Annotated in this window: 43 protein-coding genes and 3 pseudogenes (1 of these 46 running past the window's edge); 21 read left to right on the top strand and 25 right to left on the bottom strand. The window is 70.1% G+C overall.

Going from position 1 to position 57671, the window contains the following annotated elements; genetic code table 11:
* The 4 genes from ACGFWE_RS39785 to ACGFWE_RS39770 form a co-directional block, all read left to right on the top strand.
* A protein-coding gene (locus ACGFWE_RS39785; RefSeq protein WP_393605147.1) for an ABC transporter ATP-binding protein crosses the window boundary here: on the top strand, window positions 1-274 show its end. It extends 1481 nt beyond the left edge of the window; the window shows 274 of its 1755 coding nt (coding positions 1482-1755); its start codon lies beyond the left edge, outside the window; its stop codon occupies window positions 272-274.
* 254 nt (window positions 275-528) lie between these two features.
* A complete protein-coding gene (locus ACGFWE_RS39780) occupies window positions 529-2577 on the top strand; it encodes a M4 family metallopeptidase (RefSeq protein WP_393605145.1) in 2049 nt (682 codons plus the stop codon).
* Between the two features lie 284 nt (window positions 2578-2861).
* Entirely contained in the window at window positions 2862-4529 is a 1668-nt protein-coding gene (locus ACGFWE_RS39775; protein WP_352389293.1) for a M4 family metallopeptidase, read from the top strand.
* 71 nt (window positions 4530-4600) lie between these two features.
* Complete coding sequence (locus ACGFWE_RS39770; RefSeq protein ID WP_352389292.1) at window positions 4601-5110, top strand: DUF1990 domain-containing protein; 510 nt, start codon at window positions 4601-4603, stop codon at window positions 5108-5110.
* Between the two features lie 31 nt (window positions 5111-5141).
* Here the strand turns inward: ACGFWE_RS39770 and ACGFWE_RS39765 are convergent, their stop codons facing one another.
* Window positions 5142-7760, bottom strand: coding sequence for a glycosyltransferase family 1 protein (locus tag ACGFWE_RS39765; protein WP_352389291.1), 2619 nt, complete (start codon window positions 7758-7760; stop codon window positions 5142-5144).
* A gap of 333 nt (window positions 7761-8093) precedes the next feature.
* Here ACGFWE_RS39765 and ACGFWE_RS39760 point away from each other — a divergent pair, with 333 nt between their 5' ends.
* From ACGFWE_RS39760 to glgB, 5 genes are all read left to right on the top strand, one after another.
* Window positions 8094-9296: a S8 family peptidase gene (locus tag ACGFWE_RS39760; protein WP_393605142.1), complete on the top strand. Its 1203-nt coding sequence runs from the start codon at window positions 8094-8096 to the stop codon at window positions 9294-9296.
* 191 nt (window positions 9297-9487) lie between these two features.
* Window positions 9488-11563 (top strand): alpha-1,4-glucan--maltose-1-phosphate maltosyltransferase, encoded by a 2076-nt coding sequence (locus tag ACGFWE_RS39755; protein ID WP_393605140.1) that lies wholly within the window; start codon window positions 9488-9490, stop codon window positions 11561-11563.
* On the top strand, window positions 11560-13260 hold the full coding sequence (gene treS, locus ACGFWE_RS39750; protein ID WP_352392118.1) for a maltose alpha-D-glucosyltransferase: 1701 nt from the start codon (window positions 11560-11562) through the stop codon (window positions 13258-13260). Before ACGFWE_RS39755 ends, treS begins: the two co-directional genes overlap by 4 nt.
* 96 nt (window positions 13261-13356) lie before the next feature.
* Window positions 13357-14745: a maltokinase gene (locus tag ACGFWE_RS39745; protein WP_393605138.1), complete on the top strand. Its 1389-nt coding sequence runs from the start codon at window positions 13357-13359 to the stop codon at window positions 14743-14745.
* Window positions 14746-14777: 32 nt separating this feature from the next.
* Entirely contained in the window at window positions 14778-17462 is a 2685-nt protein-coding gene (gene glgB / locus ACGFWE_RS39740) for a 1,4-alpha-glucan branching enzyme (RefSeq protein WP_393605136.1), read from the top strand.
* Window positions 17463-17481: 19 nt separating this feature from the next.
* Here glgB and ACGFWE_RS39735 read toward each other — a convergent pair whose 3' ends face one another.
* From ACGFWE_RS39735 to ACGFWE_RS39715, 5 genes are all read right to left on the bottom strand, one after another.
* Complete coding sequence (locus ACGFWE_RS39735) at window positions 17482-18879, bottom strand: cytochrome (protein WP_352392121.1); 1398 nt, start codon at window positions 18877-18879, stop codon at window positions 17482-17484.
* A 54-nt stretch (window positions 18880-18933) separates the two neighbouring features.
* Window positions 18934-21174, bottom strand: coding sequence for a HelD family protein (locus tag ACGFWE_RS39730; protein ID WP_393605239.1), 2241 nt, complete (start codon window positions 21172-21174; stop codon window positions 18934-18936).
* Window positions 21175-21362: 188 nt separating this feature from the next.
* Entirely contained in the window at window positions 21363-21695 is a 333-nt protein-coding gene (locus ACGFWE_RS39725; RefSeq protein WP_352392122.1) for a thioredoxin domain-containing protein, read from the bottom strand.
* Window positions 21692-22120: a MerR family transcriptional regulator gene (locus tag ACGFWE_RS39720; RefSeq protein ID WP_390005842.1), complete on the bottom strand. Its 429-nt coding sequence runs from the start codon at window positions 22118-22120 to the stop codon at window positions 21692-21694. The genes ACGFWE_RS39725 and ACGFWE_RS39720 overlap by 4 nt, the downstream gene beginning before the upstream one ends.
* A gap of 29 nt (window positions 22121-22149) precedes the next feature.
* Window positions 22150-22659: an Lrp/AsnC family transcriptional regulator gene (locus ACGFWE_RS39715; RefSeq protein WP_352392123.1), complete on the bottom strand. Its 510-nt coding sequence runs from the start codon at window positions 22657-22659 to the stop codon at window positions 22150-22152.
* A 45-nt stretch (window positions 22660-22704) separates the two neighbouring features.
* Here ACGFWE_RS39715 and ACGFWE_RS39710 point away from each other — a divergent pair, with 45 nt between their 5' ends.
* Window positions 22705-23643 carry an NAD-dependent epimerase/dehydratase family protein gene (locus ACGFWE_RS39710; protein WP_393605133.1) on the top strand — a complete coding sequence of 313 codons (939 nt, stop codon included), beginning with the start codon at window positions 22705-22707 and terminating at the stop codon, window positions 23641-23643.
* A gap of 103 nt (window positions 23644-23746) precedes the next feature.
* Here ACGFWE_RS39710 and ACGFWE_RS39705 read toward each other — a convergent pair whose 3' ends face one another.
* Window positions 23747-24025 carry a hypothetical protein gene (locus ACGFWE_RS39705; protein WP_352392125.1) on the bottom strand — a complete coding sequence of 93 codons (279 nt, stop codon included), beginning with the start codon at window positions 24023-24025 and terminating at the stop codon, window positions 23747-23749.
* Between the two features lie 453 nt (window positions 24026-24478).
* On the opposite strand from ACGFWE_RS39705, the gene ACGFWE_RS39700 reads away from it, so the two are divergent.
* Complete coding sequence (locus tag ACGFWE_RS39700; protein ID WP_352392126.1) at window positions 24479-25033, top strand: hypothetical protein; 555 nt, start codon at window positions 24479-24481, stop codon at window positions 25031-25033.
* An 827-nt stretch (window positions 25034-25860) separates the two neighbouring features.
* Here ACGFWE_RS39700 and ACGFWE_RS39695 read toward each other — a convergent pair.
* A complete protein-coding gene (locus ACGFWE_RS39695) occupies window positions 25861-27204 on the bottom strand; it encodes an MFS transporter (protein ID WP_393605131.1) in 1344 nt (447 codons plus the stop codon).
* A gap of 190 nt (window positions 27205-27394) precedes the next feature.
* Between ACGFWE_RS39695 and ACGFWE_RS39690 the strand changes: the two genes are divergently transcribed.
* On the top strand, window positions 27395-28375 hold the full coding sequence (locus ACGFWE_RS39690; RefSeq protein WP_393605129.1) for a helix-turn-helix domain-containing protein: 981 nt from the start codon (window positions 27395-27397) through the stop codon (window positions 28373-28375).
* Here ACGFWE_RS39690 and ACGFWE_RS39685 read toward each other — a convergent pair.
* The 3 genes and pseudogenes from ACGFWE_RS39685 to ACGFWE_RS39675 all read right to left on the bottom strand — a co-directional run.
* Window positions 28327-28574: pseudogene (locus ACGFWE_RS39685) on the bottom strand (hypothetical protein); the annotation flags it as partial. The gene ACGFWE_RS39690 and the pseudogene ACGFWE_RS39685 sit on opposite strands and share 49 nt — an antisense overlap.
* 80 nt (window positions 28575-28654) lie before the next feature.
* On the bottom strand, window positions 28655-29455 hold the full coding sequence (locus ACGFWE_RS39680) for a DUF2127 domain-containing protein (protein ID WP_393605127.1): 801 nt from the start codon (window positions 29453-29455) through the stop codon (window positions 28655-28657).
* Between the two features lie 76 nt (window positions 29456-29531).
* The gene (locus tag ACGFWE_RS39675; protein ID WP_393605125.1) at window positions 29532-31202 is read right to left on the bottom strand and encodes an MFS transporter; all 1671 of its coding nucleotides are present in this window, start codon (window positions 31200-31202) and stop codon (window positions 29532-29534) included.
* 110 nt (window positions 31203-31312) lie between these two features.
* Between ACGFWE_RS39675 and ACGFWE_RS39670 the strand changes: the two genes are divergently transcribed.
* On the top strand, window positions 31313-31930 hold the full coding sequence (locus tag ACGFWE_RS39670) for a TetR/AcrR family transcriptional regulator (protein ID WP_393605123.1): 618 nt from the start codon (window positions 31313-31315) through the stop codon (window positions 31928-31930).
* Between the two features lie 136 nt (window positions 31931-32066).
* On the opposite strand, the gene ACGFWE_RS39665 is transcribed toward ACGFWE_RS39670, so the two are convergent.
* Window positions 32067-33443, bottom strand: coding sequence for a cation:dicarboxylate symporter family transporter (locus ACGFWE_RS39665; protein ID WP_352392132.1), 1377 nt, complete (start codon window positions 33441-33443; stop codon window positions 32067-32069).
* A gap of 151 nt (window positions 33444-33594) precedes the next feature.
* Here ACGFWE_RS39665 and ACGFWE_RS39660 point away from each other — a divergent pair.
* The 3 genes and pseudogenes from ACGFWE_RS39660 to ACGFWE_RS39650 form a co-directional block, all read left to right on the top strand.
* A pseudogene (locus ACGFWE_RS39660) lies at window positions 33595-35271 on the top strand (ATP-binding protein); the annotation flags it as partial.
* Window positions 35272-35858: 587 nt separating this feature from the next.
* The gene (locus ACGFWE_RS39655; RefSeq protein WP_352392133.1) at window positions 35859-36551 is read left to right on the top strand and encodes a response regulator; all 693 of its coding nucleotides are present in this window, start codon (window positions 35859-35861) and stop codon (window positions 36549-36551) included.
* Between the two features lie 21 nt (window positions 36552-36572).
* Window positions 36573-36745: pseudogene (locus tag ACGFWE_RS39650) on the top strand (ABC transporter substrate-binding protein); the annotation flags it as partial.
* Window positions 36746-36914: 169 nt separating this feature from the next.
* Here the strand turns inward: ACGFWE_RS39650 and ACGFWE_RS39645 are convergent.
* Window positions 36915-37364, bottom strand: coding sequence for a PPOX class F420-dependent oxidoreductase (locus tag ACGFWE_RS39645; RefSeq protein ID WP_393605120.1), 450 nt, complete (start codon window positions 37362-37364; stop codon window positions 36915-36917).
* Window positions 37365-37551: 187 nt separating this feature from the next.
* Between ACGFWE_RS39645 and ACGFWE_RS39640 the strand changes: the two genes are divergently transcribed.
* Window positions 37552-38256, top strand: a complete 705-nt coding sequence (locus tag ACGFWE_RS39640) for a helix-turn-helix transcriptional regulator (protein WP_352392135.1) — start codon at window positions 37552-37554, stop codon at window positions 38254-38256.
* Window positions 38257-38317: 61 nt separating this feature from the next.
* Here the strand turns inward: ACGFWE_RS39640 and ACGFWE_RS39635 are convergent, their stop codons facing one another.
* The gene (locus ACGFWE_RS39635) at window positions 38318-39343 is read right to left on the bottom strand and encodes an ATP-dependent 6-phosphofructokinase (protein ID WP_352392136.1); all 1026 of its coding nucleotides are present in this window, start codon (window positions 39341-39343) and stop codon (window positions 38318-38320) included.
* A gap of 183 nt (window positions 39344-39526) precedes the next feature.
* Between ACGFWE_RS39635 and pta the strand changes: the two genes are divergently transcribed.
* From pta to pyk, 3 genes are all read left to right on the top strand, one after another.
* Window positions 39527-41626, top strand: a complete 2100-nt coding sequence (pta, locus tag ACGFWE_RS39630; protein WP_393605118.1) for a phosphate acetyltransferase — start codon at window positions 39527-39529, stop codon at window positions 41624-41626.
* Window positions 41623-42831 (top strand): acetate kinase, encoded by a 1209-nt coding sequence (locus ACGFWE_RS39625; RefSeq protein WP_352392138.1) that lies wholly within the window; start codon window positions 41623-41625, stop codon window positions 42829-42831. The genes pta and ACGFWE_RS39625 overlap by 4 nt, the downstream gene beginning before the upstream one ends.
* A gap of 90 nt (window positions 42832-42921) precedes the next feature.
* Complete coding sequence (gene pyk, locus ACGFWE_RS39620; RefSeq protein WP_352392139.1) at window positions 42922-44349, top strand: pyruvate kinase; 1428 nt, start codon at window positions 42922-42924, stop codon at window positions 44347-44349.
* A gap of 82 nt (window positions 44350-44431) precedes the next feature.
* On the opposite strand, the gene ACGFWE_RS39615 is transcribed toward pyk, so the two are convergent.
* From ACGFWE_RS39615 to ACGFWE_RS39580, 8 genes are all read right to left on the bottom strand, one after another.
* Window positions 44432-45010: a hypothetical protein gene (locus tag ACGFWE_RS39615; protein ID WP_393605115.1), complete on the bottom strand. Its 579-nt coding sequence runs from the start codon at window positions 45008-45010 to the stop codon at window positions 44432-44434.
* A 606-nt stretch (window positions 45011-45616) separates the two neighbouring features.
* On the bottom strand, window positions 45617-46012 hold the full coding sequence (locus ACGFWE_RS39610; RefSeq protein ID WP_393605113.1) for a hypothetical protein: 396 nt from the start codon (window positions 46010-46012) through the stop codon (window positions 45617-45619).
* Window positions 46009-46428, bottom strand: a complete 420-nt coding sequence (locus ACGFWE_RS39605) for a hypothetical protein (RefSeq protein ID WP_352392142.1) — start codon at window positions 46426-46428, stop codon at window positions 46009-46011. Before ACGFWE_RS39605 ends, ACGFWE_RS39610 begins: the two co-directional genes overlap by 4 nt.
* Window positions 46429-46449: 21 nt before the next feature.
* Window positions 46450-49368, bottom strand: coding sequence for a hypothetical protein (locus ACGFWE_RS39600; protein WP_393605111.1), 2919 nt, complete (start codon window positions 49366-49368; stop codon window positions 46450-46452).
* A gap of 78 nt (window positions 49369-49446) precedes the next feature.
* The gene (locus ACGFWE_RS39595; RefSeq protein WP_393605109.1) at window positions 49447-50796 is read right to left on the bottom strand and encodes a hypothetical protein; all 1350 of its coding nucleotides are present in this window, start codon (window positions 50794-50796) and stop codon (window positions 49447-49449) included.
* Entirely contained in the window at window positions 50786-51349 is a 564-nt protein-coding gene (locus ACGFWE_RS39590) for a DUF6114 domain-containing protein (protein WP_352392145.1), read from the bottom strand. The genes ACGFWE_RS39595 and ACGFWE_RS39590 overlap by 11 nt, the downstream gene beginning before the upstream one ends.
* Before the next feature lie 131 nt (window positions 51350-51480).
* Window positions 51481-52134 (bottom strand): DUF6230 family protein, encoded by a 654-nt coding sequence (locus ACGFWE_RS39585; protein ID WP_352392146.1) that lies wholly within the window; start codon window positions 52132-52134, stop codon window positions 51481-51483.
* A gap of 629 nt (window positions 52135-52763) precedes the next feature.
* Window positions 52764-53741, bottom strand: a complete 978-nt coding sequence (locus ACGFWE_RS39580) for a tetratricopeptide repeat protein (protein ID WP_393605107.1) — start codon at window positions 53739-53741, stop codon at window positions 52764-52766.
* A gap of 232 nt (window positions 53742-53973) precedes the next feature.
* On the opposite strand from ACGFWE_RS39580, the gene ACGFWE_RS39575 reads away from it, so the two are divergent.
* The gene (locus ACGFWE_RS39575; RefSeq protein WP_352392148.1) at window positions 53974-54615 is read left to right on the top strand and encodes a TetR/AcrR family transcriptional regulator; all 642 of its coding nucleotides are present in this window, start codon (window positions 53974-53976) and stop codon (window positions 54613-54615) included.
* Between the two features lie 29 nt (window positions 54616-54644).
* Here the strand turns inward: ACGFWE_RS39575 and ACGFWE_RS39570 are convergent, their stop codons facing one another.
* From ACGFWE_RS39570 to ACGFWE_RS39560, 3 genes are all read right to left on the bottom strand, one after another.
* On the bottom strand, window positions 54645-56345 hold the full coding sequence (locus ACGFWE_RS39570; RefSeq protein WP_393605105.1) for a methylmalonyl-CoA mutase: 1701 nt from the start codon (window positions 56343-56345) through the stop codon (window positions 54645-54647).
* A 74-nt stretch (window positions 56346-56419) separates the two neighbouring features.
* Entirely contained in the window at window positions 56420-56758 is a 339-nt protein-coding gene (locus ACGFWE_RS39565) for a DUF3817 domain-containing protein (protein ID WP_393605103.1), read from the bottom strand.
* 55 nt (window positions 56759-56813) lie between these two features.
* A complete protein-coding gene (locus ACGFWE_RS39560; RefSeq protein WP_352392151.1) occupies window positions 56814-57323 on the bottom strand; it encodes a MarR family transcriptional regulator in 510 nt (169 codons plus the stop codon).
* Window positions 57324-57671: the final 348 nt, after the last annotated feature.

Raw genomic sequence — 57671 nt, 5'->3', positions numbered from 1 at the left:
GGCGGACCCGCACACCCTGATCCTCGACGAGGCGACCGCGCTCCTCGATCCCACGACCGCGCGGCACACCGAGCGTGCCCTGGGCGCCGTACTCGAAGGGCGCACGGTCATCGCGATCGCGCACCGGCTGCACACCGCGCACGACGCGGACCGGGTGGCGGTGATGGAGAACGGCAGACTGACCGAGCTCGGCACGCATGAGGAGCTGGTGGCGGCGGACGGGGCGTACGCGGCGCTGTGGGGGTCGTGGCACGGGGGGCCGGACGGGAGCTGATCCCACGGGACCGTATATCGAACATGAACTACCGGACAACGAACCGTTTTTGGCCAACTTCCTGACGCGCTCCTGACAGTACGGGCTTTCCGGTGCCACTCTTCCCACGGCCGCCTCACAGCAACCTCACAGATGTCTCGCTGTGTTCCGATCCTCGGCCGCCTGCACCTCGTTCCGCGTACCGCCCGGACGGTCGACCCACCGTCCGGTCTCCCCTGGCCGCGTGATCCGCGGCCGCGCAGAAGGAGTCAGTGTTGAGAGACAGGTCCTCCCACAGACGCACCCCCCACACCCTGCACCGCAAGGCCGCCGCCGTGGCCCTCGTCGGTGTGTCCGCCCTGATCGCCGCGGCCGTCCAGTCGGGCGCCGCCACCGCAGCCCCGGCGAAGGCACCGTCGGCCGCGAGCAAGGTGATACCGGGCGCCGAGTCCCTCAAGCTCACCCCCGCCCAGCGTGCCGAGCTGATACGCGAGGCGAACGCCACCAAGGCGGACACCGCCAAGGACCTCGGCCTCGGCGCCAAGGAGAAGCTGGTCGTCCGTGACGTCGTCAAGGACGGCAACGGCACGCTCCACACCCGCTACGAGCGCACCTACGACGGTCTGCCCGTCCTCGGCGGCGACCTCGTCGTGGAGACGGCGAAGTCCGGTGCGACCGAGGGTGTCGTCAAGGCGACCGCCAAGGCCATCAAGCCGGCCACCACGACCGCGGCCCTGCCCGCCGCCAAGGCCGAGAAGCAGGCGCTCACGCTCGCGAAGGCGGCCGGCGCCGACAAGGCCGACACCAACCGAGCCCCGCGCAAGGTGATCTGGGCCGGCAACGGCACCCCGACCCTGGCGTACGAGACGGTCGTCGGCGGCCTCCAGGAGGACGGCACGCCGAACGAACTGCACGTCGTCACGGACGCGGCGACCGGCGCGAAGCTCTACGAGTACCAGGGCATCGAGACCGGCACCGGCAACACCACGTACAGCGGCGCGGTCACCCTCGGCACCACGCAGTCCGGCTCCACGTACAACCTCACCGACGGGGCGCGCGGCGGCCACAAGACGTACAACCTCAACCGCGGCACCTCCGGCACCGGCACCCTCTTCTCGGGCCCGGACGACGTCTGGGGCAACGGCAGCTCCTCGAACGCGGAGACGGCCGGCGCGGACGCGCACTACGGTGCCGCGCTCACGTGGGACTACTACAAGAACGTGCAGGGGCGTTCGGGTATCCGCGGTGACGGGGTGGGCGCGTACTCCCGGGTCCACTACGGCAACAACTACGTCAACGCGTTCTGGTCGGACAGCTGCTTCTGCATGACGTACGGCGACGGGTCGGGCAACACCCACCCGCTGACGGCGATCGACGTGGCCGGTCACGAGATGACCCACGGCGTCACGGCGAACACCGCGGGGCTCAACTACTCGGGCGAGTCCGGCGGACTGAACGAGGCGACCTCCGACATCTTCGGCACGGCCGTCGAGTTCTACGCCAACAACTCCGCCGACGTCGGTGACTACCTCATCGGCGAGGAGATCGACATCAACGGCGACGGCACCCCGCTGCGCTACATGGACAAGCCGAGCAAGGACGGCGCGTCCAAGGACAGCTGGTACTCGGGGATCGGGTCGGTGGACGTCCACTACTCGTCCGGCCCCGCGAACCACTTCTTCTACCTCCTGTCGGAGGGCAGCGGCACCAAGACCATCAACGGTGTCACCTACAACTCCCCGACCTCGGACGGCCTCCCGGTCACCGGTATCGGCCGGGACAAGGCGGAGAAGATCTGGTTCCGCGCCCTGACCACCAAGTTCACCTCCACCACCAACTACGCGGCGGCCCGCACCGGCACCCTCGCGGCGGCGGGTGAGCTGTACGGTACGACGAGCGCCGAGTACACGGCCGTGGCGAACGCCTGGGCGGGCGTGGCGGTCGGCTCGCGTCCCGGCGGTGGCGGCGGTGGCGGCACCTCGTTCGAGTCGACCACCGACGTATCGATTCCGGACAACGGGGCGGCGGTCAATTCGCCTGTCACCGTCTCAGGGCGTACGGGCAACGCGCCCTCGAACCTCGCGGTCTCGGTCGACATCGTGCACACCTACATCGGTGACCTCCGGGTGCAGCTGATCGCCCCCGACGGCACGGCGTACACGCTGAAGGCGTACGGCACCGGCGGCAGCACCGACAACCTCAACACCACGTACACGGTGAACGCGTCGTCCGAGGTCGCCAACGGGACCTGGCAGTTGCGGGTCCAGGACAACGCGGCCCAGGACACCGGCTACATCAACGGCTGGAAGCTGACCTTCCCGTAGGTCCGCGACCTCCAAGTCAGGGCGCCGTCCCGGTGGTTCGAATCCCCGGGGCGGCGCCCTCTTTTTGCCTTCCCATGACTGATGGCTTGTTGGCGCTTTGCCCAGGTCAACGCGGTTTACATGCCTGCAATGTTCATCCAGCCGTCGACTTTCGGCCAACATCACTTGGGGGTCATGACATGTACGCGCCTTGATGCCACGCTTCCTCACAACCGCCGCACAACTTCACAACCACCCCGGAGGGCAACCCCACGCCGTCCGGGCTCCCCCACGAAGGAGCTTGTGTGACCCCCCTCTACGCGCGTCACAAGCGCACCACTCTGGCCATCGCCACCGCCGTGGCGGCCGGAGCCCTGCTCACCACCGGCCTTACCACCGGCAGTGCCGCCGCCGTGACCCCGGCCGAGAGCACCGGCAAGGCCACCCTCGCCGGCGCCCCGGTCCAGCTGTCCGCGGCCGCGCGCACCTCCCTCATCAAGGAGCAGCAGGCCGACGCCGGCACCACGGCCCAGGAGATAGGCCTCGGCGCCAAGGAGAAGCTGGTCGTCAAGGACGTCGTCAGAGACGCCGACGGCACGGTCCACACCCGCTACGAGCGCACCTACGACGGCCTGCCCGTCCTCGGCGGCGACCTGGTCGTCCACGAGTCGAAGTCCGGTGCGACCGAGGGCGTCTCCAAGGCGACGAAGGCCACCATCAAGGTCGCCTCCGTGACTCCGAAGCTCTCCGCCGCCAAGGCCGAGACGCAGGCCCTGACCGCCGCCAAGGCCGCGGGCTCGGACAAGACCGCGGCCGACGGCGCGCGCAAGGTGATCTGGGCCGGCAACGGCACGCCCGTCCTCGCCTACGAGACGATCGTCGGCGGCTTCCAGGACGACGGCACCCCGAACCAGCTGCACGTCATCACCGACGCCGCGACCGGCAAGAAGCTCTACGAGTACCAGGGCATCGAGAACGCGACCGGTACCGGCAAGAGCCTGTACTCGGGCACGGTCAGCCTCAGCACCACGCAGTCCGGCTCGACGTACAACCTCACGGACGCCACGCGCGGCAGCCACAAGACGTACAACAAGTCGCACGGCACCAGCTCGTCGGCGGGCACGCTGTTCACGGACGCCGACAACGTGTGGGGCACCGGCGCGGCCTCCAGCTCCACCGCCGACCAGACCGCGGCCGTGGACGCCACCTACGGCGCACAGGAGACGTGGGACTTCTACAAGTCCACCTTCGGCCGCAGCGGCATCAAGAACAACGGCGTCGGCGCGTACTCCCGCGTCCACTACGGCAACGCGTACGTGAACGCGTTCTGGGACGACAGCTGCTTCTGCATGACGTACGGCGACGGCGAGGGCAACGTCAGCCCGCTGACCTCGCTGGACGTGGCCGGCCACGAGATGAGCCACGGCGTCACCTCGAACACGGCGGGCCTGAACTACTCCGGCGAGTCCGGTGGTCTCAACGAGGCGACCTCGGACATCTTCGGCACGGGTGTCGAGTTCTACGCGGCCAACTCCAACGACGTCGGTGACTACCTCATCGGCGAGGAGATCGACATCAACGGCGACGGCACCCCGCTGCGCTACATGGACAAGCCCAGCAAGGACGGCGGCTCGGCGGACTCCTGGTCCTCCTCCGTCGGCAACCTGGACGTCCACTACTCGTCGGGCGTGGCGAACCACTTCTTCTACCTCCTCTCGGAGGGCAGTGGCGCCAAGACCATCAACGGCGTGTCCTACAACTCGCCGACGTCCAACGGCTCCACGGTCACCGGCATCGGCCGCGCCAAGGCGCTGCAGATCTGGTACAAGGCGCTGACGACGTACTTCACGTCGACGACCAACTACAAGTCGGCCCGCACCGGCACGCTCTCCGCGGCGTCCGCCCTGTACGGCTCGACCAGCACCGAGTACAAGGCGGTGGCCGCGGCCTGGTCCGCGGTCAACGTGAGCTAGCTCCACGGGAGACACGACGGGCGGTACCCGGAACGAAGGCATTTCCGGGTGCCGCCCTACTCTTGGGTCCCATGTCCTTCACGTACGACGACGTCGGCGCGACCCGGCGGAGCGGATTCTGCCCGCCCGGCTTCCACCCCCTGCATGTCCGCACGCGCATAGGCGAGGGCCACGACGTCTTCCGGAAGGCCTCCGAGGCGGTCCTGACCTGGGAGATGCACCGCGCCCTCGGCGTCGGCATAGACACCACCGCGGACCGCGCGGCCCCCGACGTGGACGTGACGGTCACCCTGGCCGGCGTCATCAAGGCCCCCTGCCGGGTGGTCTGGACGGTCGAGGAACACCGCCGCGCCGGCTGGGCCTACGGCACCCTGACCGGCCACCCCGAATCCGGCGAGGAGTCCTTCGTCGTCGACCGCACGGGCGACGGCACGGTGTGGCTGACGGTGTCGGCCTTCAGCAGGGGGGCGAAGTGGTATTCCAGGGCGGGCGGCCCGGCGACCCGGGGCCTGCAGCACGCGTACGCGCGAAAGTGCGGAACGGTGCTGCGGAAGCTGTGCGGCGGAGAGGACGCGGGCTGAGCGGAAACCGCCCGGCCCGCGCCCCCGCCGCTCACCGCAGCAGCACCCCGGCCCCCTCCACCACCTCCTCCGAAGGCACCGCCACCACCCCGAGCTCCGCGCCCGACGCCAGCAGTCGATGTGTGGGCAGGATGCGGACCGTGTAGCCGAAGGGGCCCGTGCGGTCCAGGGACAGCGGGCCCTCGTAGACCCAGCGGCCGTCCGGGTCCGGGCCGCCCACCGGCTTCAGCGGGACCGTCGCCGCGTCCGCGATGCGGTCCTCCTCGTCCACGCGGCCGGAGACCGCCTGGACCTCCACGTCGTCCGGGCCGAGCGCGCCGAGACCGACACGGACCCGCAGTCCCAGCGTGGTGCCGAGTTCGGCCGTGGTCGTCGCGGCCGTGGTCTCCAGGTGGTCGACCGTCACCCCGTGCCACTCGGCCCGCACCCTGGCCTTCCACTCCGCCAGTTCGCGCGCCGCGTCCGGGACCATCGTGCGGTGGGCCTCGGCCGCGGGGGCGTAGAGGCGTTCCACGTACTCGCGGACCATGCGGCCCGCCAGGACCTTCGGGCCAAGCAGCGTGAGCGTCTGGCGGACCATCTCGATCCAGCGGTCGGGCAGACCCCCCTGGCCGCGCTCGTAGAAGCGGGGTGTCACCCGCTGTTCCAGGAGGTCGTAGAGGGCGTCGGCCTCTATGTCGTCACGGCGGTCGGGGTCGGTCCCCACGCCGTCCGCGGTCGGGATCGCCCAGCCGAAGTCGGGCTGGAACCACTCGTCCCACCAGCCGTCCAGGACGGACAGGTTCAGGCAGCCGTTGAGTGCCGCCTTCATCCCGCTGGTCCCGCACGCCTCCAGCGGCCGCAGCGGGTTGTTGAGCCAGATGTCGCAGCCCGGGTAGAGCTTCTGGGCCATCGCCATGCCGTAGTCCGGCAGGAACACGATCCGGTGGCGCACCCGCGGGTCGTCGGAGAACCGCACCAGCTCCTGGACGAGCCGTTTTCCGCCGTCGTCCGCCGGGTGCGCCTTGCCCGCCACCACGATCTGGATCGGGCGCTCGGGGTGCAGGAGCAGGTCCATCAGACGGTCGCGGTCCCGCAGCATGAGGGTCAGGCGCTTGTACGACGGGACGCGGCGCGCGAATCCGATGGTCAGCACATCGGGGTCGAGGACACCGTCGATCCAGCCCAACTCCGCCGTCCCGGCACCGCGTTGACGCCAGGACGCGCGCAGCCGGTCCCGTACCTCCATCACCAGCTGCTCCCGCAGCGAACGGCGCAGCTCCCAGACGTCCTGGTCGGGGATGTCTCCCACGGCGTCCCAGCGGTCCGAGCCGCCGACGGTCATCGCGTCCTCGGTGCGCTGGGCGCCGATCTGCCGCGCGCCGAGCCGGAACACCTCGGGCGCGACCCAGGTCGGGGCGTGCACCCCGTTGGTCACGGAGGTGATCGGCACCTCCTCGGGGTCGAATCCCGGCCAGAGTCCGGAGAACATCTCCCGGCTGACCTGCCCGTGCAACAGGGAGACGCCGTTGGCGCGTTGGGCGAGGCGCAGACCCATCACGGCCATGTTGAAGAGGTTGGGTTCGCCGCCCGGGTAGGTCTCCATGCCCAGCGCCAGGATGCGGCCCACGTCCATGCGCGGGAGTTCGGCGTCGGGGCCGAAGTGCCGGGCGACCAGTTCACGGTCGAAGCGGTCGATGCCGGCCGGGACGGGGGTGTGCGTGGTGAACACGGTCCCCGCCCGGACCGCCTCCAGACCGGCGTCGAAGTCCAGCCCCTGGTCGCAGAGTTCGGCGATCCGCTCCAGGCCGAGGAACCCGGCGTGCCCCTCGTTGGTGTGGAAGACCTCGGGGTCGGCGTGGCCGGTCAGCCGGCAGTACGTCCGTACGGCCCGGACGCCCCCTATGCCGAGCAGCATCTCCTGGAGCAGCCGGTGTTCGCTGCCGCCGCCGTACAACCGGTCGGTCACCCCGCGTTCGCCGAGGTCGTTGTCCTCGACGTCGGAGTCCAGCATCAGCAGGGGCACGCGGCCGACCTGGGCGAGCCAGATCCGGGCGTGCAGCTGCCTGCCGCCGGGCAGGGCCAGCGACACCTGGGCCGGGGTGCCGTCGGCCTCCCTCAGCAGCGCCACCGGCAGCTCGTGGGGGTCCAGGACCGGATAGTGCTCCTGCTGCCAGCCGTCCCGGGACAGGGTCTGGCGGAAGTAGCCGTGGCGGTACAGCAGGCCCACACCGATCAGCGGTACGCCCAGGTCGCTGGCGGCCTTCAGATGGTCGCCCGCCAGGATGCCCAGACCGCCGGAGTACTGCGGCAGGGCGGCCGTGACGCCGAACTCGGGCGAGAAGTAGGCGACGGCGGCCGGGAGTTCACCGGTGTGGGCCTGATACCAGCGCTCACCGGTGACGTAGTCGTGGAGATCGTCGGCGGCCGCGGTGAGCCGGCGCAGGAAACGGCGGTCCTCGGCGAGTTCGGCGAGCCGGGCGGGGCGCACGCTGCCGAGCAGCCGTACGGGATCACCGCCCGAGGCGGCCCAGCGTTCCGGATCGACGGACTGGAAGAGATCACGGGTCTCCGCGTGCCAGGACCAGCGCAGATTGCGCGCCAGATCGCTCAGGGGCCGCAGGGCATCGGGGAGTACGGGTCGGACGGTGAATCGACGGATCGCCTTCACATTCCACCTCGGCGAGCGGAGCGGAGTGGGACACACGGCGGTGTGCGTCCCGTCTTCAGCCTTGACGGTATCCGTGCGGAGGGTGTCGTCACCACGGCGCGGTTCACAGCAGAAGGCCGTGTCGCCCTCAAGCCCTCCCGGATCGAACAGTCCGGAAATCGCCGCAACCTCCCCACGTCCTCCCATAGCGGATATGGCCGATTACACCCCCGTAGGCGTCCTTGTGGTACTTCACACCGCACGAGAGGCTGCCCCATGGCGTACCGCCCGGCGCCGGGTGCATCCGGCGTGCCGTGGCTGCCGTACGCCGAGGTGAGGAGGGGAACTCAAGTCATGGCACGGACGCGCAATCGGCGTCTGCGCTGGGTGGGGGGCCTGACCGCGGTGAGCTGTGCCGCCGCTCTTTCGGCCATCACCCCGCCCGCGCACGCCGCACCACAGGGGCGGATACTCGGCGCCGGAGAGCCCGGTTCCGTCAGCGGGAGTTACCTGGTGACACTCAAGGGGGGAACGCAGGCCCGGTCGGTGGCCGGAAAGGACATCGCCGAGAAGTACGGGGCGAAAATCAGCCATACCTATGGCGCGGTGCTCAACGGCTACGCCGTGCGGACCGACGAGAGACGGGCCGGGCGACTGGCGGCGGACCCACGGGTCGCCTCGGTCGTCCAGGACACCCGGGTGACCCTGGAGGGCATCCAGAAGAACCCGCCGTCCTGGGGCCTCGACCGCCTGGACCAGCCGAAGGCGTCGCCGGACAGGTCCTACACCTGGCCGCGGTCCGCGGGCGCCGGGACGACGGTGTACGTGATCGACACCGGCATCCGGATCTCCCACAAGGACTTCGGGGGCCGGGCGTCCTACGGCTGGGACTTCGTCGGGAGCGACCCCTCGGCGGGCGACGGCAACGGCCACGGCACCCATGTCGCGGCCACCGTCGCCGGCACCGGATACGGCGTCGCGAAACGGGCCGAGGTGGTCGCCGTACGCGTCCTCGACAGCACCGGATCGGGCACGATCGCCCAGGTCATCGCGGGTGTCGACTGGGTGACGAAGCATGCGCGCAAGCCGGCGGTCGCCAACCTCAGCCTGGCCGGTCACCACAGTGCCCAGCTCGACGCCGCCGTCCGCACCTCCATCGCGTCCGGGGTGACCTACACGGTCGCCGCGGGCAACGACGGACGGTCGGCCGGGCTGTACTCCCCCGCCGACGTGCCCCAGGCGATCACGGTCGGCGCGACCGACCCGACGGACGCACGGGCGGGTTTCTCCAATTACGGATCGGCTCTCGATCTGTTCGCCCCAGGTGTATCGATCGTTTCGGCGGGCATCCGCAGTGACACCGCCAGGGCGACCTACTCGGGTACGTCGATGGCCACCCCGCACGCGGCGGGCGCGGCCGCGCTCTACCTGGCCGACCATCCGAGGGCCACTCCGGCCCAGGTCGGCAAAGCGTTGGTCAAGCTGGCGGCCTCCGGGACGGTGTCCGGTCGGGGGGCCGGTTCACCGGACAAACTCCTTCAGGTGCCCGGTTCCTAGGGGAAGGCGTCCGCAAGCCGGCCCCGTTCGGCCAGAACGGGGCCGGTTTTGTGTAAAGACATACGCGTGAGTAGTTAGCAAAGTGCCGGATTGCTCACCCGAATAGGGTGGGAAGGCTCCTGCGGTAGACGCCTCAGGACCCCCTCCCACATACATCCGCCCACCCGAAGTTGACGCGGACAGGAGCGGTCATGCCCGCCACGCACCACCAGTCAGCACCCCTGACGTCCACCACACGCCCCGTCGACCCCGGACCGCCGCCCGAGGAGCGACCCTCCACGGAGGCGGGACCGGCTACGGCCGTCGGCCGCATACCCGTCCTCGACGTCCGCCCGGTCGTCCAGCGAGGACGCCGGCCCGCCAAGGCGGTCACCGGCGAGACGTTCGAGATCTCGGCCACCGTGTTCCGTGAGGGTCATGACGCGGTCGCCGCCAATGTCGTACTGAGGGATCCGGAAGACCGCGCCGGGCCCTGGACCCCCATGCGGGAACTCACCCCGGGCACCGACCGCTGGGGCGCCACCGTCACCGCCGGGACACCCGGCCTGTGGACCTTCACCGTCGAGGCCTGGGGCGACCCGATCACCACCTGGCGGCACCACGCCCAGATCAAGATCCCGGCCGGCATGGACACCGAACTGGTCCTGGAGGAGGGCGCCCGGCTCTACGAGCGGGCCGCCGCCGGCGTGCCCGACGACGGCCGGAACGGCGTGATCCTCGCGGCCGTCCGCGCCCTCCGCGACGAGACCCGGCCGGCCGCCGCCCGTCTCGCCGCAGCACTGACGCCCGAGGTGGACGCGGTGCTGGCGCGGTATCCGCTGCGGGAGTTGATCACGGCGTCGGAGACGTTGCCGCTGCTGGTGGAGCGGGAGCGGGCGCTGTTCGGGTCGTGGTACGAGTTCTTCCCGCGTTCGGAGGGCACGCCGGAGCACCCGCACGGCACGTTCCGTACCGCGGCCCGGCGGCTGCCGGCGATCGCCGCGATGGGTTTCGACGTGGTGTATCTGCCGCCGATCCATCCGATCGGCACGACGTTTCGCAAGGGCCGCAACAACACCCTGTCCGCGGGCCCGGACGATGTGGGCGTGCCGTGGGCGATCGGTTCGCCGGAGGGCGGGCATGACGCGGTCCACCCGGATCTGGGCACGATCGAGGACTTCGACTGGTTCGTGCAGGAGGCCAAGGGGCAGGGTCTGGAGATCGCGCTGGACTTCGCCCTGCAGTGCTCCCCCGATCACCCTTGGGTGCACAAGCACCCGGAGTGGTTCCACCACCGCCCCGACGGCACCATCGCGTATGCGGAGAACCCGCCGAAGAAGTACCAGGACATCTACCCGATCGCCTTCGACGCCGACCTGGAGGGGCTGATCGCGGAGACGCTGCGGGTGCTGCGGCACTGGATGGACCACGGGGTGCGGATCTTCCGGGTGGACAATCCGCACACCAAGCCGGTGGTGTTCTGGGAGCGGGTGATCGCGGACATCAACGCCACCGACCCGGACGTGATCTTCCTGGCGGAGGCGTTCACCCGGCCGGCGATGATGCACACCCTGGCGCAGATCGGCTTCCAGCAGTCGTACACGTACTACACCTGGCGCACCACCAAGGAAGAGCTCACCGAGTACCTGACGGAGCTCTCGGGTGAGGCGGCCTCCTACATGCGGCCGAACTTCTTCACCAACACCCCCGACATCCTGCATGAATTCCTCCAGCACGGCGGCCGTCCGGCGTTCGCGCTGCGCGCCGTCCTGGCCGCCACCCTCTCGCCGACCTGGGGCATCTACTCCGGCTACGAACTGGCGGAGAACACCCCGGTGCGGGAGGGCAGCGAGGAGTACCTGGACTCGGAGAAGTACCAGCTCAAGGCCCGCGACTGGGACCGCGAGGACAGCCTCGCCCCCCTGATCACCCAGCTCAACACGATCAGGCGGGACAGCCCGGCCCTACGGCAGCTGCGTGACCTCCACTTCCACCACGCGGACAAGGACGAGGTGATCGCGTACTCGAAGCGGAGCGGCTCGAACACGGTTCTGGTGGTCGTGAACCTCGATCCGCACCACACCCAGGAGGCCACGGTCTCGTTGGACATGCCGCAACTCGGCCTGGAATGGCACGAGTCGGTGCCGGTGCGCGACGAGCTCACCGGCGAGACCTACCACTGGGGCAGGGCGAACTACGTGCGTCTCGAACCGGGCACTCGCCCCGCGCACATCCTCACCGTCCTGCGACCGTCCACCCCGCAGATCGGAGGGTCACCCACAATATGATCGTCAACGAGCCCGTCCACGACACCTTCGAGGACACACCCGCCAAGGACCGGGACCCGGATTGGTTCAAGCGCGCGGTCTTCTACGAGGTGCTGGTCCGCTCCTTCCAGGACAGCAACGGCGACGGTGTCGGCGACCTCAAGGGCCTGACCGCCAAACTCGACTACCTGCAGTGGCTGGGCGTCGACTGCCTGTGGCTGCCGCCGTTCTTCAAGTCACCGCTCCGGGACGGCGGCTACGACGTCTCGGACTACACCGCCGTGCTGCCGGAGTTCGGTGACCTCGCCGACTTCGTGGAGTTCGTCGACGCCGCCCACCAGCGCGGCATGCGGGTCATCATCGACTTCGTCATGAACCACACCAGCGACCAGCACCCGTGGTTCCAGGAGTCCCGCAGGGACCCCGACGGCCCCTACGGCGACTACTACACGTGGGCCGACGACGACAAGCAGTTCCCGGACGCGCGGATCATCTTCGTCGACACCGAGGCGTCCAACTGGACCTTCGACCCGGTCCGCAAGCAGTACTACTGGCACCGCTTCTTCTCCCACCAGCCGGACCTCAACTACGAGAACCCGGCCGTGCAGGAGGAGATCATCTCCGCACTGCGGTTCTGGCTGGACCTGGGCATCGACGGCTTCCGCCTCGACGCCGTGCCGTACCTCTACCAGGAGGAAGGCACCAACTGCGAAAACCTTCCGGCAACCCACGAGTTCCTGAAGCGGGTCCGCAAGGAGATCGACGCGTCCTATCCGGACACGGTGCTCCTCGCGGAGGCGAACCAGTGGCCGGAGGACGTGGTCGACTACTTCGGCGACTACGAGGCCGGCGGCGACGAGTGCCACATGGCGTTCCACTTCCCGGTCATGCCGCGCATCTTCATGGCGGTCCGCCGGGAGTCGCGCTACCCGGTCTCGGAGATCCTCGCCAAGACCCCGGCGATCCCACAGAACTGCCAGTGGGGCATCTTCCTGCGCAACCACGACGAGCTGACCCTGGAAATGGTCACCGACGAGGAACGCGACTACATGTGGGCCGAGTACGCCAAGGACCCGCGGATGCGCGCCAACATCGGCATCCGGCGCAGGCTCGCCCCCCTGCTCGACAACGACCGCAACCAGATCGAGCTGTTCACCGCCCTGCTGCTGTCCCTGCCCGGCTCGCCGATCCTGTACTACGGCGACGAGATCGGCATGGGCGACAACATCTGGCTCGGCGACCGGGACGCGGTCCGCACCCCGATGCAGTGGACACCGGACCGTAACGCAGGGTTTTCCTCCAGTGACCCCGGGCGGCTGTATCTGCCGACCATCATGGACCCGGTCTACGGTTACCAGGTCACCAACGTCGAGGCGTCGATGGCGTCGCCCTCCTCGTTGCTGCACTGGACCCGCCGGATGATCGAGATCCGCAAGCAGAACGCCGCCTTCGGCCTCGGCTCCTACACCGAGCTCCCGTCGTCGAACCCGGCGGTGATCGCGTTCCTGAGGGAGTACGAGGACGACCTGGTCCTGTGCGTCCACAACTTCTCCAGGTTCGCGCAGCCGACGGAACTGGACCTGAGCGCCTTCAACGGACGGCATCCGGTCGAGCTGTTCGGCGGGGTGCGGTTCCCGGCCATCGGTGATCTGCCGTACTTGCTGACGCTCGCCGGGCACGGGTTCTACTGGTTCCGGCTCCGCAAGGAACCCGCCTAGCCGACGAAGGCCCGGGTGGGGCGGTTTCCACCGCCCCACCCGGGGCACGCATCAGTAACACCCCGACCAGCCAGCCCGGGGAAAGGACGCCACCCCATGTCGGAAGCCGTCACCCGCACCGCCACGACAAGTTCAGGCATCCTCGCCTCGCTTGATCCACTCCTGCGCGAGTGGCTGCCACGGCAGCGCTGGTTCGCGGGCAAGGGCCGCCCGGTCACCGGGTTCTCCCTGGTGGCGGCCACCGAGCTGCTGCCGCCCACCGCCAAGCTCGGCCTCTACCACCTGCTGGTCCGCGCCCACCAGCCGCTCACCGTGGGCGCCGCGCCGCACCCCGGGGACTGCTATCAGCTCCTCATAGGCGTGCGCGAGGCGCTGCCGCCCCGGCTGGCGCCCGCGCTGATCGGCCATGCCGAGGAGGGCCCGCTCACCGGCCGTACCGCGTACGACGCCCTCTACGACCCACTGCCCGCCGAACTGCTCCTGGAGGCGATCCGCTCCGGGACCCGGATCGGCGGGCTGTCTTTCGGGCGGGACCCGCAGCAGGAGATCCGCGAGGGCCTGGTGGCCCGGGTGATGACCGCCGAGCAGTCCAATTCGTCGATCGTCTACGGAGATACGTTCATCCTGAAGCTCCTGCGCCGGGTCGTGCCCGGCGTCAACCCCGACCTGGAGCTGCCGCTGGCGCTGGCCCGCGAGGGCTGCCCCCGGGTGCCCGCGCCCACGGGGTGGCTGCGGGCGGAGCTGGACGGAGAGCCGTACACGCTCGGCGTGCTCCAGCCCTTCGTACAGGGCGCCTCGGACGGCTGGGAGCTGGCCCTGCGGGAGCTCGCCAAGGGCGAGGACTTCAGCGCCGAGGCGCACGCGCTCGGGCGGGCCACCGCCGAGGTGCACACCGCGCTCGCCCGGGCGCTGCCCACCGTGACGCTGGGCCACCAGCAGCTGCGCCTGCTGGTCGACGGCATGATCGAGCGGCTGGAGGCGGCCGTACAGGCGGTGCCCGCGCTCCGGCCGCACGCTCCGGGCCTGCGCTCCGCCTTCACCGCGCTGGGCGATCTCGCCGCCGAGGGCAGCACCTGGACCGCGCAGCGCATCCACGGCGACCTCCACCTCGGCCAGTGCCTGCGCTCGGCCGCCGGGCACTGGTCGCTGATCGACTTCGAGGGCGAGCCGTCCAAGCCGCTCTCCGAACGCCGGCTGCCGCAGCCCACGGCCCGGGACATCGCCGGGATGCTGCGCTCCTTCGACTACGCGGCACACTCGACCGATCTGCCGGTACCGGGCTGGGCCGAAGCCTGCCGGGCCGCGTACTGTTCCGGATACGCCGAGGTCAGCGGCGTGGACCCGCGGACCGACCCGGTGCTGCTGCGCGCCTACGAGACCGACAAGGCCATATACGAGGTCGTCTACGAGGCCCGGCACCGCCCGGACTGGCTGCAGGTGCCCATGGCCGCGGTCGCGCGGTACGCGACAACCGACCTGATCTGACCGACCCGACTCCCGCCGAGGAGGCTCCACCCGTGACTCCGCCCACCCCCAGCGGTTCGGACCCGAAGAAGACTGTGAAGAAGAAGGCCGCGGAGAAGGCAGTGACCACGAAGGCCTCGGCGAAGAAGGCTGAGCCGGTGGCCAAGAAGGCGCCCGCGAAGAAGGCCGGTGCCGGGAAGACGGCTGCCGACGCGGCGGGCATCGTGAAGGCGGTCGCCAAGAAGGTCGGCGCGAAGAAGGCCGCCGCCGAGAAGGACGTTGCCAAGCGGGCCGTTGCCAAGAAGGCGCTGGTCAAGGATGCGGCCGTCGACAAGCCTGTCGTGAAGAAGGCGACCGCCAAGAAGGCAGCCGTCAAGAAGACCACGGCGAAGAAGGCCGTAGTGAAGAAGGCCGTAGTGAAGAAGGTGACCGCGAAGAAGACCGTGGCGCCGAAGGTGGTCGCCGAGGACGCCGTCGTGGAGCCGGTCGCGCCGGTCGCTGCCGAAGAGGCCACCGCCCCTGCGTCCGTTCCGCCGTCGGAGGTGCCCGTCTCCCCCGCCCTCGACGGCGGCGACCGGGAGCGGCTGCTGTCCGGCACCCACCACGATCCGCACGGGGTGCTCGGCGCGCACCGCGTTCCCGGCGGGGTGGCCTTCCGGGCGTTCCGTCCCTACGCCACGGGCGTCACGGTCGTGGCCGGGGACGTGCGTGCGGAACTGCACGACGACGGTGACGGCTTCTTCTCCGGCCTGGTGCCCCTGAGCGAGGTGCCCTCCTACCGGCTGCTCGTGGCGTACGAGGAGACGGTCCAGGAGACCGAGGACGCGTACGCCTTCCTGCCCGCGCTCGGCGACCTCGACCTGCATCTGATCGGCGAGGGCCGGCACGAGCAGCTGTGGACGGCGCTGGGCGCGCAGCCCATGACCCACCAGGGCGTGGCGGGAACACGCTTCACGGTGTGGGCGCCGAACGCGCGCGGTGTGCGGGTGGCCGGCACCTTCAACTTCTGGGACCCCTCGGCGTTCGCCATGCGCTCGCTGGGCGGCACCGGGGTCTGGGAGCTGTTCGTGCCCGGGGTCGGCGAGGGCGAGCTGTACAAGTTCGAGATCACCCGCCCCGACGGCTCCAAGACCCTGCGCGCGGACCCGCTGGCCCGCCGCACGGAGGTCCCGCCCAACACGTCCTCGATCATCCACGCCTCGCACCACGAGTGGCAGGACGAGGAGTGGCTGGCGAACCGGGCGGCCGGCGCCCCTGCCCACGAGGCCCCCTTCTCGGTCTACGAGATCCATCTCCCGTCCTGGCGACCGGGCCTGACCTACCGTCAGCTCGCCGAGCAACTGCCCGCCTACGTCAAGGACATGGGCTTCACCCACGTCGAGCTGATGCCGGTCGCCGAGCACCCCTTCGGCGGCTCCTGGGGCTACCAGGTCACCGGCTTCTACGCGCCGACGGCACGCCTGGGCACTCCGGACGACTTCAAGTACCTGGTCGACGCGCTCCACCAGGCCGGTATCGGCGTCCTGATGGACTGGGTGCCGGCCCACTTCCCGCGCGACGACTGGGCGCTCGCCGAGTTCGACGGCCGCCCCCTGTACGAACACGAGGACCCGCTCCGCTCGGCCCACCCCGACTGGGGCACGCTGGAGTTCGACTACGGCCGCCGTGAGGTCCGCAACTTCCTGGTGGCGAACGCCATTTACTGGTGCGAGGAGTTCCACATCGACGGCCTGCGGGTCGACGCGGTCGCCTCGATGCTCTACCTCGACTACTCGCGCGAGCCGGGCCAGTGGGTCCCGAACGTGCACGGCGGCCGGGAGAACCTGGACGCGGTGGACTTCCTCCAGGAGATGAACGCGACGGTGTACCGGCGGGTCCCGGGCGTGGTGACGGTCGCGGAGGAGTCCACGGCCTGGGACGGGGTCACCCGCGCGACGCATCACATGGGCCCGGGCGGCTTCGGCGGGCTCGGTTTCGGCCTGAAGTGGAACATGGGCTGGATGCACGACTCGCTGGACTACATGGCCCACGAGCCCGTGCACCGCAAGTACCACCACCACGAGATGACGTTCTCGATGGTGTACGCGTACAGCGAGAACTACGTCCTGCCGATCTCCCACGACGAGGTCGTGCACGGCAAGGGCTCACTGGTCTCGAAGATGCCGGGCGACTGGTGGCAGCAGCGGGCCAACCTGCGCGCCTACCTGGCCTTCATGTGGGCGCACCCCGGCAAGCAACTCCTCTTCATGGGCCAGGAGTTCGCCCAGGGGGCCGAGTGGTCCGAGGCCCACGGCCCCGACTGGTGGCTGCTGGATCCGGCGTACGGCGCGGAGGCCGAGCACCGGGGCGTGCGCGACCTGGTCCGCGACCTGAACGTTGTCTACCGCCACACCCCGGCCCTCTGGCAGTGCGACACGAACCCCGCGGGCTTCCAGTGGATCGTCGGCGACGCGTCCGAGGACAACGTCTTCGCCTTCCTCCGCTACGACGCGGAGGGCTCCCCGCTCCTCGCGGTCTCCAACCTCTCCCCGGTGGTCCGCCCCAACTACCGCCTGGGCGCCCCGGACGACGTCCCGGCCTGGCTGGAGTCCCTGAACACCGACCTCGCCAAGTACGGCGGCGGCGACGTCACCAACCCCGACATCCTCAAACCGGACCCCCAGCCCTGGCACGGCCGCCCGGCCAGCATCCAGGTGACACTGCCACCCCTGGCCACGGTGTGGCTGAGGCCGGCGTAGGAGGCGTGGACGGGGAACCTCAGCGACCGCCGAGCATCAGCTTGCGCAGGATCGCCAGCAGCCCGCGGGGCTCAGGCTCCGTCGGCGACGCCACCGGCGTCCCCGACGGAGTCGTGTGCCGGGGTACGGCGAACACCCCCGCCTCCAGCTCATACCGCACCGGCAACAACCGCAGCCCCCGCACCACCGGCCCCGACCGCCACGGCAACTGATCCGGTGGCAGGGTCAGCTCCGCGCGGACGAAGTGATCCAGCACTCTTCCCACCGCGGTCGCCACGATCGTCCCGCCCAACTCCCGCGCCGCGCTCGGGCATTGGTGCGGGCCCGCGCCCCACCCCAGATGCGCCCGGGTGGACACCGTCGATCCGACCAGGTGCGAGGAGCTGATAGCCAGCAGGTCGCGGTGGGCCGCCGCGGCGGAGGGGGAGACCGCGTCCCCCGCCCGCACCCACACCTCCCCCAACCGCACATCCCGCGCCGCGAAGCGGAAGCACATGTTGGCCACCGGAGGATTCGCCAGCGCCGCCCGGTTGACCGTTTCTCCCAGCTGCCCCGCCGACAGGCTCCGGCGGACCGTCGCGTTCCCCCGCAGCACCTCCAGCAGGGTGTTGAGCACCATGTTCCCGGTGATGTCGTTCAGGTACACGGCGTTCATGAACAGCTCCCGCCCGAGCTGCTCGTCGCTCAGCCCGGGGTCCGCGAGCAGCATGTACGACGTGAGGTCGTCACCCGGCCGGGCCCTGCGATGCGCGGCGAGCCGGGTGAAGGCCCCGAGCGCACGCGCCGTCGCCGGTGCCGAGCCGGGTCCGCCGTCCAGCATCCGCCACAGGTCCATGACCAGTTCGTCGCCCAACTCCACAGGGCAGCCGAACAGCTTGGTCGTGACCATCAGCAGCAGGGGCCGCGTGAACTGCGCCCCGAGATCGGCGAAACCCACGGTCCCCGATTCGGCGGCCAGCATCCCGACCAGCTCGTCGGCGTACCGCGTGACCGCGGCCCGCAGCTCCCACCCCTCCGGACTCCGCGCGTCCTGGAAGGGGCTCAGTGCCGAGTGATGCGTTCGCCGGGCCCCCAGATGCTCCTCGTCGTCCATGAACATCATCTGCCGTACCTCGTAACCGGCCAGCAGCGGCCAGTCCCGCGGCAGCCGCCCCTCGGCCCGCGCCCGCCAGTACCGGATGTCCCGCCGCCACAGGTTCTCGTTCCGCAGCACCTCGGTCACCTCGGTGTACCCGAGGACCAGCCACACCGGCACCCCCAGCAGACCGACCGGCGCGACCGGCCCGTAGGTGCCGCGCAGCCGTTCGTACACCGCCCCGGGGTCGACGTCGAACTCGGCGGTGAGCAGCGGCTCGACGGACAGCGACCCGAGTACGGGGCCGTCGGCCGGCGGGGTCGCGTCGGAGTGGGCTTCCATACCGCAACGCATACCGCACCGGCCGTGCACAAGCAGTGACCATGGCGTGAACTGTTACGTCTTGGTGATCCCCGGAACTGATGTGTCGACCAGCGCCTTCGGCAGCCGGCCCGTGTGCAGCACCCCCAGCCGCTGGGTCGCCCGGGTCAGCGCCACATACAGGTCACTCGTGCCGTACAGCGCCGGCTCGACCACGAGCACGGAGTCGAACTCGAGCCCCTTCGACTGCCGGGGGTCCAGGAGTACGACGGTCCGCGTCAGGTCCGGCTCCGCGCCCGCCGTCACCCCGTCGAGCCGGGCCGCCAGCCTGCGGTGCAGATGGCGCGGCGCGATGACCGCGAGCCGCCCCTCGGCGGGGGTCAGCTCCTTCACCGCCTCCGCGACCGCGCCGGGCAGGTCGTCGGCGGCCCGCACCCAGGGCCGTACCCCGGTCGACCGCACCGAGCTCGGCGGCTCGAAGCCGGGGTCCGAGGCGCGCACCACGGCCGCCGCGAGCTCCATGATCTCGGCCGGGGTGCGGTAGTTGACGCCCAGCCTCGCGTGCTCCCAGCGGTCCTGGACGTAGGGCTCCAGGATCTCCTGCCACGACCCCACGCCCGCCGCCTCCGCGGTCTGCGCCGGGTCGCCGACCAGGGTCATCGAGCGGGTCGGGCTGCGCCGCATGAGCAACCGCCAGGCCATCGGCGACAGTTCCTGCGCCTCGTCGACGATGATGTGCCCGAACGCCCAGGTGCGGTCGGCTGCCGCGCGCTCGGCGGCGCTGCGGTGGTCGTCCTCCTCCTGCCGCTCGGCGAACCGCTCGGCGTCGATGATGTCGTGCGCGGACAGGATCTCGGAGTCCTCCTCGTCCTTGTCGTCGAACTCGTAGGTGCGCGAGGCGTACGACACGTCCAGCACGCCCTGCGCGTACGCGACCTGGGTCTCCCGCTCGCGCTCGGCCCGGGCGCGAGCCACCCGCTCGTCCACGCCGAGGAGTTCGGCCGCTTCGTCGAGCAGGGGCACGTCCGCCACCGTCCAACCCCGGGTCACCGGGCGGCGGATGGCGGCCGCGTCCTCGTCGGGGAGGTAGCCGACGGGGTCGGCGAGGAAGTCCGCGACCAGTCGCTGCGGGGTCAGGCGCGGCCACAACTGCTCGATGGCGGCCCAGACTTCGGGGTTCTCGGCGAGTTCGTCGCGGATCTGCGTGATGTCGCTCGGGTCCAGCAGGTTCGTCCCGTCGAACGGGTCGGTACCGATGCGCTCGGCGACCATGTCGGTGAGCGTGTTGAGGATGTGGCCCTCGAAGTGCTCGCGGGCCACGTTGTGCGGCAGCCGGGCGGCGCGGGTCTTCTCACGCGCGACCTTCACCAGGCCGTCGTCGAGCATGAGGATCTCGCGGTCGTGCTCGATGGCGATCACCGGGTCGGGCAGGGCCTGCCAGTCGCGTACGACATCGGCGAGGACGTCCGCCATGGCGGCGCGTCCCTTCACCGCGGCCGCCTCGCGGCTGTCGGTCGCCGTGGCCTTCACGCCGGGGAAGAGCTCCCCGACCGTCGCGAGCAGCACCCCGGTCTCGCCCAGCGAGGGCAGCACCTCGCCGATGTAGCCGAGGAAGGCCGGGTTGGGACCGACGATCAGCACGGCCCGCTTGGCCAGCAACTCCCGGTGTTCGTACAGGAGATACGCGGCCCGGTGCAGGGCGACGGCCGTCTTGCCGGTGCCCGGCCCGCCCTCGACCACCAGCACCCCGCGATGGGGTGCGCGGATGATCTCGTCCTGCTCGGCCTGGATGGTCTGCACGATGTCGCTCATGCGGCCGGTGCGCGCGGAGTTGAGCGCGGCGAGCAGGACGGCGTCACCGCTCGGGTCCTCGTGGCCGGTCCGCTCCTGGTCGCCGAGGTCGAGGATCTCGTCGTGCAGGTCGGTCACCCGGCGGCCCTCGGTGCCGATGTGCCGGCGGCGGCGCAGGCCCATCGGGGTGTGGCCGGTGGCCAGGTAGAAGGGACGGGCGACGTCGGCCCGCCAGTCGATGAGGATCGGGGTGCGTTCGGCGTCCTCGGTGCGCAGCCCGATCCGGCCGATGTGATGGGTGGTGCCCGAGGTGATGTCGATCCGGCCGAAGCAGAGGGAGCCGTCGACCGCGTTCAGCGCGGCCAGCAGTCCCGAGCGCTCGGCGACCAGGATGTCCCGCTCGAGGCGGGCCTGCATGGGGGTGTTGCCCTGGGCGAGCGCGTCCGTGACGGAGTCCTCGGTGTCGCCGCGCAGGGCGTCCACATGTGCGTACAGCCCGTCGATGAATTCCTGTTCCTGCCGCAATTCATCGTCCGGAAAGCCGGTGTTTGACAATTCCACTCCCGCCCGGATATACTCTGCTCACTGAGCTTCTTTGCGACCCATGCTTTATGGACCGGCATGAAGTCGCGAATCATTGAATATACGCAGAGAAATCCCCCGAGCGCAATCGCTCGGGGGATTTCTCTGTATTGCGTCAGCTCACCGCAGGCTCACAGGATGTCCGTCAGCTCCTCCAGCAGCCGCCGCTTGGGCCGCGCCCCCACCATCGACCGCACCGGCTCCCCGCCCCGGAACACCATGAAGGTGGGCATCGAGAGCACCCTGTAGGCGTTTGTGGTCAGCGGATTGGTGTCGACGTCCAGCTGGACCACCTTGAGTCGCTCGCCCTCCTCCGCGGCGAGAGCCGTGAGCACCGGCCCCATCTGCCGGCACGGCGGACACCAGTCGGCGGTGAACTCCACCAGCACCGGCAGCTCCGACCCGAGCACCTCCGTCTCGAAGTCCGCGTCCGTCACCTCGGCCACACCCGCTGCCTTGATCACCTGTGGATCCCTCCCAGTTCGCACTCCGGCTCCGGACCGCCCGGAACCTCCGCGTCGGCGGCGAGCCCGTCACGCGCCCGCTCGGCCCGCTCCAACTGCTGCCCGACCTGGGCCCGCACGGTCTGCAACTCACCGATCAGCGCGTCCAGTTCACCGAGCTTGCGCCGGTAGACCGCGAGTGAGGCGGGGCACGAGTCGCCCTCGGGATGACCGGCCCGCAGACACTCCACGAACGGCCGCGTCTCCTCCAGGTCGAACCCGAAGTCCTGGAGCGTCCGGATCTGCCGGAGCAGCTTCAGGTCGTCCTCGTCGTAGGTCCGGTACCCGTTGTGGCCGCGCCGCGCGGGCAGCAGGCCCCGCGCCTCGTAGTAGCGCAGCGTCCGCGTCGTGGTCCCGGCCCGTGCGGCCAGCTCGCCGATTCGCATGTCCACGAACGTAATCCTTTACGCCGACGTCAAGGCAAGAGCGGTTTGCGCTGGACCGGGGTGGTCAGCACGATCGAGGTCGTGGTGCGGCCGAGGGCGGAGACCGCTTCGAGGACCTCCTCCAGGTGGACGGTGTCGCGGACGGCGACCTTGAGGATCCAGCAGTCCTCGCCGACCACGTGGTGCGCCTCGGTGATCTCGGGGCGCTCCAGCAGTTCCAGGGTCCTCGGATGCCTCAGGGTGTAGCCGCCGTGCGGGCTGACCCGGATGAACGCCTGGATGCCGTAGCCGAGCCGGGCCGGGACCACGTGAGCGCCGTAGCCGCCGATCACGCCTGCCGCCTCCAGCCGCCGCACCCGCTCGGTGACCGCCGCCGGGCTCAGCCGCACCCGGCGGCCCAGCTCACTGAGCTTGATCCGGCCGTCGGTCTGCAGGAGCTCCAGGATCTGCCGGTCCAGCGCGTCGAAGGCCACCGAGGTTTCGTCGGCGGCAGGGCGCAGCTGCCGTGGTTCTTTCGGTGCCGACGCCTGAACTCCCATGGTTCCCCCTTCAATACGCAGATGTACGCCGGGAGAATTATGGTCATGGAAACTCCCCGTGAGGTACTGGTCATCGGCGGCAACCGCTATGCCGGCAAGCGCCTGATCGCACGCCTGCTGACCGCCGGCGACCGGGTCACGGTCCTCAACCGGGGCTCGTCCCCACCCCCGCCCGGGGCGGTTCACCTGCTCGCCGACCGCGACGACGAAAGCGCGCTGCTCAGTGCCCTGGGCTCCCGCACCTTCGACGTCGTGGTCGACCAGGTCTGCTACACGCCGCGCCAGGCGGCGATCGCCCGCCGGGTCTTCGCCGGACGCGCCCGGCGCTATGTGATGACCTCGACCGTGGAGGTGTACGAATACGAGGACTCGATCGCCCTCGTGCGGGAGGACGCCGTCGACCCGACGACCGTATCCGTCGATTTCGAGCTTCCCTGGGACGACCCCGCATTCCTCGATTCCCATTACGGCGAGGGAAAGCGGCAGGCGGAATCCGTTTTCGCGACGGACCCCGCCTTTCCCGTGACGACGGTCCGCGTGGCCCACGTCCTGGGCGGCGACGACGACTTCACCGGCCGGCTCACCCACTACGCCGACCGCATCCGCACCGGCGAGCCCATCGCCGTCCCGGTCGACAACCAGCCCGCCACCTACATCCACGTCGAGGAGATCGCCGACTTCCTCGCCTGGACGGTGGGCCAGGACTTCACCGGGCCGGTGAACGCGGCCTCCCACGGGCTGCTGGGCACGGAGGAGTTGTGCAGGACGGTCGCCGCGCACTTCCCCGAGGGCAAAATCCTCCTCCAACTGGTCGAGCTCGGCGAGGTCTCACCGTTCTCCTTCGCCCGCTCCTACGGCATGGACAACTCCCGGGCCACCCGCCTCGGCTTCACCTTCACCGGCGTACACCAATGGCTGCCGCGAGCCGTGGCCGAAACCCTGGGAAAGGAGACCGAGCGAGCAGTTCGTAGTGACGCGGGGTGACTGCACCCCCCCAGGGGCGCGGGGAACTGCGCGACCAGCCACAACACACCCGCACCCGCCCGACAACCCGAACCGTCACCCCCGTAGGCGCGCCTAGGCACCGCTAGGCACCCCGGGAAGCCGTGACCCCCGTCCACGGCTCCCCGGCACCTTCGGCCCACTGCCGAGCCGCTTCCGGGCGGCCGGTGAGCAGCAGGAGCAGGGAGGTGATCGGACCGCGGATCTCCTCCCCGGTACCGCGCGTCCACTCGATGTCGGTCGCGATCAGGCGGGCCTTCGGCGGGGGCCAGGGGCGGGGCGGGAAGCGCATGGTCCACACCCGCTCGGCGGCGTCCCGGGCGGCAGCCGGCGGCACCGGGCGCTCACGGCCGAGGGCGAGCACGATGTCCTGGCCGTGGACGAGGGGGTCGAGGAGGGGTTCGTGGGGCGAGGTGGTCGGTGGGGGCGGCGGGAGCCGATGATCGAGCGCAGGTTGGCGACGATCTCGGCGACCGGCAGTACCCGATGATGTCTGGGACACCGCCTCCCGTCACTTCACCCCGGATGTGCTCGCCGCCCTCGTGATGGCCATCGCGTCGGTGAACGCCTGGAATCGCGTGAACGTTGCCGCCGGCCTGGTGGCCGGCTCCTTCCGTTGAGGCCCTGAGACCCACCGCGGAACCACACCGGGACAGGGGCGCCCACGTCGGCGGGCGCCCCTCGAAGCGACACGGGCGCGGGCCCATCGGATCCTGGCCCCGGTACTGGTGGGGTCGCCTGTTCAACTGTCGCCAATTCCCGTGGGACCCGCCCTGCCGGTGACCGTGTGTGGTCGCCAGGGTGAATAATCCCCCGCATGGACCAGGGACTTGCGGCGTTACTGGGTGCGACGGTAGGCGTTCTCGGCACGGTTGCGGCCTCGGCGATCTCCAGTGGGTCGACTCGGCGGCAGTTGGAGGGGCAGGCCAAGGTCGAGCACGCCCAGTGGCGCAGACAACTGCGGCGAGACGCGTACAGCGCATTCCTAGCCCCGGCCAACGAGTCGCGCAGCGCTCTCAAGATGGCTGCACGAGCGCTGATAGGCGATGCCCCCGATGTCGCGAACGCTGATCGGCGGCTCCAGATCGCGCAAGATCAGTTGGTTCTGGTACAGGCAGCTTGGGCCGGCCTCGCAGTCGAGGGGCCCGAGTCAGTGGAGCAGGCCGCCCATAGCGTCCACCTAGGGCTCCACTCGATGCATACGACTCTTCTCGCCTGGCGCGACTCCTCGGGTGCCCCGGATCGCAACGTCAACTTCGTTGAGCGTCACGCCGTCGAGGTGACCATGGTCTCCGAGCGCCTCGGCAGCTTCACGTCGGCGGCGCGGGCCGCCTTGGACGACACGGACCTTCCGTCAAGCAGGCGCAGCTGAGGGTCGGCGCAGATCGCGGCAGTTGTAGTTGCGGTACAGAAAGTGCCGTTGAGATGGATCATGGTCCGGCTGGTGTTGCGGTGAGCGGGTCGTCCGGCCGCCGGATGCGGACTCGGCGGGGGCGGGGGATGTCGTCGGCGTCCTGGAGGTCGGCGAAGTCGGCGTGCGCTTGGGCGACGGCTTCGGGATACGCCTCCTGCTTCTCGTGCTGGGTGCGCGCCCGGTAGATGCTCGCGACGCTAGGGCCTGGCCTTTGCGCAGGAGCTCGGCGAGCCGGGGAACCTTGGTGAAGCGGCCGGTGTGGTAGGTGCCGGCGACCGCGCCGGAGCGCGAGCGGCACGGTGAGCCGGGTTCGGCCCGGCAGCGCGGGCAGGGGTGGCGCTCGACGTCGTCCGCGTCGCCCGGGAAGGCTTCTTGAGGGACCGTCATGCCCCGGAGGCTGTCACAAACAATTGAGTGAGAACGGGTTCTGCGAACCGGAACGGCGCTTCGCGGTCGCCGGGCCTCCGCGTTTGATCTCGCTCGGGCAAAGGATCGTCGCCGTCGTTTCATTTCGTTTCGTTTCGTTTCCGTTTATGAGAATCGGGCCAGGAGGCCGGTTCGACTCAACTGGCTCGGGTCTCGTTTCCGTGGTGGCGCGGGTCATGAGCGGCATGGTGGTGACCGCGGCACTGAGGCGGGCCCCGGCCGTACGGGGTCCGGCGACGCTCACGACGCTCGCTATCTGTGGCACGGTGGGATCCGACGGTCACTCAAGAGAATCGCTGGTGAAACCAAGGCATCCAGCGGCTGCGACCTTGCCGGCGCTTGCTGGTCAACGGCTTTGGTCAAGGTTGTTGGCAAACGCAGAGCCGCGGCTCTGGACCGTTGGCCGCCTCCACCATCCGCTCGAGCAGCAGCAGGGCGGGCACCGCCAGCAGTCCGAGCGTCATCAGGAACACCCACGGCCAAGCGGCGCCCCGATCGAGCAGCAGGGTCAGCAACAGGGGTGCGACCGTCTGCCCGAAGGTCCAGGACAGCTGGTAGACGGCCAGGTAGCGGCCGCGCAGGTGCTCGGGGGCCAGGGACACCGACAGGTCCTCGGAGAACGGGGTCGCGGCGGTCTCGGCGAAGTTGTAGAGGACCATGGCGACGAACAGGCCGACCACCGCCGCCCAGGCCGGGGCGAGGCCGAGCGCCGCGAAGATCCCGAAGGCGAGGGCGTTGATCAGGCTTCCGGCAGCGATCACCCGGATCGGCCGGTACCGCTCGAGGCGCCGGTTCACGAGCGTCTGGGTCGCCGCGACCTGCACGCTGTTGAGGACGAGCAGGACACCGCCGATCCACGCGGCCTGCCCCAGGCCCTCGGTCACGAACACCGCGATCAGCAGGCTCAGCACCAGCGCCGCGAACACGAAGTTGATGTTGATGCCGACGAGCAGCATGTACCGCTTGTCGCGCAGCACGGTCCCATAACCGCCCTTGGCCTTGGACTTCACCGCTTCCTCCGCCTTCTCCTCCTGCTGCTCCTTCCGCGCCTGCTCCTGCTTCTGGCGCGTCGCGGCCTGGACGGCGGCGATCGGCGGCCGCCACAGTGCGAGCAGCAGCGCGGCGACCAGATAGCTGGCCGCGTTCGAGACGACCAGGAGCCTCAGCCCGGTGGTGCCGTCAAAACCGATCAGCAGGGCGCCGAGGGCGCCTCCGATCCCCAGGCCGCTGTTACGCAGCATGTGCAGCAGCGCGAACCAGCGCGGCCGCCGCTCCGGCGTCGAGGCGAGCACCACCAGGCCGCTGCTGGACGTCCAGTACGTCGCCCCGCCCATCTGCGTCAGGAAGGCCACCACCACGATCTGCCAGAGGTCGTCGGCGAGCAGGAACCCGGCGTAGCCGACGGCCGAGATCACGTTGCCCAGCAGAGCGACGACCCGCGCCCCCCAGCGGTCGATCAGTGGCCCCACGACCATCGCGGTGGGCACGGCCAGGAACCGGGCCAGGGTGAGCGCGCCGCCGATCGCGGGCAGCGAGAGGTCGGTGGTCCTGGCGAAGTAGACGAGGATGAAGGCGAGAATGAGGCCGGAGCCGATGCTGTCGACGACGGCGGCGTTGACCATCTTCCGGTTGCCGCGCATGTCGGGCAGGGCAAACCCGCGCTGCAGAAAGCTCTCGCGTTCCTGAGCAGCTGTTTCGGACATGGGTGTGGAAGCCTCTCGGGCAAGGCCGCGCGGGGCGGCCACAGGACGGGGAGGGGCGCGGTCGCATGAGGCGCGGACCGACGGGGCACGGTGGCGATCTGTCGACCAGCCTGTGGGTGTCCGGAACGCGGGCCAAGAGATTTCATCGTGGTCGAATCCACGGACGAAGCACAGGACGCGGGGACGGAGCGTGCTGACGCTCGAGTTCTCCGCCGGCGACCTCGCCCGTTCACGGTTCGCCCGGTCACCGCTGTGGGAGGTCGTCACCAGCATCGAGTCGCTGAAGGACCCCGGCCGGCACGCCCTGCACCAGCGGTGGGCCCGTGACGCCGGCGACCGGCTCGCCACCGACCAGGTGCAGTGCCCGCTCCTCGCCGCACTGGTGCCCGTACCGGCCGCATATGTGCCGGACTTCCTCACGCCGGTACCGGAGTCAGGTGAGCCGACGCTGGACGACGAGCTCGACCGTCTGCTGCAGACGAGACCGGAGGCGGTCCGGTCCGACCTCGACCGCATCTCCACCCCGCTTGCCGCCGAGGTCGCGAAGCTGTACGAGGCTCCGGCCCGCGGCCTGGCCCGGCTCGCGGACGAGATCCGCGCCTACTGGGAGGCCGCGCTGGCGCCGCACTGGCCGCGCATCGTCCGCCTCCTGGACGGCGAGATCCTGCGCCGCGGACGCCTGATCGCCCGCGGCGGCACCGAGGCGCTCTTCGCCGACCTGCACCCGTCGGTCGGCTGGGACAACGGCATCCTGCGCGTGGCCCACCCCGGGTACGAGGCCAGTCGCGCCCTCAACGGCGGGCAGGGCCTGGTGCTGGTCCCCTCGGTATTCGTGTGGCCGGGGGTCTTCTCCCAGAGCACCCCGCCCGACCAGCCCGGCCTGGTCTACCCGGCACGAGGCATCGGCACCCTGTGGGAGCGCGGCCGCGTCCCCGTGCCGGAGGCGGCCGCGGGTGTCCTGGGCCGGTCCCGGGCCATGCTGCTGACGGAGCTGGGCACCCCGGCCTCCACCACGGAGCTCGCCGAACGCACGGGCATGCCGACGCCGACCGTCTCCCACCACCTCACGGCTCTACGCGCGGCCGGCCTGGCCGTCTCGCACCGGGCCGGCCGGAGCGTGCTCTACCTCCGCACGGAGCTCGCCGAACGACTCCTCGGCAACCACCGGTGACGCTCAGGGACTTTCGTCAATATGCCTGCGATGTGGAGGCGGGCCGGGTAGATGGTGGTTGTCTTCTCGTTGCGGGTGGCGATGCCGGGCCACTGCTTGAGGCGGTTGATGCACCGCTCGACAGTGTTGCGGATTCTTGTAGGTCTCGCGGTCGAAGCGGGGGCGGCCTGCCGCCCCGGCTGCCCCGTCGAAGCCGGTTGCAGATGCCTCGCCAGTTGCCGTATTTCTCCGGCAGACGGCACCCCCGGACCAACGATCAGATGATCCAAACGAACCGGCCTAGGGGCGGTGCCGGGACCCCTGACCCGGTGCGCTGAGCTCGCTCAGCCCGCCGGCCTCCTTCACCTCCAGCAGTGACGCGCTGTGCCGTTCCTCCTCGAAGGCCCGGTGTCCGCCGCGCAGGCCGAACAGGCGCTTGGCGAGGAGGATGTAGAGGACGGCGAGGATGTTGAGGAACAGCGTGGCGATCTTCAGCCAGCTGATGCGCTCGGTGAGTTCGTAGATCTCCAGCGGAAGGAAGGCGGCCGTCGCCACCACCGTCAGGTACTCCGCCCAGCGCTTGGCGTACCAGAGGCCGACCGCCTCGACGAGCTCGATGAGGGCGTAGGCCAGCAGCAGCACGGCCACCAGGACCAGGGTGTTGTGCTTGTACCCGAACGTCTTCTGGACGGTGTCGACGATCGGTGAGTGGTCCAGGTCGTAGTGGAAGTGCCTGAACACCGGCCGGAAGACGTCGAGATACTCGTCGAAGAGCCGGCGCACCGCGTCCTGGCTGTTGCTGAACTTCCACACCGCCACCGCGGCCAGCACGATGAACACCCCGCGCACGGCCCGCTCGAGCGCGAGGAAGCGCAGCACGAACAGGTCCCTGAGCACCTTGCCGCGCGGGACGAGGGGCGCGTGGTCCGCGGGTCCCGAGCCGTGCGGCTCCCCGAGGGCGAAGTCGCCGCAGCGCAGGCAGCGCCACGCCCCGCCCACGGCGGTCTCGACATGCAGCCGCTCCCTGAGGCGGGGCTCGTCCGGCGCGTACGTCACATGCCCGCGGCGTGCGCACGTCCGCCGGTCCCAGTCGATCTTCATCCCCCGTGTGCCTCCGATGAAAGAGCGTGCCGTCCGGGGACGGCACGCTAGTGGGGCCGGGTAAGAACTCGGTGAGTCAGTGGGTGTCGACCAGTTCCTTCTCCGCCTCGGCCCCGGGGGTGGGCTCCGTGGACGTGCGGCCGGGCAGGAGCACCGCGACCAGGACGGTCCCGACACCCAGCACGGTCGCCCCGATCAGACTGGTGTGCGCCACCGCGTCGGAGAAGGACGAGCCGACCGCGTCCGCCAGTTGCCGGGCGCCGGAGGCGAGTTGCCCGGCCTGTGCCTTGAGCTGGGCGGCCTGCTGCGGGTCGGTGGCCCCGGCGGCCTGCGCCGCGACCTGCTGGGCCTTCTCGCCGATGCCCTGCGCGACGGCGTATCCGGCGCCGACGGAGTCCTGGGCGGAGGACAGGGCGGCGGCCGGGAGCCTGCTGCCGGCGGTGGCGTCGGAGAGGTGGTCCGCATAGGAGGTCGCCAGCAGCGAGCCGAGGATCGCGATGCCGAGCGAGCCGCCGAGCTCGATCGAGGTGTCGTTCACCGCGCCGCCGACGCCCAGTTCGGACTCGGGGAAGGCTCCCATGATCGCGTCCGTGGCGGGCGAGAGGGCGAGGCCGATCGCCAGGCCCAGCACCGTCAGGGGCGCGACGAAATCGCCGTACGACGCACTCGCGTCGATCCGGGTGAGCAGCGCGAGGGCCGCCGTGCCGCCGACCATGCCCGCGGTGACCGTCCACTTCATGCCGACCCGCGGGGTGAGGAACCCGGTCAGGGCGGAGCCGACGAAGACCGCGCCGGCCAGCGGCAGCATGCGCAGACCGGTCTCCAGGGCGCTGTAGCCGAGGACGAACTGGAGGTGCTGGGTGAGGTAGTAGAAGGCGCCGAAGACGGCCAGGAAGAACAGGGCGACGGCGAGGTTGGCGCCCGCGAAGCCGCGGTCGGTGAAGCGGCGGACGTCGACGACGGGGCGCGGGTGGCGCAGCTCCCAGAGGATGAAGAGGGCGAGACCGATGGCCGCGACCAGCGCGGCGGCGATCGCCCTGGCGTGCCAGCCGAAGTGCGGGCCCTCGATGATCATGTAGACCAGCGCGCCGATCCACACGACCGACAGCAGGCCGCCGACGTAGTCGATGCGGCCGTGCTTCGCGGCCTTGGACGGCGGGACGAGGACGAGGGCCGCGACGATCGCTACGGCGGCTATGGGGACGTTGATCAGGAACGTCGACGTCCAGGCGTGGTGCTCCAGGAGTGCGCCCGCGACCAGCGGACCGGCCGCGATCGCCACGCCGGAGGTGGCGGTCCACACGGTGATCGCCTTGGCGCGCTCACCGCGCGGGAAGGTCGCGGCGAGCAGGGACAGCGTGGCCGGCATGATCATCGCGGCGCCGGTGCCCATCACCGCGCGGGCCGCGATGACGGTCGTGGCGCTGTCGGCGAAGTATCCGAAGACCGCGCCGCCGCCGAAGACCCCGAGCCCCAGCAGCAGCGCGCCGCGGCGGCTGTACTTGTCGCCGATCGCGCCGAACAGCAGCATCAGGGCGGCGTACGGGACGGTGTAGCCGTCGATGACCCACTGGAGGTCGGCGCTCGACAGCCCGAGGTCCTCGGTCATGTCGGGGGCCGCGACCGTGAGGGCGGTGTTCGCCATCACGATGATCAGCAGGCTGAGGCAGAGGACGAGAAGGGCCCACCAGCGGCGGGCGTAGGGGCGCTCCATCTTCTCGACCGGTTCGGTCATGACGAGTCGCATGGCAGAGGTGGCCTTCCTCAGCGGTCTTGCACAGTGATGTGCATTTGCTCAACGCTGTGCAATGTACGCCTACTGCACAACCGTGTGCAAGTTCAGCCGGGAGGGGCACAATGACGCCCATGACCACGGGCCATTCACCTCGCGCCGAAGCCAACCGCCGTCACATCCTCGATGTCGCACTCGCCGAGCTGCTGCGCGACCCGGATGCGTCCATGGACCAGATCGCGCGCGCCGCAGGCGTTGTACGGCGGACCGTGTACGGCCACTTCCCCAGCCGTGAGGCGCTGATCAGCACGCTCGTCGACGGGGCCGTGGAGGCGGTGGCGGCCGCCGACGCGGCGGGGCGCGAGGGGATCGACGATCTGGCGCAGGCCGTGGCGGGCTCCGTGCTCGCGGTCTGGAAGGTCGCCGACCGCTACCGGATCCTGGTCGCGCTCGCCCAGCGCAGCGTCACGATGGAGGGCATCATCGAGCGGCTCGCCCCCGTGCGCCAGGCCGCCACCGAACTGCTCCAGCGCGGTCTGGACGAGGGGGTCTTCGTCTCACCGCTGCCGGCGCCCGCGCTGGCATACGTCCACGAGCAGATGATGTTCGCGGTGATGGAGGCGGTGAACCACGGCCTGCTGGACACGGAAGAGGCGGGCCGCTCCGCCGCGGTCACCGTTCTGACCGCGGCGGGCGTACCCGCCTCTCTGGCCACCGCGCTGGTGGCGAAACTGAGCGACTGAGCTGTTCTTCGGGGAGTGGGTCCGGGCGGCCGAGCTACGGGGGAGTACTCGGCCGCCCGGGGCGGGAGCCGGGCCCGGGTTCAGGTCGGGCCCGACCCGGCTCTGTGTGGCCGTACGGCCATCGGCGTCCGGCCGGTCAGGCCTTGGCCAGCTCCTTCTCGCCGCCCTGCTCGGGGATGTCCGCCGTGACGTCCTCGTCGTCGTGGTCGAGGAGCGTCTTCTCGTCGAAGGGCAGGTGACCGGCGAGCACCTGGTCGACGCGCTCGCGGTCGATCTCCTTGGTCCAGGTGCCGATCAGGACGGTGGCGACGGCGTTGCCCGCGAAGTTGGTCAGGGCGCGCGCCTCGCTCATGAAGCGGTCGATGCCGACGATCAGGCCGATGCCGTCCACCAGGGCGGGCTTGTGCGACTGGAGACCGCCCGCGAGGGTCGCCATGCCGGCGCCGGTGACACCGGCCGCGCCCTTGGAGGCGACGAACAGGAAGAGCAGCAGCGGGATCTGCTCACCGACCGACATCGGCGTGCCCATGGCGTCGGCGATGAACAGGGACGCCATGGTCATGTAGATCATGGTGCCGTCGAGGTTGAAGGAGTAGCCGGTCGGGACGGTGATGCCGACCACCGGCTTGCTGATGCCCAGGTGCTCCATCTTCGCGATGAGCCGGGGCAGGGCGGACTCCGACGACGAGGTCGACAGGATCAGCAGGAACTCACGGCCCAGGTACTTGAAGAGCGTGAGGATGTTGAGGCCCGCGATCACCCGCAGCATGACGCCGAGCACGATGAAGACGAAGAGGAAACAGGTGACGTAGAAGCCGAGCATCAGGACGGCGAGGCTCTTGAGGGCGTCGACGCCCGCGGAACCGACCACCGCCGCCATGGCGCCGAACGCGCCGATCGGGGCGGCCCACATCACCATGGCGAGGATGCGGAAGACGAGCCGCTGGATGTGCTCGACCCCGCGCAGGACCGGCTGCCCGGCCGAGCCCATGGCCTGCAGCGCGAAGCCGGCGAGCAGCGCGATGAGCAGGGTCTGCAGCACCTCGCCCTCGGTGAAGGCGGAGACGATCGTGGTCGGGATGATGCCGAGCAGGAACTCGGTGGTGTCCTTGGCCTCCGCGTCCACCTGTGCGTGGCCGGCGTCCTTGATCGCGTCGGTCACCGCGAGACCCGTACCGGGCTCCAGGATGTTGCCGACGACCAGGCCGATGCCCAGGGCGACCAGCGACATGATCGTGAAGTAGAGCAGGGCGATACCGCCGACCGCGCCGACCTTGGCGGCCTTCCGCACCGAGCCGATGCCCAGCACGATCGTGCAGAAGATGATCGGCGAGATCATCATCTTGATCAGGTTCACGAACCCGGTGCCGATCGGCTTCAGCTCGACCGCGAAGTCGGGGGCGACCAGACCGACGGTGATACCGAGGGCAACCGCGACGATCACCGCGATGTACAGGTAGTGAGTGCGGTCCTTTTTGACTGCGGGTGCCCTCTCGGGGGTGCTGGCGGCCACGGCTGCCCTCCTTGACGTCTTCGTCGGTATGACCGGCGTGCGGCTCACGTCCGGGCTTCTGAAGGAATGCCGTGACTATCTCCCGCCCTGTGAGGGCGGTCACCCTTCCGTTCATTTAGTTCACAATCAGCCATGGAGGCACACTGACGACATGCGCATCCCCGTACCGAGACCCCGGAGCCTCGCGGCCCAGCTCTTCGCCATGCAGGCCGTGCTGATCGCCGTGGTCGTGGCGGGGTACGCGCTGTTCACCTACGTCAGCGACCGGGGCCAGGCCGAGGACGCGGCGCGGGTTCAGGCCAGGGCCGTGGCGCGGGCGGTCGCGGACTCGCCCTCCGTGCGGGAGGCCATCGGCACGCCGAATCCGACGGCACGGCTCCAGCCGTACGCGCTGCGGGTCATGGCCGACACCGAGGTCGACTTCGTCACGATCATGAGTCCGCAGGGCATCCGCTGGACCCACCCCGACCAGAAGGAGATCGGCAAGCACTTCCTCGGCAACACCGAGCGCGCGCTCAAGGGCCACACCTTCACGGAGACCTACACCGGCACATTGGGCGCCTCGGTCCGGGCGGTCACCCCGGTCAAGGACGACCGCGGGCACGTCATCGGGCTGGTCAGCGCCGGCATCCAGGTCGAGAAGATCAGCGAGCGGGTGCAGGGGCAGCTCGCCGCCCTGCTCGGCGTCGCGGGCGGCGCGCTCGCGCTCGGCGCCGTCGGTACCTACGTCGTCAACGCCCGGCTGCGCCGGCACACCCACGGCATGAACGCGGCCGAGCTCAGCAGGATGCACGACTATCACCAGGCCGCCCTGCACGCGGTGCGCGAGGGGCTGCTGATGCTGGACGGGCAGTACCGTGTCGCGCTGATCAACGACGGCGGACGGGAGTTGCTGGGCGTGTCCTCTCAGGACGGGGTGATCGGGCGGTCGGTGGCGGACCTCGGGCTGCCGGCGCCGCTGACGGGGGCGCTGCTCTCCTCCGAGCCACGGGTCGACGAGGTCCATCTGACGTCCACGCGGGTCCTGGTCGTCAACACCTCCCCGGTCTCCGGCGGAGAGCAGCGCGGCACCGTGGTCACCCTGCGCGATGTGACCGAACTCCAGTCCCTGATGGGTGAGTTGGACTCCGAGCGCGGCTTCACCCAGGCGTTGCGCTCGCAGGCCCACGAGGCGGCGAACCGGCTGCACACGGTCGTCTCGCTGATCGAACTGGGCCGCGCGGAACAGGCGGTGGGCTTCGCGACGGCGGAGCTGGAGCTGGCGCAGGCGCTCACGGACCAGGTGGTGGCGGCGGTGGGCGAACCGGTGCTGGCCGCCCTGCTGCTGGGCAAGACCGCGCAGGCGAACGAGCGGGGCGTGGAGCTGGTGGTGTCGGAGGACAGCCGCCTGGACGACGGGCTGCTGCCGGACACGCTCCCCGCCCGGGACCTGGTCACGATCCTCGGCAACCTCATCGACAACGCGGTGGACGCGGCGCAGGGGAGCGTGCGGGCGCGGGTGACGGTGACGGCGTACGCAGAGGGCGCGGGCGGGCGCGGGCTGGTGCTGCGGGTTTCGGACACCGGCGCGGGCGTGGACCCGGCCCACGCCGAGGCGGTCTTCCGGCGCGGCTTCTCGACGAAGCCGGCGGGCCCGGGCGGCCGCGGCCTGGGCCTCGCACTCGTACGACAGACGGTCAACCGCTGCAAGGGAACCCTGACGGTGGCGGAGGCCGAGGGAGGCGGCGCGGAATTCGAGGTACGACTCCCGCTGGGGGGCGAGCCCGAGGGGCTCGAGCGGGTGACAGGGCCTGAGGGCGGGGCGGGCTTCGAGGGCACGGCAGGTTCCGAGAACGCGACCGGCTTCGAGAACGCGGCAGGTTCCGAGAACACAACCCGCTTCGAGAACGCGGCAGGTTCCGAGAACACGGCCGGCTTCGAGAACGCGGCAGGTTCCGAGAACACGGCCCGCTTCGAGAACGCGGCAGGTTCCGAGAACACGGCCCGCTTCGAGAACGCGGCAGGTTCCGAGAACACGGCCCGCTTCGAAGATGCGGCGGAGTCTGAGGGCGCGGCGGGACCGGAAGGGGCTGCGGTGCCCGAGAGCGCCACGGTCCGGGAAGGCGCTGCAGGCCCGGATGGATCTGCGGCGCCCGAACACGCCACAGGCCCGGATGGCTTCCCGAGCCCCGCAAGCGCCACGCTCTGGGAAACCTCGACGGTCCCGGAAAGCTCTACGGTCCCCGAACACGCCACGGCCCCGGACAGCTCCCCGGCCCCCGCGAGCCCCACAGTCCGGGAAATCTCCCCAGCCCCCGGACCCTCCAACAACCCGGCAGCCCCCGCCCCTCCCCAGCGCCCCACAGCTCCGGAAGACCCCCCGCCGCCCCACGGCTCTCCGGCCGCCGAAGGTGCCACCCTCCCCGGAGGCCACATATGACCGGCCCGCAGCCCATCCGTGTCCTGGTCGTCGAGGACGATCCGGTCGCCGCCGACGCGCATGTGCTGTACGTCAACCGCGTCCCCGGCTTCACGGCGGTGGGCAAGGCGCACACCGGTGCCGAGGCCCGGCGGCTGCTGGACCGTACGGCCGTGGACCTGCTCCTGCTCGATCTGCATCTGCCGGACGGGCACGGCCTCCAGCTGGCCCGTCAGCTGCGCGCGGCCGGGCATCAGGCGGACGTGATAGCGGTGACGTCGGCCCGGGACCTGACGGTCGTACGGGAGGGCGTCTCGCTGGGGGTCGTGCAGTACGTCCTGAAGCCGTTCACCTTCGCCACCCTGCGGGACCGGCTGATCCGGTACGCGGAGTTCCACGCGTCGGCCGGTGAGGCGAGCGGTCAGGAGGAGGTGGACCGCGCGCTGGCCACACTCCGGGCGCCGGGCCCGGCAGCCCTGCCGAAGGGGCTCAGCGCGCCGACCCTGGAGCGGGTGACGGTGGCGCTGCGGGACTGCGCGGAGGGGCTCACCGCGACCGGTCTCGCCGAGGTGGTCGGCATCTCCCGGATCACGGCCCGCCGCTACCTGGAGCATCTGGTCGACGCCGGCCGGGCGGCCCGCAGCCCGCAGTACGGGACGGTGGGGCGCCCGGAGTTGCAGTACCGATGGGTCACCCGACAGCAGCCCTAGCCTTCCGCCGTACTTCCCTCCCTGCTCGCCACCGCCCTCGCCGCATCCGCCCTCACCGCCTGCGGAGGCGGTTCCGGCAGCACGTGATGGACGACTATCTCGCGTATCTCGCGGACGTCAAGAAGCAGTTCGAGAAGGCGAACCCCGGCAAGCAGATGCTCCGCTCCGTGAAGACCGCGCCCGACCTGGTCTACCTCTGATCTTGGCCAGTGTTCCGCCCTTCAGGGCGGGGGTGAAGGCCACGAACCGGGAAGACGCGGCTGACCCGCACGGACGACCACGACCACGAACCCGGAGCACAACTGCCGGCCACCGACGCTGTCAAGGTTCACGGGGCGTCAGCGAGTCACTGGCAGCGCGTGCTCACTCCTCCGGCAGCACCCCCGGCCGGAACGGCTCCACCCCCACCACCCTGCGCACCCGCACCGGCTCGATCAGCAGCATCACCCGCCGCTCGCCAGCCAGCAGCCACGGGTAGCGCTCCTCGCCGATGTACTTCTGCGTGAGCCGGTCCATGGAGCGCTCCGCGTCCTCGCCCTCCACGAACCGCACCACCCGACCCCGGATCTCGACACGGTCGTAGGGGTTCTCGGGGGCGTGGTGGGAGAGGGAGACGTTCGGATTGCGCCGCAGGTTTTGTTCCTTCACACGTCCGATCGCCGTGTTGACCATGACGTACTCACCTTCGAGGTCCGCCCACATGGGCGAGACCTGCGGCGCTCCGTCCGGACCCACGGTCGCCAGATGCCAGAAGTTCGGCGCCAGCAGCCGCTCGCGAATATGCCCCTCTACCTTGCCATTCACTTCGTACACGAAGATCGCACCTCTTTCCGGCCACCCGTGCGGGCGCCCGGCGCCATCCTCGCCACCGCGCCCGCGCCGCCGACAGACGATCTTCGGCCGGTCCGAACCCACGGCCGAAACCGTAGGTTCGCACAATCCGTGATACTGGCCGAACAGACCGTAGTCACCGCACGCCCGCGCCCCTAGCTTGTGGGCCGTGCGCCGACCACCCGCCCTGCCGAACCAGCCCGGACCGCCCTTCGACAACCTCACCGCCCGCAGACTCCGTGTCGCCCTCGGCATGGGGCCCGAGCACGTGGCCTACGGGCTGCGCGTCTCGTACGGGCTCCCCTACGTCACCCCCGATCTCGTCGTCGCCTGGGAACGCGGGACCCTCTGCCCCACGAGTCCGGAACTCACCGCTCTCGCGGGCGTGTTGTGGTGCTCCCCCGGTGAACTCATCGGCCGCCCCCGCACCCTGCGCGAGCACCGCGTCGCGCGCGGCATCGCCCCCGAGGACGTGGCCCGTGCCGTGGGGCTCGAACTGCTCGCCTACCTCGGCATGGAGGAACACGACGAGTGGCGCGGCACCGACCGCCAGTCCGCCGCCCTCGCCGACCTGCTGGAGCTGACCCTGCCGGACTTCGTCGCCGTCACAGGACGCGAGAAGCGGCTCGCCGAATGCCTGCGCGGCGCGGTCAGCACCCGCTGGCAGGCCTACGTCCGTCAGATCGCGAAGATCGTGCCCCTGGACCGGCGCCTGGTGGAGGAGACCCTCATGGACCTGCACCGGCAGTACCAGGGGCAGATGGTGTCCACCCTGAGCTGGGGCGGGGGCGGCGAACGCTCCGGCGAGGCCGGCCAGGAGTTCCTGGCCGAGATCGTGGAGCGGTTCTGGGAGGCGGTCGAGACACGGCCGTAGAACGGGACGGCCGACAGGCGGCCGACGGACGGCCCTGGAACGGCGACCGCCCGACGCGTGCCTAGAAGACCGACTCCACCTCGTCCATCCGGTCCTTCGGGACCGTCTTCAGCTCGGTGACCGCCTCCGCGAGCGGCACCATCACGATGTCGGTGCCCTTGAGCGCGGTCATCCGGCCGAACTCGCCCCGGTGCGCGGCCTCCACGGCGTGCCAGCCGAAGCGGGTGGCGAGGACCCGGTCGTACGCGGTGGGGACGCCGCCGCGCTGCACATGCCCGAGGATGACCGGCTTGGCCTCCTTGCCGAGCCGCCGCTCCAGCTCGTACGCCAGGGCCGTGCCGATGCCCTGGAAGCGCTCGTGGCCGTACTTGTCGATCTCGCCCGTGCCGTAGTCCATGCTGCCCTCGGCGGGGTGGGCGCCCTCGGCGACGCAGACGACGGCGAACTTCTTGCCGCGGGCGAAGCGCTCCTCGACCATCTTGACCAGGTCGGCCGGGTCGAAGGGGCGCTCGGGCAGGCAGATGCCGTGGGCGCCGGCGGCCATGCCGGACTCCAGGGCGATCCAGCCCGCGTGCCGGCCCATGACCTCGACGACCATCACGCGCTGGTGGGACTCGGCGGTGGTCTTGAGGCGGTCCATCGCCTCGGTGGCGACGCCGACCGCGGTGTCGAAGCCGAAGGTGCGGTCGGTGGAGGAGATGTCGTTGTCGATCGTCTTCGGGACGCCGACGACCGGGAGACCCGCGTCGAAGAGCATGCGGGCGGCCGTGAGGGTGCCCTCGCCGCCGATCGGGATCAGCGCGTCGATGCCGAACTCGTGGATCATGTCGGAGGCGCTCTCGCACGCCTCACGCAGCCGGTCGCGCTCCAGGCGGGAGGAGCCGAGGATGGTGCCGCCTCGGGCCAGGATGCCGCTGACGCTGTCCAGGTCGAGGGCGCGGTAGCGGCCGTCCAGGAGGCCGGAGTAGCCGTCCTCGAAACCGATGACCTCGTCGCCGTAATTGTCGACCGCTCGGTGCACGACCGACCGGATCACTGCGTTCAGCCCCGGGCAGTCGCCGCCTGCGGTGAGAACTCCGATGCGCATCGTGCTGTGTCTCCTGCTCGCTGTTGGTACCGGTGAGCCAGGTCCGATTCTTTCACGTCCCGCACAGCACCGTCGCATCCCATGCTGACGGGCGCCTTATCCATCGATCGGGGTACTGTCAAGAGGGTTCTGCTCACCTAGGTGGGCGATTTTTATGCCGTCCAGGAAACGGAGTGAGCTCGCGTGACCCGCAGCGTGTACGTGACCGGGATCGACCGCGGCGACGGCCGCCAGGTCGTCGAGCTGGGGGTGATGGAGCTGCTGACCCGCCAGGTCGACCGGGTGGGGGTGTTCCGGCCGCTGGTGCACCACAGTCCCGACCGGCTCTTCGAGCTGCTGCGCGCCCGCTACCGGCTCACCCAGGACCCGGCCACCGTCTACGGCCTCGACTACCAGGAGGCCTCCGCGCTGCAGGCCGAGCGCGGCACCGACGAGTTGGTCTCCACCCTGGTGGACCGCTTCCACCTGGTGGCCCGCGACTTCGACGTCGTCCTGGTCCTCGGCACCGACTTCGCCGACACCCAGCTGCCGGACGAGCTCGCGCTCAACGCCCGGCTCGCCAACGAGTTCGGCGCCTCCGTGATCCCGGTCGTGGGCGGTCGCACGCAGCCCGCCGAGTCGGTGCTCGCGGAGACCCGCAACGCCTACCGGGCCTATGACAGCCTGGGCTGCGACGTCCTCGCCATGGTCACCAACCGGGTGGCCCGCGAGGACCGCGACGAGATCGCCGAGCGGCTCCGGGGCCGTATGCCCGTGCCCTGCTATGTCGTGCCGGACGAGCCCGCGCTCGCCGCGCCCACCGTCGCCCAGATCGGCCAGGCGCTCGGCGCCAAGGTGATCCTCGGCGACGACTCCGGGCTCGCCCGGGACGCGCTGGACTTCGTGTTCGGCGGCGCGATGCTGCCGAACTTCCTGAACGCCCTGACCCCGGGCTGCCTGGTGGTCACCCCGGGCGACCGCGCGGACCTGGTCGTCGGCTCGCTCGCCGCGCACAGCGCCGGCACCCCGCCGATAGCCGGGGTGCTGCTCACCCTGAACGAGGTGCCGAGCGACGAGGTCCTCACCCTCGCCGCCCGCCTGGCCCCCGGCACCCCGGTGCTGTCGGTCGCGGGCAACAGCTTCCCCACCGCCGCCGAACTCTTCGCCCTGGAAGGGAAGCTGAGCGCCGCCACGCCCCGCAAGGCGGAGACCGCGCTCGGTCTCTTCGAGCGGTACGTCGACACCGCCGAGCTCGCCCGCCGGGTCTCCGCGCCGAGCAGCGACCGCCTCACGCCGATGATGTTCGAGCACAAGCTCCTGGAGACGGCCCGCTCCGACAAGCGCCGGGTCGTGCTCCCCGAGGGCACCGAGCCGCGCGTGCTGCACGCGGCCGAGGTCCTGCTGCGCCGGGGCGTCTGCGACCTCACGCTGCTCGGCCCGGTCGACCAGATCCGCAAGAAGGCCGCCGACCTCGGCATCGACCTCGGCGACTGCCGGCTGATCGACCCGGCGACCTCCGAACTGCGCGACGCCTTCGCCGAGAAGTACGCGGCCCTGCGGGCCCACCGGGGCGTCACCGTAGAGCTCGCCTACGACGTCGTCTCCGACGTGAACTACTTCGGCACGCTGATGGTCCAGGAGGGCCTCGCCGACGGCATGGTGTCCGGCTCGGTGCACTCCACGGCGGCGACGATCCGCCCGGCCTTCGAGATCATCAAGACCAAGCCGGACGCCGACATCGTCTCGTCGGTCTTCTTCATGTGCCTCGCCGACAAGGTGCTGGTGTACGGCGACTGCGCCGTGAACCCCGATCCCGACGCCGTGCAGCTCGCCGACATCGCCATCCAGTCGGCGGCGACCGCCGAGCAGTTCGGTGTGCAGCCGCGGATCGCGATGCTGTCGTACTCCACCGGTACGTCGGGCTCGGGCGCCGACGTGGACAAGGTGCGCGAGGCCACCGAGCTGGTACGGCAGCGGCGGCCCGACCTGAGGATCGAGGGGCCGATCCAGTACGACGCCGCGGTCGAGCCGACCGTCGCGGAGACCAAGCTGCCGGAGTCGGACGTGGCCGGGCAGGCAACGGTCCTGATCTTCCCGGACCTCAATACCGGCAACAACACCTACAAGGCCGTGCAGCGGTCGGCCGGGGCGATCGCCGTCGGGCCGGTGCTCCAGGGCCTGCGCAAGCCCGTCAACGACCTGTCCCGGGGCGCCCTCGTCTCGGACATCGTCAACACCGTCGCCATCACGGCGATCCAGGCCCAGACCTCGACCCTCGCGACAGAAAAGGCCACCGCACAGTGAGCGCCACCCGCGTCCTCGTCCTCAACTCCGGCTCGTCGTCGGTGAAGTACCAGTTGCTCGACATGCGGGACAGCAGCAGGCTCGCGGCGGGACTCGTCGAGCGCATCGGTGAGCAGTCCTCGCGACTGAGGCACACACCTCGGGGCGGCGAGTCGCGTGAGTGGACCGGCCCCATCGCCGACCACGACGCCGCCCTGAAGGCCATGGCCGAGGAGCTGGCGAAGGACGGCCTCGGCCTGGACTCCCCCGAGCTGGCCGCCATCGGGCACCGGGTCGTGCACGGCGGCAAGACCTTCACCGAGCCGACGGTGATCGACGAGGCCGTGCTCGCCGAGATCGAGCGGCTGATCCCGGTCGCCCCGCTGCACAACCCGGCCAACCTCACCGGCATCCGCACCGCGCGGGCGCTGCGCCCGGACCTGCCCCAGGTGGCCGTCTTCGACACCGCGTTCCACACCACGATGCCGGAGTCCGCGGCGCGCTACGCGATCGACGTGGAGACCGCCGACGCCCACCGCGTCCGGCGCTACGGCTTCCACGGCACCTCGCACGCGTACGTGTCCCGGGCGACCGCGAAGCTGCTCGGCAGGGCGCCCGAGGACGTCAACGTGATCGTGCTGCACCTGGGCAACGGCGCGAGCGCCTCCGCGGTCCGGGCCGGCAGGTGCGTGGACACCTCCATGGGGCTGACGCCTTTGGAGGGACTCGTGATGGGTACCCGCTCCGGAGACCTGGACCCCGCCGTCATCTTCCATTTGATGCGTGTTGGCAAAATGTCCACGGACGAGATCGACACTCTTCTCAACAAGAAGAGCGGGTTGATCGGCTTGTGCGGGGACAACGACATGCGGGAGATCCGCCGCCGGGTCGACGAGGGTGACGAACAGGCGAAGCTCGCATTCGACATCTACATTCACCGGTTGAAGAAGTACATCGGCGCCTATTACGCGGTGCTCGGCCGCGTGGACGCGATCGCGTTCACGGCCGGCGTCGGGGAGAACGCGGCACCGGTGCGCGAGGCCGCCGTGGCGGGCCTGGAGTCCCTGGGCCTGGCGGTGGACGACGCGCTGAACGCCGTACGGAGCGACGAGCCGCGACTGATCTCGCCGGCGGACGCCCGGGTGGCGGTGGCCGTGGTGCCGACGGACGAAGAATTGGAAATCGCGACACAGACCTACGCACTGGTCGAAGAAAAAAGCGACTGAGCAGTAACCGCAACTGAGCGCGACCCCGCCCATTTGTATCTTCCGCCAGACGGAATATTCCGCAGGGAAACAAACCGATAGGATCGCTCCATGCGCCGTTCGAAAATCGTCTGTACTCTCGGCCCCGCGGTCGACTCCCACGAGATGCTGGTCTCGCTGATCGAAGCCGGCATGAACGTGGCCCGTTTCAACTTCAGCCACGGCACGCACGCCGAGCACCAGGGTCGGTACGACCGCGTCCGTGCCGCCGCCAAGGAGACCGGCCGGGCCATCGGTGTCCTCGCCGACCTGCAGGGCCCCAAGATCCGCCTGGAGACCTTCGCCGAGGGCCCGGTGGAGCTGGAGCGCGGTGACGAGTTCGTCATCACCGCCGAGGACGTCCCGGGTGACAAGACCATCTGCGGGACCACTTACAAGGGCCTGCCCGGTGACGTCTCCCGCGGCGACCAGATCCTCATCAACGACGGCAACGTCGAGCTGAAGGTCCTGGATGTCGAGGGCCCGCGGGTCAAGACGATGGTCATCGAGGGCGGTGTCGTCTCCGACCACAAGGGCATCAACCTGCCCGGCGCGGCGGTCAACGTCCCCGCGCTGAGCGAGAAGGACGTCGAGGACCTCCGTTTCGCGCTGCGCATGGGCTGCGACATGGTCGCGCTGTCCTTCGTCCGGGACGCCAAGGACGTGGCCGACGTCCACAAGGTGATGGACGAGGAGGGCCGCCGGGTCCCCGTCATCGCCAAGGTGGAGAAGCCGCAGGCGGTGGACAACATGGAGGACGTCGTGATGGCGTTCGACGCCGTCATGGTGGCCCGCGGTGACCTGGCCGTCGAGTACCCGCTCGAGAAGGTCCCCATGGTGCAGAAGCGCCTCATCGAGCTGTGCCGCCGCAACGCCAAGCCGGTGATCGTGGCGACCCAGATGATGGAGTCGATGATCACCAACTCCCGCCCGACCCGCGCCGAGGCCTCCGACGTGGCCAACGCGATCCTGGACGGCGCGGACGCGGTCATGCTGTCGGCGGAGTCGAGCGTGGGCGCCTACCCGATCGAGACCGTCAAGACGATGTCGAAGATCGTCGTCGCCGCCGAGCAGGAGCTGATGTCGAAGGGCCTGCAGCCGCTGGTCCCCGGCAAGAAGCCCCGCACCCAGGGTGGTTCGGTCGCCCGCGCGGCCTGCGAGATCGCCGACTTCCTCGGCGGCCGGGGCCTGGTGGCCTTCACCCAGTCCGGCGACACCGCCCGGCGCCTGTCGCGCTACCGCGCCCAGCAGCCGATCATCGCCTTCACCACCGACGAGAACACCCGCAACCAGCTGGCGCTCAGCTGGGGCGTGGAGTCGCACGTGGTGCCGTTCGTGAACACCACGGACGAGATGGTCGACATGGTCGACCAGGAGATCGCCAAGATCAACCGCTTCAACCCGGGCGAGATCGTCATCATCACGGCCGGCTCACCCCCCGGCGTCGCCGGCACCACCAACATGCTGCGGGTGCATCACCTGAGCGGCGCGGCCCAGTAAGAGGCTGACAGTAAGAGGCTGTACGACACCGAGGGCGCTCCCTGTGGCAGGGGGCGCCCTCGGTCGTCGCCGGAGACGGGGGCTACGGCAGTGCTTCAGCCACCCGCGCCCACTCCTCGACCTCACTCCAACGGGGATGATCCGCGAGATGCGCGGCCAGCGGCCTCACCGTGGCGAGCAACCGTCGGATCATCCGAAGCTCCAGGATCCGCTCACGGAACGTCAGGATCTCGTCCGGTTTCACCTCCCGCCACCACGAGGCCGACCTGTCGGCCTCCTCGACGGACATGGGCATGGCGGCAAGCGCGCGTTCGAGCACGGCCTCGGGGTCGAGCAATGCGACACCGGCGCACGGCCCCATGTGGTCCAGGAGCCAGGACCGCAGCCAGAGGTCCCGTAGCAGCCACTCGTTGCCCTGCTCACCGACGGACCGCTCGGCAGCCGCCAGCAGCGCCGCCCACGCGTGCCCGACCTCGCCCCACTGCTCCTCGGTCAGCCAGGTCGGCCCCTCCGGGCGGACCTGGAGCCGGGCGGCGAACTGCTGGGCTGCGGCCATCCACTGGCTCACGTCTCCGTCGACCGTGGCGACGCCCGGCGCCGACCAGCGACGCACATGGCCGTCGAGGTCGAGCCGGTCGAGCTCCTCGAAGGCCCCGGTCACCCGAACATCACCCCCGCCGCCTCGAACATCTCCTTGCCGAGCTGTTCGGCACCGCCGCCTTCGGCCCTACGACCGGCAGGCAGGCTCCGACGCCGTCTACGCCGGTATGGCCGCGAACGATGCGGAGTCCGAAACCAGTACGGCGTGAAGAGCCAGGCTCCATGGAGAGGTTCAAGGCGGGTGGCTGCTGATCCCTCCCCACCCCTCGGCGAGCTGCTGCGGCAACCAGCCCAGGCCATGCGAATCCGAGGCGTCGTTCGCCGACGGGCACGAGCGCTGGGCGCTCTACCGTGCGGCAGTGGCGCCCCTGCTGCGCTGCCTCTGCTGTTCGAGGCCGTTTCCATGGAACCGGACAGTCCGCTCACCTCAGGGGTCGTCGGATGCGTACTCCCGCCTTCCGTGCGCATTTCTCAGCACGCCGGGCACGGGAACTCGGGGTCCCGGCCTCGCTCGAACGGGGCGCTCTGCCGGCCGAAAGCGGTCGGTGAACGCATCGCCGACTGATCCGACTGGCTCCGGCTGAGAGCCGTCCGTGCGCCCCCGGACAAGGAGAGCTACCGAACGGGACGAGGGCCCGGAGTGTAAGCTCACGGGCCCTCGTCAAGGTCATGCCTCGGAGACTTCTTCCACGAGGCTGCGCGCCAGGGAGTCGAAATGCTCCCTGAACGAGCCTGTCTCCTGGTGGAACCGCTCTTCCGAGAACAGCCGGTCGCGACCGTCCAGGAACATCAGCGGTGCGGCAGTCAAGGCACTATGGAGAACATGGAGTTCGGCGGCCGACAGCCGGAGTTCGAATGACTCGGTGTGTTCACCCGCGAACCGTGCGGCTAGTGAGTTCACGACTTCAGGGCCGACGCCGACCTGGACGGCAAGGGCTGCGGTCCCGAGGTTCCTGCCTCGCACCAGTTCCAGTGCACGGTAGAGGATGTCCGCCTGGTACGGGCTGATCCGGGCAACCACGTCCTTTCCGTCGCGGGTGAGCCGGATGCGCAGCCTTCTCATTCGGTCACCTCGTGGGCCTCAGTCTCGTACGCCCTGTATGCCGCATTACCGATGGCCAGCGCCAGGGCATCGAAGTTCTCTCGGTAGAAACCCAGCCGCACGAGGAAGGCTTCCTGCGAGAAAAGGCCCTCACTGGAGACGAAATGCGTGGCCGCGTTCGTCAGCGCGCTCAGCACTACGTGCAGCTCCTGCGGCCGGAACCGCACCTCGAAGGGTTCCGTCTGCGGGCCACTCAGCCGTGCCACGATGCCGTCGACCACATCCCGGCCGACACCGAGCAGCACACTGAGATACGCGTCCGTGGCATGGTCACAGCGCGCGTAGCTCAGTGCTTCCTGAAGGGCGCTTGCCTGGGACGCGTCGAGCCGCGCGACGAAATCGTCTCCGTCGCGGCTTAGCTCCAACTCCGTTCGCATTGGTTCTCCTCCTCCCGCTCGCTACTTTTTCGGCACATACCGGCCCGGAGTCATGAAGTCTGCCTTGGGCAGTTTGTAGCCGTGGATGAATCGGGCTGTGATGATGACGATCACACCCTTGTCGTCGTCGTAGGCGACCCCGTTACCCGTCCGCGAGTCCTTGTGCGTGGCCTTTCCGCGCCACTTCTGGAAGTACTCGGCCATGGCTGTCAGATCCCGGCCGACACCCGGGATGTTGTGATCGCCCGCTTCCTTGCTGCCTCCCTGCATCCGCTTCCACTGGTACTCGATGCCGTCAGCCACGTCCGCCCCGTACTTCTCGTCGAGCTTGTCCAGAATCTCGTAGGACAAGTTCTGCAGCGGGTCCAGGTCGCACATGTCCGGCCCGTCGTCGCCCGAGGCGGTTGCCTCGGACACGGAAATGGACGCCGAGGTGAAGGACGCCGCCCCCGAGAGCGCCACCGCCTTCGCAGACTTCTTGCGCACACAGGCCGGCAGGTCCGGTTCCTTCTTCGCCTTTTCCGCCAGCTTGCGTAGCTTGTCGAGCGTCTTCTTCGCCTTCGCCGACTTCTCGAAGAAGCCGACGACTCCTGAGGAGATCCGGATGATCGCCTTGCCCAGGGCGGGGATCTTGGCGAGCGGGACGGCCGCGCCGATCGCGTTGGCCAGGGTCCACAGACAGCTCTCGACGTCGCCCTTGTTCAGGCAGTTCTTCAGGTCGGTCCAGCCGATGTAGTCGAGGAGGATCTCACCGCCGTTCTGCTTGACCCAGTCCAGCAGGTTCATGGACGCCAGGTCGCGCGCCGCACGGTACTGGTCCACGCACTCCTGCCCGCACATGCGCAGCAGGGCCGCCTCCTCATCGGAGGACAGGGCCGGGCCGACGTCGGGCGCCTTCTCCGAACGCTCCTTGCGCAGTTCCGCCAGCCGCTTGCGCTCCGCCTCCTCGGCGCGGGTCGCGGCAGCGTCCGCCTCCCTGGCCGAGCCCTCTGCGTTGGACGCCGCCGTCTCGGCCTTGGTGGCGTCCGACTCGGCATAGGTCGCGACCTGATCCGCCGCCGACGCGTCCTGCTCGGCGCTGGTGGCCGCGGAGCGGGCGCTCGACGCGTCCCTCTCGGCCTCCGTGGCGTCGCGGTCGGCCTGGGCGGCCGCGGACTCGGCGTCGTTCGCGGCGAAGTTGGCGTAGAAGGCGTCGGTGCCCGCCTGCTCGTCGTACTTCTGGGCGTTCGCGTCGGCCTTCTTCGCGGCTGCCGCGTCGGTCGCCGCGGCGGCCGCCGAAGCGTTGGCCGCCGCCGCGGAGTTGACCGCCTGCACGGCGTAGTCCGCGGCGTCGGCCGCCGCTTGGAGGGCGATCTTCGCGTCGCCTGCGGCCTTGTCGAAGAGCGCCTTGGCCTGCGCCGCCGCCTTCTTCGCCTCGTCCGACTTGGCCTTGGCCGCGCTGGCCTGCTGCTCGGCGAGGGTCTTGGAGGTCTGGCCGATCAGGACCGCGTACGCCGCCGAGGTGTCGCTCTCGCGGTACGGGGAGCCGATGCTGATCGCCTCGTCGGCCGCCTTGGTCACCGCGCTGGCGGCATCCCGGGCGCCCTGCGCGTACTGCGCCGTGGCGGCGGCGTAACCGGCGGTCTTCGCCGACCAGGCGGCCGTCTTGGCGGACTCGGCCACCGCCGCGGTGGCCTCCTTGCGCGCGGTGATCGCCGCGGCCTGGGCCTTCTTGGCCTCGGCGTCCGCCTTCTTGGCGTTCTCCTTCGCCGACGCCGCGGCATCGATCGCCTCGGCCGCTGCGGCGTGCGCGGTGACCGCGGCCGCGTGAGTCTTCGCGTACGCCGACTGGGCCGCCTCGGCGGCGGACCGGGACCGCTTGGCCGCCCCCTCGGCACGGGTCGCCGCCGCGCGGGCGTTCACCGCCGCGGTGCTCGCCTCGTTCGCCGCCGTACGGGCCCGGGTCGCCGCGCCCGCCGCCTCGTTGGCGGCGGTACGGGCCTCCGTGGCCGCCTGCCGTGTCTCGCCCGCGGCCTGGGTGCCGTCGGCCGCAGCGGCTGCGGACTCCAGCGCGGCCGCCCGGGAGGCGGTGGCGTTCTTCTCCTGCTCGGCCTTGACCGCCCGATTGCGCGCGGTGAACGCGCGCGCTTCGGCATCCTCCGCCGCCGCCAGCTTCTCCGTCGCCGTCGAGCCGGCTGCCTCCGCGGCCGTGCGGGCCTGCCTGGCGTTGTCCTGCTCGCCCCGTGCCCGCTCCTCGGCGGCGTTGGCCTTCGCCCGCTCGCTCGCCGCGATGTCGCGCTCCCGCTCGGCGGTGGCCTTCTCGGCCTCCGCGATCCCGCGCTGCCGCTTCGCCTCGGCGGCCTGGGTCTTGGCGGTCTGCTCCGCCTTCTCGGCGGTTGCGCGGGCGGTCTTCGCGGTGGCGGCGTTGGCCGCGGCCTCCGTGGCCAGCTTGGCGGCGGACTCAGCCGCGGCCTTCGCCTGCGCCTTGGCCTCCAGCGCCGCCGTCTTGCGGAACTCCGTGTTCAGTGCGTGTGTCTGGGTCTTCGCCAGCGCCAGCAGCGTCTGGGAGTCCGCCACGGTGGCCTTCGCCGCATTCGACGCCGTCAGCGTGGCCTTCGCCGCAGCCTGGGCCGCAGCGGCAGAGGCCTTGGTGACCTGCACCGCCTGCTGCGCGTACAGCAGACCCCGGCCGCGCGGCAGCCTGGCCGCGTCGGCGATCGCCCACGCCTTGGACTGCTGAGTGCCCGCGGTCTCCGCCGCCGTCTTGGCCCGGGCGGCCGCCGCGTCCGCCACCGCGACCTGCTTGGCCGCGGCTGTCTTCGCGGCGTTCAGATCCGCCGTAGCCTTGGTGAACTGAGCCTTCGTTGGGTAGTTGAGGGCGTCCTTGTGCGCCGTCCAGTACTTCTGCCAGTAGAGGATCTGGTCGGCGAGCCAGGCCTGCCGGACCGTCGCCCCACACACGCACGACTGTGCCCCGCCGGGTTCAACGCCCAGCGGGGCACAGTCTTCTGCGGCTCCCGGAAAAGTTCGGGGGTGAGGTCAGTCGGTGGTGTACTGGCGCATCCCGGGCACGGTCAGCGTCCCGCCGTACTGGGCGGCCTGCTGGACCGTCACATTGGTGAAGTAGATCAGCGGGATGTTCAGCGGCGGGGGGCTGTCCGGGCTGAACGTGACCGGGATCAGCCCCAGCAGGTTGCCGGAGATGCTCTCGGTGTACATGATCGTCTTGTCGCCGGTGATCGTGGACGGCTTCATGCCCTTGCCCGCCTGCACGTGGTACGTGGTGCCCTGCTCGGTGACGATCTGGTGGAGGTCACCGATCTCGGTGCCGCCGGAGATGACGTACTTCAGCACCTTCTTGGTCTTGCCGCTCGCGGTCCTGACCTTGACGACACCCTGGTAGTCGGCTCCCTTGAGCAGCAGCGAACTGGCCTTGAGGGTCCAGGCGTTGTCCGCCACGGTCACACCGGGCTCGGTGTCGCCGACGTCGTCCGTGGCGGCCGGGCAGTCCTCAGGGTCCGTACTGGAACTCGCCGACGGGCTCGGGGAGGCCGTGGCGTCCGCCGCCGCCTCCTCGGCCGCCTTGGTGGCGTCCTCCACGGCCTTGCTGGTGTCCTTCGCCGCCTCGGACGCCGAGTCGGTCGTGTCCTTCACGGTGTTCTTCACCGTGTCGGTGACTTTGTCGGTCGTCTCCTTGACGGTGTCGCCCGCAGTGCCGCCCGCGCTGTCGTCGGCGCTCTTGGACGCCGAGGCCGAGGGGGTCGGCGTAGGGCTTGCGCTGGACGCATCGCCGGACCCGGAGCCGGAGCCGCCCGTGAAGATCCCGGTGATCGCGTCGCCGATCTCCGTCAGCAGGTTGCCGTCGTCGCTCGCGGAGGGCGACGGGGACGGCGTGGCGGTGGCGGAGCCGCCGGAGCCGGAGGAGGAGCTCTCCCCCTTGCCGGCGGAGGCGGACGCCGAAGGCGTGGGCGTGGCGGCCTTGTCGTCGGAACCCGAATCCGACGAGGAGGAGCCGTTCGAGCCCGAGCCGGAGTCCGACCCCGAGCCGGAGGAGGCCGACGGGGACGGAGTCGCCGTGGTGTCACCGGTGGACGGGGACGAACTCGCCGAGGCGGACGGGGACGCGCTGCCGGTCAGTGCCGCGACGCAGTCCTTGTACTCGTCCGCCGTCAGGCTCTTCGCGGTCGGCGCGTCGTCGGCCAGCGCGAGCGTCGGCGTGAACCCGATGCCCATGAGCACGGCCGTCGGCATCGCCGCCATGGCTATCGCCTTGCCGGCCGGCATGTGGAACCTGTTGAACAGCGGCTTCTTGGGTGCCGCGTGGCGGGGCCCGGATCTCGCACGGGACGCGTCCACGTCAGCCCCGTGGGTCACCTCGTCAGCCGGCACTGTGCCTCCCGTTCGCCCCGTTGACCGGGCTCGTTCCTGACAGATCGTTCGGCTCGCCCACCGGGTTCACCGGCCGCAGGAGCGTGGTGTCGTAGTCCGTGGCCTCGGGCGCGTCGTCCTCACCGGTCGTGTCCTGCGCGGCCGGCTCCTTCGCGGGCCGTGCGCCCGGTGCCCACGCCACGGCCATCGCCCCGCCGAACAACGCGAAGAGGAAGCCGACGATGAAGCCGCCGAAGTTGGAGACGGGGAGGGACACCAGCCCGAGCAGGATCGCCGCGATACCCGCGAAGGTGCGTACGTGCTTCTGGAACCAGAGGGTGAAGCCCAGGACGACAAGCAGGACACCGATGATCAGGGATCCTGCGCCCGCCGTGGTGGCCATGGCCAGGGTCAGGCCACCGAGCTGGATGTGCGCGTACGGGAAGTACATGATCGGAACGCCGCTGATCATGACGAACAGCCCCGCCCAGAACGGGCGGGTGCCCCGCCAGGCGCGGAACTGCTGCCTCCGGTGGGCGAACTGGCCGGGCGCGGCAGGACTCTCGGCGCTCATGGAAAACAGCTCCCTGGTGCGGCATTGCTCTTGATGAGGGTGTATCGCGAAGAATGTGGGGGATCCGAAGGCGGCGGGCCAGAGATGGCAGGCGGGGGACAGTAACGGCTCCCCCGCCCGTCACTGAGCGCCTAGTAGCACTCGACCTTCTTGCCCGAGCCCCAGTTCAGCTCCATGTGGAGGCCGGAGAGCTTGAAGCTGCCGGCCGTGGTGGCCCACGCCGTCTGCTCCACATTGGTCAGTTCGGCCTTCTTGGCCTGCTGAGCGAACCCGAACGGGCTGGACTTCTCCCCGTCCGCGGTCTTGGGCTTCGGGGTGTTCCCGCTGGTGGTACCGGCCGGAACACCGATGTTGATGTCCGAGAACACGGCCTCTGTCGAGTCGAGTTGAGCGACATCGATGTAGATGTTCTCGGCTTCTACAGCCTTGCCCTTGTCACCGGCGGTCAGCTTCAGGGTGACCGACGTGTTCAGGAACGGGACCGGGGTGACCACGGACTGACACATGTTGGTGATTTCGGCGGTGCCGAACGCCGAAACCGACACCGGGTGCGCCTGGTCCTTGCCATCAAGACCCTTGCCCGAGTCGATGGCGCCGTACTGGTTCATGTCGTAGCCGACGAGCTTGCCGGCTTTGACCTTGAACTCCTGCCCCGACACACTGAACGACGCGGCAAGCGCGCCCTGTGCGAGGGCGACACCTATCACCGCCGTGGCGGCAACGCTGGGCACCATCACCACAGCGAACCGCTTCCATCTTGTCCCGCCACGCACCTGGGACTCCATATTTCCTCCTTCTCGGACGTACATCTCCTGGCCCTGACTGCCGCCTGTCGAAAGGCGGCTCAGCCGGGCAGGGATGGGAGAAGTGCTACGTCCTCGGGAAGGAGAGCGCCCGCCCTCGGAGGCGCGAACCGCGCACCGATCACCGGCGATCACCCCCGAGCGACACAACCACTGGTCGCGCCTGACACGCATCACGCACAACCTTGCTGGACAGGCTTCGCCGGATGGGCGAAGACCCCCCTGTCCAAGAGCCGGCGCACCTGCCGCCGGCTCTGCTCGGTGGGGACCCACGGAATCCCTTGCCCCGACCGGCTGTCGGGGTACGGGAAAGGACCGAGCGTCGCCGATCGTGGTGCATTCTCGCCGCCCGCACAAGGGGCTTCGTTACTCGGTAGTAACGGGCGGATAACCGAACAACGACCCGCTGATCTCGGTCGGCGACGCTGGGTGGCAACCAGGGGGATGACAAAGCAGTTGATCGATGGACAGAACCCGACAGATCAACGCCTCTGGCTTACTGGAAGTAACAGCGGCCGCAATTGCCAAGTTTTGGCAAAGTGCGGCCGCAGTGGTCTCCCGACGGCAAATTTTTCACTCCGGCATCACATGGCGGAGTGTTTAGCAACTGGTCAGAACAGGGCGCGGGACAGGGCCCTGCGCGCCGCCGCCACCCGCGGGTCGTCGGCACCGACGACCTCGAAGAGCTCAAGGAGCCGCAGCCGTACGGTGTCTCGCTCGTCGCTCGCCGTGCGCCGCACGGTGTCGATGAGCCGCCCGAAGGCGTCCTCGACATGCCCGCCGACCAGATCGAGGTCGGCGGCGGCGATCTGCGCCTGCGCGTCGCCCGGCTTCTCGGCCGCCTCCTTGCGCACCTGTTGCGGGTCGAGGCTCTGCACCCGGTGGAGCAACTCGGCCTGGGCGAGCCCCAGTTTGGCCTCGCTGTTACCGGGGTCGTCACTCAGTACGTTCTTGTACGCCTGGACGGCACCGCCGAAGTCCCCGGCGTCCAGGGCGCGTACGGCGGCTTCGAGGAGGGCGTCGTACGGGCCCGCCGGCACGGCCGCGGGCTGCGGGGCGGCGCCCGGCTCGGCGTCCGGGTCGACGGCGAGGCCGGTCAGTCCGAAGCGCTGCTCGGCGACCTGCACCAGCTGGTCCAGGGTCTGCTGGATCTGCTCCTTGCCGGCCGCGCCCTGGAAGAGCGGCAGGGCCTGTCCGGCGACAACGGCGAACACGGCCGGGATGCCCTGCACCCCGAACTGCTGCATCAGCATCTGGTTGGCGTCGACGTCGATCTTGGCGAGGAGCAGGCGTCCGTTGTACTCGACGACGAGCTGCTCCAGCACCGGGCTCAGCTGCTTGCAGGGCTCACACCACTCGGCCCAGAAGTCGATGACGACCGGGACCTCGGTGGACCGCTGCAGAACCTCGCGTTCAAAACCCGCCTCGTCTACGTCGATGACGAGATCGGCCGGGGAGACGGCCCCCGGGCCGCCACCGTGCCGGGCCGCTTCGGCGCGCGCCTGCTCCGCCTTCGCCTTGGCCTCCTGGGCCGCTTTCACCGCGGCGAGGTCGACGACCCCGCTCATGGACATGTTCCGTGGCTGCATGCGTCTATCCTCCCCCGTGAGCGCGCGTCTGTGAAAAGCATGGTGAAAGCCGGTCGTGCGGCACGGTCCTGACGCCGGGTCCCCACCCCGCGCCGTGCGCGCCGCCGCTCGCGTACGTCCGTCGCGAGCTTTCGCTACGAGTCGTAGCGTAATGGCACCGAGTGCCTGCCTGGTACCCCTCCCCGGTGATCTCTCTCACTGCGACTCGAGAACGGCCGGTTATGGTCGGAGGATGCAGAGCAGCACCCCCGCCCCCCGCGCCGCGGGCCGCCCGCGCAGCGCCGCCGCGGACACCGCGATCCTCGCGGCGACGAGGGCGGCGCTGGTCGAGCTGGGCTGGTCGAAGCTGACGCTGGGAGATGTGGCTACCCGTGCGGGGGTCGCGAAAACCACCCTCTACCGGCGCTGGGCCGGCAAGAACGAACTCGTCGTCGACGCGGTGGCCGAACTCTTCGACGAGCTGGAACTCCCCGACAGCGGGACCCTCGCCGCGGACATCGAGGGCGTGGTCCTCCAGTTCGCGGCGATCCTGGCGCGTCCGGAGGCGAAGAACGGCCTGATGGCGGTGGTGGCGGAGTCGTGCCGCGACGACGCACTGCGCGAACGCATCCGGTCGTCGATCGTCGACCGGCAGAAGCGGCTGGTGCTGGAGGGCCGGGAACGCGCCCAGGCCCGCGGCGAACTCCCTGGGCAGGCGGACCCCGTCGAGGCGGCCCGCACGGCCGACCTGATCTTCGACATGGTGGCGGGGGCGGTGGTCCACCGCACGCTGGTCAGCGCGGAACCGGCGGACGCGGCGTGGGTCCACGGCTTCACCCAGGTGCTGTTGACGGGTTTGACGGGGACGGGTCCGGCGGGGACCGGCATGGAGTGAGGCGCATGGAGTGAGGCACGCGGGTGAGCTCAGAATCCCGCCGGTTCCGTGTACACCCCCCACTCCTCCCGCAACACCCCGCAGATCTCCCCGAGCGTCGCCTCCGCCCGCACCGCGTCCAGCATCGGTCCGATCATGTTGGACCCGTCGCGGGCGGAGGCGAGCAGGCTGTCCAGGGCGGTTCGTACGCCGGTCTCGTCCCGGGCGGCCCTACGACCGCTCAGCGCCCGCACCTGCTCCCGCTCCACCTCGTGGCTCACCCGCAGGATCTCCAGGTCGCCGGTGACCGACCCGTGGTGGACGTTCACCCCGACGACCCTCTTCTCGGCCTTCTCCAGGGCTTGTTGGTACCGGAAGGCCGCCTCCGCGATCTCGCCGGTGAACCACCCGTCCTCGATCCCCCGCAGAATCCCGGACGTGATGGGCCCGATGGGATGCCGCCCGTCCGGATGCGCCCTGAGCCCCCGCTCCCTGATCTGCTCGAAGATCTTCTCCGCGTCCGCCTCGATCCGGTCCGTCAGCTGCTCCACGAACCACGAACCCCCCAGCGGATCGGCCACGTTGGCGACCCCGGTCTCCTCCATGAGCACCTGCTGAGTCCTGAGCGCGATCTCCGCGGCCTGCTCGCTCGGCAGCGCGAGGGTCTCGTCCAGGGCGTTGGTGTGCAGCGAGTTGGTCCCGCCCAGCACCGCCGCGAGCGCCTCCACCGCCGTACGGACGACGTTGTTGTACGGCTGCTGCGCGGTCAGCGAGACGCCGGCGGTCTGGGTGTGGAATCGCAGCCATTGCGCCTTCTCGGACCGGGCCCCGTACACGTCCCGCATCCACCGCGCCCAAATGCGCCGCGCCGCACGGAACTTGGCGATCTCCTCGAAGAAGTCGACGTGCGCGTCGAAGAAGAAGGACAGCCCGGGCGCGAACACGTCGACGTCGAGCCCGCGACTGAGCCCCAGCTCGACGTACCCGAACCCGTCCGCGAGCGTGTACGCCAGCTCCTGCGCGGCCGTCGAACCGGCCTCACGGATGTGGTACCCGGAGACGGACAGCGGCTTGTAGGCGGGGATGCCGGCCGTGCAGTACTCCATCAGGTCGCCGATCAGGCGCAGGTGCGGCCCGGGCTGGAAGAGCCACTCCTTCTGCGCGATGTACTCCTTGAGGATGTCGGTCTGGAGCGTGCCGTTGAGGACGGACGGATCCACGCCCTGCCGCTCGGCGGCGACCAGGTACATGCAGAAGACCGGGACGGCGGGCCCGCTGATCGTCATGGACGTCGTCACGTCACCCAGCGGGATGCCCCGGAACAGGACCTCCATGTCGGCCGCCGAGTCGATGGCGACCCCGCAGTGCCCGACCTCGCCGAGCGAGCGCGGATCGTCGGAGTCCCGCCCCATGAGCGTCGGCATGTCGAAGGCGACCGACAGACCACCGCCCCCGTTGGCGAGGATCTTCTTGTACCGCTCGTTGGTCTGCTCGGCGTTCCCGAACCCGGCGAACTGCCGGATGGTCCAGGTCCGGCCCCGGTAGCCGGTCGGGTAGAGCCCGCGCGTGAAGGGGTACTCCCCCGGCCACCCGATCCGCTCGAAGCCCTCGTACCTGTCCCCCGGCCGCGGCCCGTACACCGGCTCCACGGGGTCCCCGGAGAGCGTGCTGAAGTCCGCCTTGCGCTTCCGCGAGGCGTCGTACCGGGCCTGCCAGCGTCGGCGGCCCTCTTCGATGGCGTCAGCGTCCATACCATCGAAGTTACTAGGACGCCCAAGTAAACGTCGAAGAACGACCGCCGTACGCGTGCCGTACGGCGGTGGGGTTACGCCTTGACGGGCGCCGGAGACGCGTTGACGATCTTGCCCTCCAGCTCGTGGCTGATCTTCCGCTCCACGAAGAAGGCCGCCGTGGGAATCGTCCCGGCGAGCAGGACCCACAGCTGCTTGGGGACCGGCCACTTCGCCTTGGAGCCCAGGTCGAAGGCGAGGACGAGGTAGACGACGTACAGCCAGCCGTGCGCGATGGCGACGACGCGGGTGAAGTCCGCGGCACCGTCGATGTCGAGGCCGTACTTGGCGATCATGCTCAGGCACAGCAGGACCAGCAGCACACCGGTGACGTAGGCCAGGACGCGGTAGCGGGTCAGCACGCTCTTCTTCATGGCATTGAGCGTAACCGTCCGTTCCGGGAGATCTTGCCCCGGGTCATGCCCCGGGTCAGTCCTCGTCGAAGTCCCGCGCGGCGATCCTCAGCGGCCGCAGCATCGCGAAGATCTCCGCGCACTCCTCGGCGTCGTACACGCCGAGCCCGAAGTCCATCGCCATGAGGTCCCGCGTGGCCGCCTCGACGACCTCGCGGCCCTTGTCGGTGATGGAGGCGAGGGTGCCGCGGCCGTCGTTGGGGTTGGGGCGCTTGTCGACCAGACCGGACCTGACCAGGCGGTCCACGGTGTTGGTGACCGACGTGGGATGCACCATGAGCCGCTCGCCGATCTTCGACATCGGGAGCTCGCCGGCCTTGGAGAAGTTGAGCAGCACCAGGGCCTCGTACCGCGCGAACGTCAGCCCGTACGGCTTGACCACCGCGTCGACCTCGCCGAGCAGGATCTGGTGCGCGCGCATGATCGAGGTGATCGCGGCCATGGACGGCACGTTTCCCCAGCGCTGCTTCCAGAGTTCGTCGGCGCGGGCGATGGGGTCGAAGGGAAGACTGAGCGGCTTCGGCACGGCACCGACCTTACCGGCCGGTCACATCGTGGTCAGCACCGTCTCGCCTTTCAGACGGTGCGTGCGAGTGCGGGTGCGGGTTCGGGTGCGGGTTCGGGTGCGGGCCGGTGGGGGCGGGCGTTGTGCGCAGTTCCCCGCGCCCCTGAGTGCCTGCGGCGCAACTGCGGCCTCGGTGGGGGCTTGTGTAGCGCGTGCGGTTCGGTGGGTGGGTCGGTGCCGGGGTGGGGGGCGTCCGTCCTCGGTCCGGCGGCTCGGTCCCTTTGAGCAGGGCTCGGTAACGGACGCCGGCCGCTGCGGGCGGACACCCCCCACCCCGTCCCCTGCCCGCCGTACGCGGCCAACCGCCCG

This window comes from Streptomyces sp. NPDC048523 (genome assembly GCF_043199815.1).
In the GTDB taxonomy this organism is placed as follows: Bacteria; Actinomycetota; Actinomycetes; order Streptomycetales; family Streptomycetaceae; genus Streptomyces.
The sequence above is the reverse complement of the archived record's forward strand: the minus strand, read 5'-3'. Positions and strand labels throughout refer to the sequence as shown.

Excerpts from the sequence above, each read along its gene's own strand:
- ACGFWE_RS39745 (WP_393605138.1), top strand. The coding sequence starts at position 13,357 with ATGTCGGAAGCCGTCACCCGCACCGCCACGACAAGTTCAGGCATCCTC.
- ACGFWE_RS39670 (WP_393605123.1), top strand. The coding sequence starts at position 31,313 with ATGACGCCCATGACCACGGGCCATTCACCTCGCGCCGAAGCCAACCGC.
- ACGFWE_RS39700 (WP_352392126.1), top strand. The coding sequence starts at position 24,479 with ATGGACCAGGGACTTGCGGCGTTACTGGGTGCGACGGTAGGCGTTCTC.
- ACGFWE_RS39675 (WP_393605125.1), bottom strand. The coding sequence starts at position 31,202 with ATGCGACTCGTCATGACCGAACCGGTCGAGAAGATGGAGCGCCCCTAC.
- ACGFWE_RS39680 (WP_393605127.1), bottom strand. The coding sequence starts at position 29,455 with ATGAAGATCGACTGGGACCGGCGGACGTGCGCACGCCGCGGGCATGTG.
- ACGFWE_RS39610 (WP_393605113.1), bottom strand. The coding sequence starts at position 46,012 with ATGAGAAGGCTGCGCATCCGGCTCACCCGCGACGGAAAGGACGTGGTT.
- ACGFWE_RS39655 (WP_352392133.1), top strand. The coding sequence starts at position 35,859 with ATGACCGGCCCGCAGCCCATCCGTGTCCTGGTCGTCGAGGACGATCCG.
- ACGFWE_RS39770 (WP_352389292.1), top strand. The coding sequence starts at position 4,601 with ATGTCCTTCACGTACGACGACGTCGGCGCGACCCGGCGGAGCGGATTC.
- ACGFWE_RS39695 (WP_393605131.1), bottom strand. The coding sequence starts at position 27,204 with ATGTCCGAAACAGCTGCTCAGGAACGCGAGAGCTTTCTGCAGCGCGGG.
- ACGFWE_RS39590 (WP_352392145.1), bottom strand. The coding sequence starts at position 51,349 with ATGAGCGCCGAGAGTCCTGCCGCGCCCGGCCAGTTCGCCCACCGGAGG.
- treS (WP_352392118.1), top strand. The coding sequence starts at position 11,560 with ATGATCGTCAACGAGCCCGTCCACGACACCTTCGAGGACACACCCGCC.
- ACGFWE_RS39715 (WP_352392123.1), bottom strand. The coding sequence starts at position 22,659 with ATGGGAGTTCAGGCGTCGGCACCGAAAGAACCACGGCAGCTGCGCCCT.
- ACGFWE_RS39575 (WP_352392148.1), top strand. The coding sequence starts at position 53,974 with ATGCAGAGCAGCACCCCCGCCCCCCGCGCCGCGGGCCGCCCGCGCAGC.
- ACGFWE_RS39580 (WP_393605107.1), bottom strand. The coding sequence starts at position 53,741 with ATGCAGCCACGGAACATGTCCATGAGCGGGGTCGTCGACCTCGCCGCG.
- ACGFWE_RS39760 (WP_393605142.1), top strand. The coding sequence starts at position 8,094 with ATGGCACGGACGCGCAATCGGCGTCTGCGCTGGGTGGGGGGCCTGACC.
- pyk (WP_352392139.1), top strand. The coding sequence starts at position 42,922 with ATGCGCCGTTCGAAAATCGTCTGTACTCTCGGCCCCGCGGTCGACTCC.
- ACGFWE_RS39570 (WP_393605105.1), bottom strand. The coding sequence starts at position 56,345 with ATGGACGCTGACGCCATCGAAGAGGGCCGCCGACGCTGGCAGGCCCGG.
- ACGFWE_RS39565 (WP_393605103.1), bottom strand. The coding sequence starts at position 56,758 with ATGAAGAAGAGCGTGCTGACCCGCTACCGCGTCCTGGCCTACGTCACC.
- ACGFWE_RS39735 (WP_352392121.1), bottom strand. The coding sequence starts at position 18,879 with ATGGAAGCCCACTCCGACGCGACCCCGCCGGCCGACGGCCCCGTACTC.
- ACGFWE_RS39720 (WP_390005842.1), bottom strand. The coding sequence starts at position 22,120 with ATGCGAATCGGCGAGCTGGCCGCACGGGCCGGGACCACGACGCGGACG.
- ACGFWE_RS39605 (WP_352392142.1), bottom strand. The coding sequence starts at position 46,428 with ATGCGAACGGAGTTGGAGCTAAGCCGCGACGGAGACGATTTCGTCGCG.
- ACGFWE_RS39755 (WP_393605140.1), top strand. The coding sequence starts at position 9,488 with ATGCCCGCCACGCACCACCAGTCAGCACCCCTGACGTCCACCACACGC.
- ACGFWE_RS39710 (WP_393605133.1), top strand. The coding sequence starts at position 22,705 with ATGGAAACTCCCCGTGAGGTACTGGTCATCGGCGGCAACCGCTATGCC.
- ACGFWE_RS39585 (WP_352392146.1), bottom strand. The coding sequence starts at position 52,134 with ATGGAGTCCCAGGTGCGTGGCGGGACAAGATGGAAGCGGTTCGCTGTG.
- ACGFWE_RS39635 (WP_352392136.1), bottom strand. The coding sequence starts at position 39,343 with ATGCGCATCGGAGTTCTCACCGCAGGCGGCGACTGCCCGGGGCTGAAC.